Genomic DNA, 57,671 nt, shown 5'->3' with positions numbered 1-57,671 from the left:
TAATCCAAGGTGGAACGTTTCCATGATAACCACGATAGTGTTTCATGGGTTCTATATCATCGTAGATAATCTTTTTAAACTTTGTAATTAGCTGATCAACTTTATATCCTTGTCCGTTTTTGTTTTTCTTTCCACTTTGATAATGACGTCTATTCAAATAGTCTATTTGTTGTTCACCTATATTTTTACTGACAACGTAAGAAATAGCTGCTCTTACATACATCTCAACATCACATGTCGCATCAATTACAGATGAAGTTATTGTTTTGTCCATCATAAATAAAGAAAAAATATGATCAAATGTACTGTTTTCTATAAAACATTCTTCTTGATGGTCAGTTATTTTTTGCTTTTTTTCCAAAAGGAAGTCTTTATAGCCATTGATAATCTCATAATAGCCATAAAAAGATAATTTCTTTTTTGCATTTTCTTTATCCGAGAAAACCAATCCTCGAGCTTCCAAAATAGCTAATTGTTCATCTAATGTTTTAAAAGGCTTCATATACTGTTCTCCTATTAATTAGCACAAGAACGTCTATTAGAAAAACTAATAGACGTTCTTGGTTAGCCGCACAGCAGCTCTTCTTTAAGGTTATCTCTATGCTATCATTTGTTTTGTAGCTAGTCAATAGCCCAACTTTCTAAAGAAAATGCTTTTTATACTAAAAAATACAATACGTTGTATAAAAACAGAAAAAATATTAAGTATATTTCTATACATTGTCCAAAAAATCAAAATGCACACAGCCATAGCGGAGAATTTTTTATCATCGACCTTGGCTACATCTATTTGTTACTTTTCGCTCACTAGGGAATTAAAAAGTGCGTACTGTTTTTTTTAACATGCTTGCGTAATAATAGCGGTAGCTTCAAAAAAAATAACCAAAAAGGAGACTACATACATGAAATTAAGTATCTTAGATCAATTAACGGTTCCTAAAAATCAATCAGCAAGCGACACATTACAAGAAGCCAAAGAGCTCGCTCAATTAGCGGAAAAACTTGGCTACACAAGAATTTGGTATGCCGAACATCACGGCTCAGACGCCTTTGCCAGTGCAACGCCAGAAATTTTAGTTGCACATATTGCTAGTGCCACCGAAAAAATTCGTGTTGGCGCGGGTGGCATCATGACCATGCATTATGCGCCATTTAAAGTCGCAGAAACGTTTAAAACGTTAGCAGCTTTATATCCTGATCGAATCGATTTAGGCATGGGCCGCTCGCCTGGTGGCAGCCCTTTAACTACGTTGGCGTTAAATAATGGTCAGCCACCTCAGCTAGACCAATTTGATAAATTACCTGAAATTTTACTCTTTTTAAGAGAGGAATTTCCTGAAGATCATTTATATTCTAAAATTTCAGCTGTTCCGCGGGAAGTTCTATTACCACAACCCTGGTTACTAGGTGCTAGTAAAGAAAGCGCACGTTCAGCTGGTGAATATGGCATTAATTTTTCCTTTGCGCAATTTATTCATGGACATTTGCCCAAAGAAGTATTGTCCGCATATTACAAGCATTTCCGACCAGTAACTGAACAACAAGAGCCGCAAGTGAGCGCTGCGTATTTCACTTTTGCCGCCGACACGAAAGAAGAAGCAGAATACCATGCGGCTAGTTTTGAGCATTATATCTTTGCCACCGAACATGGGCTTCCAAATAAATTTTTATCGCCAGAAGAAGCACTAGCTTTCCCTTACAGTGAAATGGACAAACTGGTTTTAGAACAAAATAAACAACGCTTTGTCATTGGCAGTAGCCAAGAAGTTGCGGAGTTTTTCCACCAACAAGAAGAACTAGGGTTGACAGAAGCGATGCTAATCACTCCAGGTTATGACAAACAAACGGCTTTCAATCATTTGAACGCCTAGCAAAAGAATTATTATAGAAAGGAAATGAGAAATGTTAGAGGTTTTAAAAAGAATTAATACGCTTGCACAAAAAGAGCGTGAACAAGGCTTAACATCTGAAGAACAAGCTCTTCGTGTCGATTTGCGACAAGAATATTTGCGGACCATTCGTGAACAATTCAATAAAACATTAATGGGCGTCACTATTTATGATCCTACTGGTGAAGATGTGACCCCAGAAAGATTAAAAGAAGAACAGCAGAAATATTTTGATTAAAAGAGACACAGAACAGTCGATTTGACTATTCTGTGTCTCTTTTTAACTACTCTTCTGTCACATATGTCCACTTATAATCATATTGTGCGCCAGCACCATGGGCAACGACGCCTTTCACTTCTTTACTGCGTAGATGGGCAGTCGCCTTTTGATAAAGTGGTGCTAAAGCGGTCTCTTCACCAATCAATAACTTCTCAGCCTTAACCATGTCTTCCCAACGTTTTTCAGGATCTGAAGCATCTCTTGTGGCTGAAGCCTCGATCAACTCATCGTAGGCTTTACTTGAAAAACGCCCGCGATTATAGTTATTGCCAGTGACAAAAAGGTCTAAGAAACTACTTGGATCTGCGTAATCCGCAGCCCAACCACCTAAGATTGTCTCAAAATCGCCGCGACTACCTCGATCAATTCGAACTGAAAACGGCACTGGGCTCACTGTTACATCAATGCCCTCTAAAGTATCCTTTAACGTACCTTGAATATATTCCGCTAACTTTTTCGTAGAATCGACATCATCGGCAACAATATCCATTTTGAGTGTTGTTATACCCAATTCTTTCTTCGCTTTTGCCCAATATTCTTTTGCTTTTTCTGGGCTATATTCAACAATTTTTTTATTTTCATCAGCAAAATCTTTGTCATCTGTCGGCGAATAAGACATCCCTTCTGGAATTAAGCCGGTAGCGACTACTGAGCCGTCGCCTAAAATTTTATCTACTAATGCGTTGCGATCAATCGCTGCTGAAATTGCTTTGCGTAAATTCACATTATTATACGGTGAATTTTTATCTCGCTGATTAAATTCCAAATAGCTGGTTCGTGCTTCTTTTTCGATAACCAATTCTGGATCCTTCGCCATTTGCTGGGCCAATTCGCCGCTTAAAATAACATCGTCTGCCTGGCCATCTTGGAATAAGTTCAAGGCAGTTGGCGCCTCCTTGACAACATCAAAATTGATTTTATCTAATTTGACATTGTCTTTATCCCAATAGTTTTCATTTTTTTCCAAAGTCCAATTGGTATCTGAGCCAGCCCCTTCAAAGTTAGCTAAGACAAACGGACCATTATAGACTGCTTTTTCACTGGAAGCAGCGTAATCTTTGCCATATTTCTCTACGGTTGCTTGATGTTGCGGGAAAAATAGTGGAAAGGCCAGTAAATAATCAAAATATGGTGTTGGTTTTGCCAGTTTAATTTCTAGCTCGTAATCTCCGTTTGCTTTAATGCCTAATTCAGAGACTGGTTTCTTACCAGCTACAATATCTGCGCCGTTTTCAATCATTTCTAGAAAATAAGCATACTCAGCGCCAGTCTGAGGATCTGCTGTACGTTGCCAACTAAAAACATAATCGGCAGCTGTGACAGGATCACCATTGGACCATTTTGCTTCTTCTCTTAGTTTCACTGTGTACGTCAGACCATCATCACTGACTTGCACTTTTTCTTTAGCCCCTGCTGGTTGCGGCTTGCTTTTATCATCTAAACGATAAATTCCTTCATACGCATTATTCAGTGCCGTAAAACTAATTGTATCTGTTCCTAAAGATAAATCTGCAGAAGGCATTTCTTGTTGAACTACTACTTTAAATTCTTGTTTAGCGGCAGTTTTCTCTGATCCGCCCTTTGCTTTTTCGGCGCCAGCTCCCCCATCACCACCACAAGCAGCTAAAACTAACAGCGTTGTTAAACTTAACCCGATAAGTCCTTTTATACGTTTACTTTTCATGCCTTTCTCCCTTCACAGAAAAAACTCTTCATTTTTTAATTTTTAGAATATTCTTATAATACTAAAATTAAAAACAAATGGCAAGCATTAAAATAAAAAAAAGAACCAATCCCGAAGGACGGTTCTTAAAAAATGACTAACTAGCTTTGTTACGTCGTTTATAAATATACCAGCCAGAAGAAGAAAGTCCAACGAACAGTAAACCATATAATGCAAGCGTTTCTGTTTCTGTACCCGTTTTAGGTAAAAAGCCGCCATACTTTTTCTTCTCTGTTACGGATGGATTGCTCTGTCTTGCTCCCGCTTGGTTTTGTTTATTAGTTGCTACTGGTGTTTCTGGTGTTGGTTTTGGATCTGGTTTTGGCGTCTCTCCTCCACCGATTAACTCTTTGTAAGCTTCTTCCGAAATAGAAACAATTCGTTCGCCTGGGAATGGTTCTTTATATTGTGCTAAATCAATCGTCGTTGCTGCACGATACAACCGCAAGCTGGTTGCACTTTTCAAGTATTCAATTAAGACAGCATCTAGTGAAATCCCTTCTTCTCGTTCACCACCTAGCATATCGTAACCATCACCACCAGCAGCTAAGAAATCATTGGTAGCCATCCGGTATTGTTTCTTCTCATCCAATGGTTCAAACTTTTGCGTTTGCCGATTTTTAATTTCTATTCCTAATACGCGACTACCGACAATCGTTTGTCCTGTTTCATTGCCTTCGTCACTAGCCAAGCGAGTACCTGGTTTTGTGGAATCATAGTGGATACGAATGGAGCTTGAAACATGTAGGAAACCACCATTTGCGCCAAGTTTTGGTTGGCCAGCATCATCTAGTAAAATTGTGCCATTCTCATCTTTTTGTGGAATCGAACGAACAGACATTTCAAACATTTCTTTAACTTGAGCGCCGGTTACTTGAATTTGCGCAATGCTATTGCCAAAAGGTAACACAGCAATGACATCCCCAACTTTAATTGGCCCTTGTTTAATATCAGCGCGAATGCCGCCACCATTGGTTACTGCAAAATCAGCAGGTTGGCTAAACGCGTCTTGGCCATATGACATAATCGCATCACCAATCAAATTCCCTAAGTTGGTCTCTCGTGTGCGCACATTTTCTCGTTGTCCATCCAATGTGAATGGAATATAATCGACAATTACTTTTTCATTTTCAGCGTTAAAATTCGTACGTGCTTCATCAACGATGGCTTTAACTGCCGGGTTTTCTGGCAATTCTAGCAGCTCTGCTGCTGAAATCAATTTTGCTGTTTTCTTAGTTGGTTCACTCTCTGGTGCTGTGACGATCCCAACATTATTTAAATAATTACCTGTTTGAGCATAGATCACTTTGCCATAACGTTTGCCGCTTTCGACGGCTGTATGCGAATGTCCATCAATCACAGTGATATCTAACTCAGGATATGTTTGACTAAGGGTTTCTGCTAGCGTATCACCACGCCAGATATGCGGCGTCGTTTCATCTACGCCTAAATGCCCAGTAACCACGAAAGCTTGAATATCCGCGTACTTCTCTTTAATTTCATTAATCACTGCTTCTACTTCTGGAATCGGGTCTTTAAATGTTACCTTCTCCACGTTTTTCGGGTGTGTTTTCGTTGCTGTTTCTGGGGTCGTCACACCTACAATGGCAAACTTTTTCCCGGCTTTTTCTACGATTGTATACGGATCAAAAACCCGTCCACTGCCATCTTTGTAATACGTATTACTAGATAAAATCGGAAAATTCAGTTGGTCTTTATAACCTAGTGCAATCTCTAAACCAAAATCAAACTCGTGATTTCCCACCGCCATGGCATCATAACCAACTTCATTCATTGCTTTGGCCATATCCGCGCCTTTGGAGAAATTGGAGATTGGTAATCCTTGGAAAACATCCCCTGCATCCACCATCAAGGTTGGGTTTTCTTGGTCTTTAAAGGTTTTTAGACGCGCCATACCTAATTCGCCTTTCCCTGCTTCTAGTCGGCCATGAACGTCATTTGTGTGCATAATGGTATATGCATTATCTAAATCAAAGCCCGCATTACGGACATCTTGTTTCGTAATAGCGGCGGCGTTTGGTGTACGTCCATCAGGAGAAGTCGGAATTTGAAGAGTGCCGTCATTCACTAATTCGATTGCTTTGGCACGCCATTTTTCATCAAAATTTGTCCCAATAATTGACCAATTTCGTTCGATTTCTTGTTCTGGATCAAGCGTTCCTTTTTTCTTAATATAATCAACAATCATTCCTCGTAAGGTTTCTGGATCAGAATTTTTAATAGGTTCTCCTACTTGAATCCCTTGGCTAGCTAAACCGCCGTAACGATAATTATTCATAGCAATCGTATATTCTTTGGCAGGATCCAACGGTTGGCCGTCAATTTTCGCATCTACAATTCGTTCACCCACTGGTTTTGAAATGTCAATCTTGTAGTCCACTCCAGAAATCATGTCATAGTTATATACACGAATGTTTGGATTAAAACTAACGGTCAAATCATCTGGCTGTGTTTGGTTATAGTACGCCCCTTGTTTTTCCAAATACTTCAGTAAGTTTTCACCGTTAATGGGAACACTCACTAAGGTATTCGGGTATTTGTAGATATCAAAAATCGTGGCATAGGAAATCTTCCCCGCAGGTAATTTACTGTCGTATTTAAACAGCGCTGCCGCACTTAATTGTGCGCCCGTTACTTCTTTTTGAACGTTATTAATTAAAGAAATCATCGCTGTTGGTTGTAATTGTGCTTCGGGAATTCCTTTAATTTCTTGTTTTGGTAAAAAATCAGCTGTTGCTGTGCCGATCTCCTCCTGAATAAACGCTCGCGTTTTTTCATGGTATTCTTTTGTCGCTGCCTTAACTGCTTCATCTGCTGGAACATTCGTTGTTGGTACAATCGTTGCTGTACCTTCTTGCACTTCCCACTTATCGGCATTTTTAGCAACTGAAAGATCAATTTTGACAACTTCTGTCCCTGTATCTTTAGGTCCCCCTACCGGTACAGTTTTTCCATTCGGCGCTGCTCCTTGCTTGGTAAAAGAAAGGTGGTCATGACCCAGAATATACGCATCAATCCCCGCGACATTTTCAATTACTTGGTCGGCACTGGCAGCCGGATCACTATTTTGTTGTCCCGCATGAATCGAAGCAACAATAATGTCAGCCTGATCGTTAGTTTTCAACTCAGTAACTGCTTTTTCTGCTTCTTCTTTCAAAGGTAAAAAATTAAGCGAAGTAACACGAGGGCCATCCCACAAAGGAATGTGCGGGATTGTTAAGCCGATAATCCCAACTTTTAAATCTGGCTGCCCATCTTGATTAAGATCAAGTTCCTTCGTGGTAGTCCCTTCAACAAAACGACTACCATCCTTATTGTAGGTATTCGCAGACAAGATTGGAAAAGTGGCTTCTTTTTGAATTTTTTGGATTAACGGTAAACCAAAATTAAACTCATGATTCCCCAAAACCATTGCATCATACTTCATCACATTCATGGCGGTAATCATTGGATGGGTCTTTTCATTCACTAAAGGCGCTTTATTATACAAGTCATCTGTTAAAATAGTGCCTTGAATATTGTCGCCATTATCAATTAAAACGGTGCCTGCTGGGTTTTGTGCCCGGACTTGGTTGACGACTGTACTTACTTGGGACAAACCAACTGGTAATTCTTTATCATCTTCATAAGACCAATTCCATAATTGACCATGAACATCTGACGTACCTAAAATTGTTATTTTTTGCGGCGTGCTCGTTTCTTCTTTTTCAGCGGTTGACGTTTCTAAATTCGTCGTCTCTGTTGGTGCTGTGGTTTCTTGTGACTGCTTGACACTGTCACTCGTAGCCTGATTTGGTGCTTCTTGTTTGATGTCTGTTGTTTCCTGTGTAATGACTGGTTCTTGTTTTCTACTTGAATCGGTGGTACTTGTTACTGCTTCTGAACTTTGTTGACTCGTTGTTTCTACTGCATATGCCGTACTAGTAACGCTTGGCGCTATCAACGCAACAGCCATTAAAAAATGCATGCCCCACTTCACTTTTTTAAAGCTCAACTTTTTCACAAATTTCCTCCTTGTGTTTCAACCCATTTGCAACAAACAATTGTCAAAGTAACAAACAACAAAAAGAGCCTTCCCCCATCACGCTGCTCTTCTTTTCCTATCATAATATATCCGTTAAATAAAAAACAGTAAATTCCGTTAAAATAAGATGTTTTTCCTGTAAATTGTTTTTATTTTTGGACAATATAGCGGATTTGTTTGTGAAAAAAATAGTAATTTTGACCAAAACACGAACTTTATAAAAAAGAAAGTCTTTTTATATTGGAAAAGCGGAACAAAAACTATTTTTTTGAAAAAAATAACTAAAAATACCGAATAAACAGCATTGGTCTAGCCCTTGAATGTCTCTAAACAAATACTAGCAGCAATTGGTCTAGTCTTTAAGGAGGAAAAAGAACGCTCTTTTGCTTAAGCAAAAGAGCGTTCTTTTTTATTTGAGGTTAATCCTTCATATAAGGTAACTTTTTAGCATAGCCTTCTTTATTCACTTGACGTGCCCGGGCAATCGCCAAATCTTCTGAAGGGACATCTTCTGTGATGGTTGAACCAGCAGCAGTCACCGCATGATCACCAATCGTGACTGGCGCAACAATGTTCGTTGCAGAGCCAATAAACGCGTGATCACCCACGACTGTTTGGTGTTTATTTTTGCCATCATAATTAACAAAAACAACGCCGCAACCGACATTAATATCTTTGCCTAATGTTGCATCACCAACGTATGTTAAATGGCCCACTTTTGTGCCTTCATCGATTGTTGCATTTTTTACTTCCACGAAGTTACCAATGTGTACGTTTGCCCCCACATCTGCTTTAGGACGTAAATGTGCATACGGACCTACATCGGCCCCCTCGTGAACCACACTTTCTTCAATCACAGACTGTTTAACAACCACTTGATTGCCGATGTGACTATCAACGATTTCTGAATGTGCGCCAATCAAGCAATCTTCGCCAATCACTGTTTTTCCTTTGATAGTGACTCCCGCTTCAATGACTGTGTCTGAACCAATTACCACGCCTTCATCAATATACGTTGTGTCTGGATCAATAAATGTAACACCATTTCGCATATGCATTTCATTTAAACGACGATGCATAATTTTATTAGCAGTGGATAAAGCAACACGATCATTTACACCCATTGCTTCGTCAAAGTCTGCCATTTGGTAAGCAGCGACAGCTTTGCCTTCTTTTTTCAAAATTTCAATGATATCTGTTAAATAGTATTCCCCTTGTGTGTTGTTTGTATCTGTTTTCGCTAACGCTTCAAACAATGATTCATTATCAAAACAGAAGGTTCCTGTATTAATTTCTTGAACACGTGCTTCTTCTTCACTGGCATCTTTTTGTTCCACGATTCGTTCAACAATACCCACATGGTCACGAATAATTCGACCATAGCCTGTTGGGTCTTCCGCATGCGCTGTTAAAATAGTCGCACTTGCATTCTTACCTTGATGGTAATCGAATAAATTTTTCAAGGTTTCTGCAGTTAATAACGGCGTATCCCCTGTAATAACTAATGTTGTTCCTTGTTTACCACCTAATAACTCTTGTGCTTGCATGACTGCATGCCCAGTTCCCAATTGTTCAGCTTGTAAGGCATATTGACTACGTTCGCCTAAATGGCTTTTAATCATTTCCGCCCCATGTCCAACGATTGTCACGATTTCTGTTGGTTCTGTTTGTTCTACTTGATCTAAAATATGTTCGACCATTGGTTTACCAGCAACTGGATGCAATACTTTATAAAGTTTAGATTTCATGCGTGTTCCTTTACCAGCTGCTAAAATAATTGCGTATCTATTTTCCACGTTTGCCACCTCAAATTAACTAAATTGTTTGATTTTCTTCTAAATCATCCTCATTATACCTTTTCTAGTTTATCTTACTCTTTTGTCTTTTTCAACAAAATAAGGCATTTAAAAGGTAGACCAATTTATTTTCTCATCTTTTTTTAAAGGAATAAAACAGAAAAAAAGAACCTGAAAATGGAATGGACCATTTCCACGCTCTTTTTCAAATTATTTCTCTGTGAAATAGTTTCCTGGGACTACGCTAATCGTTTTTGTTTGTGTATCCACATCTTCCACGTACAATAGCGAAGTGTAGTCATCGATTGCACGACGGCCATTGAATTTTGACTCAGCAAAAACGGTAATGCCCACAAGTTCTGCTTCAAATTCTTCAATCATACTCTTCATACCATTGACGGTGCCGCCGCCTTTCATGAAGTCATCCACGACTAAAACTTTTGAGCCGCGTTTTAAGCTGCGTTTTGAAAGTTCCATTTTTTCGATACGTTCTGAAGACCCTGATACATAGTTCACGCTCACCGTTGAACCTTCAGTAATCTTAGAATCGCGACGAACAATCACAAACGGAACATTTAAGTAATAAGACACAGCTTGCGCAATTGGCACTCCTTTGGTCGCAACGGTCATTACCGCATCAATTTGTTTGCCTAAATATTTAGAAGCAATAATCCGGCCCACTTGTCTTAATAAATTCGGTTCCCCAAGTAAATCTGAAAGATAAACATAGCCCCCAGGTAATAAGCGATCTTGTTCTGACAAACGATCACATAAATCCATAATCAACTGCTCCGCTTCCTCATAAGGAATTTCAGGGATAAAGCGGACACCGCCTGCAGCGCCTGGAATCGTTTCTAAAATACCTGTTCCACGTTCTTTAAATGTTTTTTTAACAATTGCTAAATCTTCACTAATGGAAGACTTGGCAGATTGGTATCGGTCAGCAAAATATGTCAAAGAAACCAATGTATGGGGATGATCTAAAAGATATTGGGTCATATCGATTAATCGTTCACTTCTCCGAATTTTCAAATTCGTCACTCCTTTTCATTCTATCGTTCCTTATTATAAGGGGTTTAACCGAAAAATTCGAGGATTTTTTTCAAATAACTGAAAATAGTTCGCCATTTCTTTTAAAAAAAAGAAATAAAGGAGAAAAACTTTCGTTTTTCTCCTTAGTTTCTTTGCATTTTTTGTTTTCGTTGGACCATAACAACCACTCGGCGATAAATATTGACTAATAAGAATAAACCAATAAAAATTAGGGTAATGCTTGCACTCGGTGGTGTTTCCAAATAATACGAGCTAGTCAACCCTGTTAGCATGCCAATCAAGCCCATAAACACACTGATGATGATCACCGTGTTGAAGCCTTTACCAATTCGCATACCTATCGCAGCTGGTAAGACCATAATTGCTGAAATTAACAAGGCTCCCGCGATCGGAATCATCACAGCAATCGCCACACCAGTAATTACATTAAAAAGCATCGACATCCAATGAATAGGTAGCCCATCAACATGAGCAGTATCTTCATCAAATGTTAAAACATACATTGGACGTTTAAATAACATAAACAATAGAACTAAAACTACGAATAAAATTGCCAACATAACCACTTGATTCCACGTAATCGTGACGATGGAACCAAATAAATACGATTGAATACTAGCAGCTGAATTGCCTCCTGTTAAATTCATTAAAACTAACGCCAAAGCCAAACCGCCTGACATTAAAATAGCAATCGAAATTTCTGAATAGGTGCTATAAATCATTCGTAAATATTCTAGAATGATTGCAGCCACAATCACGACAATTAAGGTCATTAAATTAGGATTCCAATTAAAAAAGAAGCCTAGTGCCACACCGGCTAATGACACATGTGAAAGGGTATCTGCCATTAAAGATTGTCGGCGAATAACTAGAAAGATGCCGAGCATTGGAGCAATCACTGAGATAAACAGTGCTGCTAAAAAGGCCTTTTGCATAAATGCATAAGAAAGCATTTCTGCCATACGATTCACTCCTTACCGCTAAAATGAACACTACCATTGTAGCGACGTTTAAGCGAATTAATTTTTTAATTCCTGCTTATTTTTTAAATTTTCCCAACATTTCTTTAAGCCGTTCCTTGGCTTTCGTTATGATCGAGCCAGATAACGTTTTATTGGAAAATTTACGTATACGATTCTTCACTCATATGGAAGCAACGCCATTTCGAATCTTCTTTGCGGACAAGACGAATTTGACGATCTACATAGGTTTTGATATCTTCATGATCATGCGTAATCATCAAAATAGCTTTTCCATGTTCATGCGCACTGTGTTGCAACAATTGATAAAATTCGTTTCGCGATTGTTCATCCATACCTGTTGTTGGCTCATCTAAAATAAACAAATCTGGATCGGTCGCAAACACTCGTGCTAAACTAATTCGTTGCTTTTGCCCGCCAGAAAGCTCGCCAATTCGTTTGTGGCGCATTTCCCACATGTCCACTGATTTCAAAGCTTTTTCCACATGAAGATGATCTTTTTTCGTCAACGGTTTGAACCAACGATTTCTGGGAAAACGACCTGAACGTACTAATTCAATGACGGTGCTAGGAAAGCCCGCATTGAAAGAAGCGACTTGTTGTGGAATGTAGCCAATGCTGATTTTTTCACCAGCACTATTTTTTTTAGCGACCGTAATTTTGCCACTTGTTGGTTTTAATAACCCTAAGGTACTTTTGATCAGCGTTGACTTGGCAGCGCCATTTTCTCCTGTTAAAATAACGAATTCCCCTGGATCAACATAATAAGAAACATCTTCTAAAACAGGTTCATCATCATAATAGAAGGTTAAATTTTCGACTTCAATATAATGCATAAGTTGGCTCCTTTCTGTTGCCAGATTAATGAATGCTTTTTTGTAAAGCAGCGAGGTTTTCTTTCATGACAGACACGTAGTTCTCGCCTGCTTCTTGTTCTTTTTGAGTTAAACTCTCTAAAGGATTCAATACAGCTAATTCGACGCCTGTCTCGTCTGCCAATGTTTTGGCTACTTTTGTAGAAGCCGATGCTTCAAAATAGATCACAGAAACATTGTTTGTTTTAATATATTTTTTTAATTCGGCTAAACGACTTGGCGAAGGTTCTTGGTCTGGAGAAATCCCAGCAATCGGTTCTTGGGTCAAACCATATTGTTTTGCCAAATAGCCAAATGCAGCATGTTGCGTCACAAAGGTCCGATTTTTAGCGCCTGCAAATGCAGCTTGGTATTCCTTATCTAGCGCAGTCAATTTTTCCAAATAAGCAGCGGTATTTTTTTCAAATACGGCTTTTTTCTCAGGATATTTTTTGATAAGCGCATCCCGAATCGCTGTTACTTCTTTTTGCGCTAACACGGGATCTAACCAGACATGCGGATCCAGTTCGTGGGAATGGTTATGGCCTTCATGACCTTCTTCGCCAGATTCTTCCTCTTCTGTTCCTTGCATCAATTGAATGGATTGACTGGCTTCCACGATTGAAACTTTTTTCGTGTCCAAGTTTTCAATAACATTCGGAACCCAAGTTTCTAGCTCTTTACTATTATAAACAAAGACATCCGCATCAGTAATTTTCGCTAAGTCTTTTGCGCTTGGTTCATAATCGTGTGGTTCCGTTCCAGCTGGAATCAACAGCTCAACCTCTCCCTCATCACCAACGACTTGTTTTGCGAAATCGTACATCGGATAAAAAGTAGTCATTACCGTGAGCTCTTTCTTCTCTTTTGGCGATTGTGTGGTTTGCCCACAACTAGCTAAAAGAAAAGCACTGATTGCTAAAGTAACGCCGATTATCAAACGGCGGTAGATTTTCGTCATGTTCTGTCCTCTTTTCGATTTACCTATTATAAACCGTAATATTTACGATTTGCCAGGAATAATGTACCAAATGGATCACGGGACGTCAAGGAATAAATTTAAAAAAACAACAGAGCGTGGGACAAAAATCACTTTGGGTTTTTGCTCCACGCTCTGTTGTTTTTATTTATTTCAATGTCCGAACCAAATAAACTTCTTCGCAAAAGCCTTTGAGTCCATTATAAATCCGTTGTGCTCGTGTTTTCTTTTCACATAAAGCAAAGACTGTCGGTCCACTGCCGCTCATCAACGCTGCATCAGCGCCGTACTTCAGCATGCGATCCTTGATTTGTTGCACGATCGGATGTCTGGCAATCGTGACACTTTCCAACGCATTGCCGACCGTTTGGGTCATCCCAGTATAATCACCATTTTCGATGGCTATTCTTAGTCCAGCAATATCTGGATGGTGCAATTCATCTACCGCTAAATCATTAAAAACGGTACTAGTGGATACACTAATTCTTGGTTTAACTAACACAATCCAACATTGAGGCATGGTCGGTAATGTTTCAATTTTCTCCCCACGTCCGTTTGCAAAGGCTGTTCCGCCCCTTAAACAATAAGGAACATCCATACCAATTTGGCTGCCAATTTCACAGAGTTCGTCCATCGTCAACCCCAGATTCCACAGTTTGTTCAAGCCTCGTAATGCTGCGGCACAGTCACTGCTCCCCCCTGCTAAACCAGCTGCCACGGGGATACGTTTTTCAATATATATTTTAATTCCTTTATGAATATTATAGGTACGCTTTAATAAGTCAACTGCTTGATAGACATGATTCCGTCGATCCACGGGTAAAAAAGAGCTGTCCGTTTCAATACGAATGATGTCTTCTTCTAGATTTTCAAAAGTTAAATGATCGGCTAAATCTACACTTGCAAAAATAGATTCAACTTCATGATAGCCATCCACACGTTTATGCAGAACATCTAACCCAAGATTAATTTTCGCAGGAGCTCGTTCGATTATTTCCATCGGTTCCCTGATTCACCTTCCTTAATCTTTTGTCTACCAACATTTTAATCTTTTAGATTCTATCATATGTCCATGAAGAAGTACACCGAAGATTGCTCTTTCTCTGACGACAGATGGTTGAAATTAAAAAGAGCTTAGGAACGAAGGGCTCTTCCTTCACTCCTAAGCGGACTTTCTAAATTATACGGCTTGACCGATGAATTCGATTTCAACGGTGCGTGTTAAAACATCTGAATAGCTATAAGATACACGTTCAAATGAGTTCTCGTCTGGATCCAAGTCAACAACAAAAACAGATGGATAAGTCTCCGTTAAGATTCCTTTACGTTCTGTTTGGCGCTTTCTTCCAGTCTGAGCAACTAACATAATTTCACTGCCGATACGGCCTTCCAAATCTTTCTTAATTGACGATAACGTTGTTGGCATTGCATTCACCTCGAGAAACATTATATCACTTTTTTTTAAAAATTTCAAGTTTATCATACTAGAAGTCTGTTTGCAACTACTTTTGCTCGACAAACCAGCTGTTTTGTCGAATTTTTATTCATTTTCTAATGTATATTTCATTTTTGCTTTGGCACGATCATAGGCACTTCGGACAGCTGAAAAAGTTCCCCCACGCACTTTAGCGATTTCTTCTAACGTGTAGCCTTTTAAGTATGCGTTTAAAATTTGTTGTTCCAACGAGGAAAGACGTGTCGGAAAAGCTGCCAATTTTTCTTGAATCATTAATTGACCTAATGGGTCGGTAGCCGCTGTCCCTAAATAGTCCACTAACTCTTCACCAGCGCTTTCTAAGCGTTGTTCCAGGGAAATAGACAAGGTATCTGTTCGCCTCTTATAGGCGCATTGATGGCGAATTAAGCTATGTACGTGATTTTCAAAATTTCGTTTAAAAAACTTTCCCAATGATGCTTGTTTTTCTGAATCAAATCGTTCTAACGTCCGAAAGAAGACAATTCGTCCTTCTTGAAGCCAGTCTTCAGTATCATAATCTTTTAAATAGTATTTTTTCATGCACTTATAAATCACTGGCTGATATTGCCCATATAAGGCTTGAAATTGTTCTTGGTCTCCTGCTAATGCTTGTTGAATCTGTTCTAACATAAAAAGCCCTCCTTTTCGATAAACGTATCGAATGATTTAGGAGAGCATAGCATGTTAGAAATTTATGACTTAAGCGAACATTTGTTTAATCTTTTTTTTGAGACAATTCTTCTAGCTTCTCAGAAAGTTTTGATAACTGCTCCACGTTCCATGGAGAATTTCGACGAAATTGCTGGAAATGGATATCCGTTGCATGAATGGCAATCGTCTTTTCTGTTTTCTGGACAGCTTTGTAAAGTTCATTGGCCGAAGTCCGCAATGCACCTTGTGAAAAGACCACCCATTGTTCAGCCAAATCACTCGTTGCGACTGTTACTTGCGTTAAACGATCATTTTTTTCACCAGCTAGACGTTCAATATAACTATCTGCTGTTTCATCTTCTTTGGTGAAAACCACGGTCAAAAGGTACTTTTTGTACGTTTGCTGAATGCCTGGGACTAGTTGGGCATCAAAGACCACAATGATTTCCAACCCTTCATATTTGGCATAATTGGACAGACGACTAAGAAGCAGTTCACGCGCATCCTCTAAACGCTCTTGCTTTTTCAACTGGACCAATTCTGGCCAAGCACCAATCATATTATAGCCATCAACGATTAACAATTGTTTTTTCATACAATCGCCTGCTTCTATAATGGGTTGCGGCCACGATAGACTTCATACATTAGCAAGCCTGCAGCCACACCAGCGTTTAAGCTTTGAACGTGTCCAGTCATTGGAATCGTTAATAATTCATCCACTTCTTTATGAAGACCTTGACTCATGCCACGACCTTCATTTCCGATGATTAAGGCAATTGCGCCTTGTGTATTCCAGCGACGATAATCCGTCCCAGACATATCTGTACCAAAAATCCAAAATTGATTCTCTTTTAGCGTTGCAATACTTTGCGCTAGATTCGTTACACGAGCCACTGGAATATGTTCCACGGCCCCTGTTGACGCTTTGGTTACGGTTGGTGTAATTCCCACTGCACGATGTTTCGGAATGATAATACCGTCCACGCCTGTCGCATCAGCTGTTCGCAAAATTGAGCCAAAGTTATGTGGGTCCTCTAGACTGTCTAAAATTAGGAAAAATGGTGTTTCTGTCTTTTCTTTTGTTTGTTCCAATAATTCTTCTAAAGTTAAATATTGATACGCCGTGATTGCTAAAACCATGCCTTGATGCACGCCGTGATCACTCATCGTATCTAATTTTGCTTTAGGCACCCATTTAACTGGAACAGCCTGTTCTTTCGCTGCTTGTTTTAATTGCTCAATTTTCTCGCCACGAGCATCTTCTTGTAAAAACAATTTATTCCCGCGTCCTTGCTGCAACGCCTCAACAGTGGCATGGAAACCAAAGACAAAGTTATCTGCTAGCTCTTCTGAGGTTCCATCAGCACCTGCTGTCGCTGGTCGTGGGTTCCGTTCTTTTGAACGCTTATCTGAACGTTCTGGACGTTTCTTACCTTTTTTAAAAGGACGAGATTTTTCATTTTTCATTGGTTTCACCTACTTTCTTGATACACCAGTTAATTAATTCTTCTAAACGTTCTTTTTGTTGTGTTAAATGTAAATAACCCATCAAGGATTCGAAACCGGTCGCTACCCGATAGGTCGTCACATCAGCATTTTTGGCAAATGTGTGACTTTTAGCATTCCGACCGCGTTTGTACATCACTTCTTCTTCCTCCGTTAGCATTTCTCCCGCTAACATCGCTTGCATTAAGCTTGCTTGGGCTTTTGCTGACACGTAGTGCGTCGCCATGCGATGCAAAACATTCGGTTTCGTTTGTCCTAAGGAAACTAAATAATCACGAATGTAAATTTCATAAATCGCATCGCCAACATAGGCCAAAGCTAAACCGTTTAATTGTTTGTAATCTCTCATTCACTTCTTCTCCATCTCGTTCCTTGCGGAGTATCTTCTAAAACAATGCCTTGTTCTTTTAATAAATCGCGGATTTCATCACTTCGGGCAAAATCACGGTCTTTCCGTGCTTGGTTCCGTTCTTCAATTAACGCATCGACTTGTGCATCCACTAATTCTTCGTTTTTAAAGAATAAACCAAAAATAGCTAACCAGCCACTGAAAAGCTTATCCATCGCCACTAGAACTGGTTCCGAAACTGTCGCTTGTTCACTGTACTGATTCATCATCTTCGCTAATTCATAAACGACCGTAATCCCGTTAGCTGCATTGAAATCATCGTCCATTTCCGTAATAAAACGTTGTTCTAATTCGTTTAATTGAGCCAAATAGTGTTCATCCTCTGGCAAACTTGCGACCGCATCTGCTTGTCTAAAACGTAAATTTTCAAACGCATTTTTCAATTTTTGATAATTGGCTGCTGCCTCTTTTAGAGTGCTTTCGCTATAACGAATCGGGCGACGGTACTGGGTGGTGGACATAAAGAAACGTAAAATTTGCGGATCCACTTTTTGAATCATTTCATGAACAGTAATGAAGTTACCTAGGGATTTGCTCATTTTTTCATCGTCTTCACCAATTGTGACATAGCCGTTATGCATCCAGTAATTGGCAAAGGTATGGCCTGTTTTGGCTTCGCTCTGTGCAATTTCATTCTCATGATGTGGAAATTCTAAATCTTGTCCACCGCCATGAATATCAATCGTCTCTCCCAAGTGTTTTGTCGCCATGACAGAGCATTCAATATGCCAGCCGGGACGTCCTTTACCCCAAGGAGAATCCCAAGAAATTTCATCTTCTTTGGCACTTTTCCAAAGAGCAAAATCCAATGGGTCTTCTTTTAATTGTTGTTCAACGCCAGTTCGTTGACTTGCCCCCACTTCTAATTCATCAATCGATTGATGGCTTAATTTACCATAATTAGGGAATTTACGGGTGCGATAATACACATCACCTGCGACCTCATAAGCAAAACCTTTTTCAATTAAAACGTCGATGAAAGCTAAGATATCAGGCATGTGGTCCATCACCCGAGGATGTAACGTTGCTGGTTGGACATTCAATGCTTGCGTGTCTTCTTCAAAGGCTTTGATAAAACGCTCCGCCACTTCCGGCGCAGTAATTTTCAATTCTTTAGCTGCCTTGATAATTTTATCATCGACATCTGTAAAGTTCGAGACATAATTCACTTCATACCCACGATATTCAAAATAACGACGAATCGTATCAAAGGCGATCGCACTGCGCGCATTACCGATATGGATATAGTTATACACGGTTGGTCCGCAGACATACATCCGAACTTTATGCGCCTCAATTGGCGTAAATACTTCTTTTTCTCTGGTCAATGTATTATAAATTTTAATCATGCCCTTTTTCCACCTTTCTTCCATTTAGACGAACGACTTTCGCAGGAACACCCACAGCTGTGGCATCTGCTGGGATGTCTGAAATAACAACAGCACCCGCACCAATTTTTGAACGTTCACCAATCACAACTGGCCCTAAAATTTGAGCTCGTGCCGAAATCATCGCTCCTTTTTTCACTGTTGGATGGCGTTTACCCGTATCACGACCGGTCCCACCTAACGTCACTCCGTGAAACAAAACAACATCTTCTTCTATTTCCGCGGTTTCTCCAATCACAATGCCCATGCCGTGATCGATAAAAACTCCCTCTCCAATTGTGGCTCCGGGATGAATTTCTACGCCCGTTATGAAACGCCAAAATTGTGCATGAATCTTCGCCAACAAAAACAACTGATGCCTATATAAGAAATGAGACAAGCGATGCCAAAACAGGGCGTGCAAGCCAGGATACGTTAAAAGAACTTCTAGTGTGGTCCGCGCTGCAGGATCGTTTCTTTTAACAGCTGCGACGCTACGTTTCAACCAACTCATAGGATGAACTCCTTTCTACTATACAAAAATAAAAAACGTCTTTTAAGCAACAAAAAAACGTTGCTTAAAAGACGCCCATGCGTGGTTCCACTTTTCTTCACAAGAACTAGCTCTTGCCTCGATACAGTTAACGCCTGCCGACGTCTTCGGTTACTTTTTTCACCAAAGCCACTCATAGATGCATTTCGACAAAAGATGCTCGCTGTTCTCACCACCCACAGCGTCTCTGAAATCCATCTGATTGTCTACTTCTTCTATTCTTTGTGTTTTTATAACACTTTATTTAAATGATCTAATGCTTTTTCTTTGCCTAATAATTCGATAGTTTCGCCTAATTCAGGACCATGCATTTGTCCAGAAACAGCAATTCGAATTGGCATAAACAAGTTTTTGCCTTTAACGCCGGTTTCTTTTTGGACGGCTTTAATCGCTGCTTTAATACTTGGTACATCGAAAACGTCCAAGGCTTCTAATTGTTCTTTAAACGCATGTAACACAGTTGGCACTGTTTCTCCTTGCAAGAATTCTTTCGCAGCATCATCTAAAACTGGATGTTCATTAAAGAACAAGTTTGATAGTTCCACAATTTCAGCTGCATAACTCATTTGTGGTTGATACAAACTAACTAATTGTTTTAACCATTCGATTTTTTCAGGAGATGGATTTTCTTCAACACGACCGTCAGCGACTAAATAATGAATACACATATCTGTTAGTTCACCTAAGTCCATTTGTTTCATGTATTGATTGTTAATCCATTCTAATTTTTTCGCATCAAAGGCCGCTGGTGACTTGCTTAAGCGTTGTTCATCAAACAATTTAATCAAGTCTTCTTGTGAGAAGATTTCTTCTTCGCCAACAGGAGACCATCCTAGTAAAGCAATAAAGTTGAACATGGCTTCTGGTAAGTAACCTAATTCACGGTATTGTTCAATAAATTGTAAAATTGTTTCATCACGTTTGCTCAATTTTTTGCCAGTTTCTGAATTAATGATTAAGGTCATATGGCCAAAGACAGGTGGTGTCCATTCAAACGCTTCGTAAATCATTAATTGTTTTGGTGTGTTCGCAATGTGATCATCGCCACGTAAAACGTGAGAAATTTTCATTAAGTGATCATCTACTGCAACGGCAAAGTTATACGTTGGCATCCCATCGCGTTTTTGGATGACAAAATCGCCACCAATGTTATCTGACTCAAAAGTAATTTCACCTTTCACGATGTCATCAAACTTGTATTCTGTATTACGTGGCACACGGAAACGAATCACTGGTTCTAGACCAGCCGCTTCTTTGGCTGCTTGTTCAGAAGGTGTTAAATTCGCACAAGTGCCTGCGTAGTGAGGCATTTCCCCACGAGCTTGTTGTGCTTCACGTTCTGCTTCTAATTCTTCTGGCGTACAATAACACTTATACGCACGATTGCTACTTAATAATTGATCAATCAATGGTTGGTAAATTTCTTTACGTTCTGATTGACGATATGGACCATATTCTCCCGGATGAGCAGGTGATTCATCCCATTCCATCCCTAACCATGCTAAGTTTTCCAACTGACTTTTCTCGCCGTCTTCGATGTTCCGTTTTTGGTCGGTATCCTCGATACGAATGATAAATTCTCCGTCATTATGGCGGGCAAATAAGTAGTTAAATAATGCTGTTCTTGCATTCCCAATGTGCAAGTGTCCAGTTGGACTTGGTGCGTAACGCACACGAACTTTCGTCATGTTCATTCCTCTTTCCATTTTTTAAAAACAGACGGTTTAACGTCGTTTTCAGTTATTTTTCCAATAAAGCAACGGCAATTGCGCCGATTCCTTCTTTTTTACCAACAAAGCCCATCGTTTCCATGGTCGTTGCCTTAATGTTCACTTGTGTGACCGCTAAGTGGCAACTCGCGGCTAGATTCTTTTTCATCTCTGCCAAGTATGGGCTCATCTTTGGCTCTTCCGCTAAAATTGTACAATCAATATTGCCAATAGTAAAGCCCGACCGCCCAACTTTTTCATTTACTTTTTTTAATAAGTTTACAGAATTCGCATTTTTGAACTGCGGATCGGTTTCGGGAAACAGTTGCCCAATATCACCCAAACCAGCGGCACCAAGGATTGCATCAATAATTGCATGTGTTAAAACATCGGCATCTGAGTGACCTAACAGACCTTTTTCATAAGGTAGAGTAACCCCACCAATAATTAAAGGTCGTTGCGGAACTAATTGATGAACATCAAAACCTTGACCGATTCGAATCATACTAAGTCCTCACTTTGCTTAATTTTTATCGTTTTTAGGATGGTTATCCTTGCGATCATTAATCCCGCGACCCGCGTGCGCCGGTTTGGCAAAAATCATACGCCCAGCTGCGGTTTGTAAAGCACTTGTGACGACCACTTCGATTTGCTCGTTCATGTAATGCTGGCCATCTTCTACCACAACCATTGTGCCATCATCTAAGTAAGCGACCCCTTGTTGACGCTCTGTTCCGGCTTTTACAACCATCACATTCATCGTTTCACCTGGAATCACCACTGGTTTCACAGCATTAGCTAAAGCATTAATGTTTAAAACAGGCACATTTTGAAATTCAGAGACTTTATTTAAGTTGTAGTCATTGGTCACAACCACGCCATCTAATAATTTTGCTAATTTGATTAATTTACTGTCTACTTCAGAGATATCCTCGAAATCTCCGTCATACATCTCAACAGAGATACCTTCTTCTTTTTGTAAAGCATTTAAAATATCTAAGCCACGACGACCTCTCACCCGTTTTAAACTGTCTCCAGAATCAGCAATGTATTGTAATTCATATAAAACAAAGTTAGGGATGAGCAAAACACCTTCTAAAAAGCCTGTTTTAGCGATATCGTAGATTCTGCCATCAATGATGACACTGGTGTCTAAAATTTTGTATTTATGGAAGTTGTCTTCCACTTTACGTTCCAACATTTGTCCTTCGGTGTCTTCCGTATTTGCTTTCTTTTGGCGAGGTGTGAAAACTTTTTTCCACTCCTCAATCCGTGTTGTTCCCATTCGGAAACCTAAGTAACCCAGAATAATCATAACTAGAATTGGTAGTAAACTATTCACGACAGGAATTTGTAAGTTGTACATTGGAATGGAGATAATGACGCCAATTGTTAAACCAATGATGGCACCAATACTTCCAAATAATAAATAGGTTAAACTCATTTCATTTAAAGCTGCTTCGATTTTTTTGACAGCGGAAACAATATACTTTGCTAACCCTAAAGATAAAATAAAGAAAATAATTGCACCGATTAATCCGTTCGTAAAGTTATTGTTTAACCAACTGTTATTGCCTTGCTTAGCCATTTCCCAAGCCATTGGGAAAAGAGAAATTCCTAAACTTGCACCAGCAATGATCATCAGCAACGTGATGATTCGTTTTTGCATATAGCCATCCTCCTCGTTTATTTAATAAAGACGTCTAGTGTTGTGGGGCGTATAAAAATCATACGCCACCAACAACCTAAACGGATTATTTCTACTTTCATTATTTAAAAACTTTTCTTAACGTTTCACCAATTGTTGAAACGCCAATAATTTCAATCCCTTCAGGCGCTTCCCAGCCACCAAGGTTATTTTTAGGGACATAGACTTTTGTAAAGCCTAGTTTTTGCGCTTCACGCACTCGTTGTTCAATACTATTCACGCGGCGAATTTCACCAGTTAAACCAATCTCACCAATGAAACATTCTGAAGATGAGGTTCCTTTTTCTTTATAGCTAGAAGCAATACTGATTGCTAACGCTAAATCAATAGCTGGTTCATTAATTTTGACTCCACCAGCCGCTTTTAGATACGCATCCTGGTTTTGTAATAAAAGGCCTGCCCGTTTTTCTAAAACCGCCATGATTAAAGAAACGCGATTAAAGTCCAACCCGGTGGTCGTTCGCTTGGCATTGCCAAACATCGTTGGGGTAACTAACGCTTGGATTTCCACCAAAATGGGGCGTGAACCTTCCATTGCTACCACAATTGAAGATCCGGTGGCTCCTTCTAAACGTTCTTCTAAAAAGACCTGAGAAGGATTCATAACTTCAACCAATCCATGTGTCTGCATTTCAAAAATACCAATCTCATTCGTTGAGCCAAACCGATTTTTGACAGCCCGTAAGATTCTAAAGGTGTGATGCTTATCTCCTTCAAAATAAAGAACCGTGTCTACCATATGTTCCAACATCCGTGGCCCTGCGATAGACCCTTCCTTCGTTACGTGTCCGACAATAAAAATGGCAATCCCATTCGTTTTTGCCAGTTTCAATAATTCGGCAGTTGTTTCTCGGACTTGACTGACACTACCAGCAACGCTGGTAACATCTGGCTGCGTCATTGTTTGAATCGAGTCAATAATGACATAGTCTGGTTCTAATTTTTCAATGGCTCGTGATATTTCGTGCATATCTGTTTCTGCGTATAAGTAAAATGTCTCGTTGACGGTGCCTAGACGCTCCGCTCGTAATTTAATTTGCTCAGCACTTTCTTCACCAGAAACATATAAAACCGTGCCACCTGTGGCTGCTAATTGTTGCGATACTTGTAAGAGCAATGTTGACTTACCTATTCCGGGATCGCCACCGATTAAAACTAACGAACCTGGAACAACGCCACCACCTAAAACCCGATTCAGCTCCACTAATTCAGTTTTTACACGAGGCTCTTTTTTAGGTACGACTTCAGATAGCCGTTGTGGTTGTGTCTTTTTACCAGTCAAACTTACTCTAGCACGACGATCAGAAGTATCTTGAATAACCTCTTCCACCATCGAATTCCATTGTCCACAATTAGGACAGCGGCCGAGATATTTTGGAGACACATACCCACAGCTTTGACATTCAAATTGAACTTTTGCTTTTTTTGCCATGTAGAATCTCCTTATCTGTTGTTTATTTTAACATTTATTAAATGGTTTGAATAACGTTGCCTACTGAAAAAATAGGCTTTATTTTTGTCCAGACGAACCAAAACCGCCCGTTCTTTCTGCCTCGACTTGGTCATCATCCGCTAATAAAAACGGTTTAAAAATCCCTTGGCCAATTCGTTCACCTTTTTCAATGACAACATCTTCATATCCAAAGTTTAAAAATTGGAACATGATATGTCCTTCGTTATTCTCGTTATTATAATAATCACTGTCAATGACTCCGACACCATTCGCTAAAAGTAGGAACCGTTTTAGCGGGTTCGAAGAACGACTCACCAATTCTAAATATTCAGAATCAGGCATATACGCCTTAATTCCTGTTTTAACTAAAATTGGTTTGGGATTTTCTCCAGCTTGTTGTAACTTCCAAAGACTTGGTACAACGACCGTTTCGGCTGCTTGAAAATCATACCCCGCGGCACCTTTTGTTGCTCGTTGTGGGACACTCAAGCCCTCTTCTTGATACTTAGAAATAATCTCAAAACCACGTTGTTTCATATTCATTCTCCCCTACTGTCTAAACTACTCCTATTTTACCATAATCTCTGATACTCTGGTTGTTTTTAGTAAGTTTCTCATTTCTAAAAGCCCAGTTAATCTAGACTACGCAAAAAAGAGGAGAATTTTTGTTTATTTTCCTTCTTTTAGTCTATCATCTTCTCTTAAAATAAACAGACCAAATCCCAAAAAGTCCCAAGATTCCCTCAAAAAGTTCACACTTTCATTAAACTTTCTTTACTATTCATTATTTAGCACTTTCTAGTAGCCGCTGATTTTGTTATAATGAGTGTCAAATTTTACTGTAAAAAGAAACGAGGCACTTATGAGAAACAAACTCCAACAGGCCAAACGAATTGTGATCAAAGTCGGAACCAGTTCTCTGATTTATCCCAATGGCAATATTAACTTAAAAGCAATTGATCAATTAGCCTTTACTTTGAGTGATTTAAGCAACCAAGGCAAAGAAATTATTTTAGTTTCTTCTGGCGCAATTGGTGTCGGACTGAATAAATTAAATCTATCTGTACGCCCAACGACAATTCCCGAACAACAGGCAGTCGCTGCAGTCGGCCAAGCAGAATTAATGAACATTTATAATCAGCGGTTTTCAACCTATAGCCAACAAATGGCACAAGTTTTATTAACTCGTGATGTTATTGAATATCCTGAAAGTCGCAATAATGTTACCAATACTTTTGAACAACTGTTAAAAATGAATATTATTCCTATCGTCAATGAAAATGATACTGTCGCAATTGAAGAATTGGATCACTTAACCAAGTTCGGGGATAACGATCAATTGTCTGCCATTGTCTGCCAAATTGTTCAAGCTGACTTGTTAGTTATGTTATCAGATATTGATGGTTTCTTTTCAGATAACCCTACTGTCAACAAAGAAGCCACGTTATTTTCTGAAATCAATGAAATTAATGAAGACTTGTTCCAATTAGCCGGTGGTAAGGGGAGCCGCTTTGGCACTGGTGGGATGTCTAGTAAATTAAAAGCTGCTGAACGTGTGTTAGCTAATCAACAGGCGATGATTTTAGCAAACGGAAAGCAGCCAAAAATCATTTTTGAAATTTTAGAAGGAAAAGATATCGGTACGTTATTTATTAAAGGAGGGCATGAAAGTGACTGATTTAAAGCAACTAGGGCAACAAGCTAAAGAAGCCTCTTATACGCTAGGCTTGATGGATACTCGTCAAAAAAATACTTTGTTAAACAAAATGGCCGCAGCCATTGAAGCCAATGCGCCCCGCATTTTACAAGCAAACGCATTAGATTTAGAGCAAGCCGCTACCCACGGAATTTCTGAAACAATGCAAGACCGCTTACGTTTAACAGAAGAACGGATCACAGCGATGGCCGAGGGCATACGCCAAGTCGCTACTTTACCCGATCCAATTGGGGAAGTAGATAAAATGTGGCGCAATGAAGCGGGGCTGTTAATTGGGCAACAACGCGTGCCTTTAGGTGTTATTGGAATCATTTATGAATCGCGGCCAAACGTGACAACAGATGCCGCTAGCCTTTGTTTCAAATCAGGAAATGCTGTTATTCTTCGAGGCGGAAAAGAAGCGTTTCACTCCAATCAGATATTGGTGACAATTTTACAAGAAGCGCTAATACAAGAAGCCGTTTCTCCCCATCTCATTCAATTTGTTGATGATACTTCTAGAGAAACAGCCCAACAACTTATGCGCTTAAATGACTACTTGGATGTCCTCATTCCGCGTGGCGGCGCCAACTTAATCAAAACTGTTTTGACAACAGCCACTGTTCCTGTTATTGAAACGGGCACAGGCAATTGTCATATTTACGTGGACAAAGACGCCCAGTTAACAATGGCAACTGAAATTATTGTCAATGCTAAATGTCAACGTCCTTCTGTCTGTAACGCCGCCGAAACGTTATTAATTCATCAAGAGGTGGCTGAAGCCTTTTTACCAACAATTGAAAAAGCCTTGAAGGAGTTTCACGTGGAACTTCGGGCAGATGAACGTGCGTTAGCAATTTTTGAAGAAGCCATTCCAGCGACTGAACAAGATTGGGAAACGGAATTTCTCGACTTTATCTTAGCAGTGAAAGTCGTTGATTCTTTGGACGAAGCCATCCAGCATATTAATCGCTACAATACAAAACATTCTGAAAGTATTATTAGTGATAATTACTTTGCCACACAACAATTTTTACAACAAGTGGATGCAGCCGCTGTTTATGCGAATGCTTCAACTCGTTTCACGGACGGTTTTGAATTTGGATTTGGCGCCGAAATCGGCATTAGTACGCAAAAACTACATGCCCGTGGACCTATGGGCTTAGCAGAGCTTACTTCGACAAAATATGTTATTTATGGAAATGGGCAAGCACGTTCTTAGAAAGAAAAACCCTTGATTTAAAGATCAAGGGTTTTTCTTTCTCTTCTCCAATGTGCATTTTTACACATGAGATTGTTCACAGTTCCACAATCTATTCTTGATATTTTTTTTGAATCCTCATTATACTTTCTACATATGCTTGTTTCACTTGGACTGGCTCTAAAATTGTCACTTCTTCACCAAAGCCCATAAAATAGTTGGCTAAAAATTGTGTTTCTGTTGGATGAATCTGTCCAACTAAAAAACACTGCGTGGGCGTTTCTTCCAACTGAATATTGTCAAAGCGATGTTTATAAAAAAATTCTTTGCCTTTTTCTGTAATGATTGCTTTAAATGGAATCGTACGTGCTGTCGTTTGTTGATGGCGATACGATTCTTTCAGTTCTTCAGTCGTAAAATCCAGTGTTTGGTTTAACTGCTGAATAGCCTCCATAAAATCACAGCGGTAAGTACGCCAAGCCTTTTTAGTCACATCATAGCCTGAACAATACCAATACCCTTCTAAAATAGTTAACCGGGTTGGTAAGATTTTTTTCGTTGTTGCTTCATATCTGGTATAGTTAAACTGAATTACTTGTTGCGCCAAAATACAATGAAACAGCTGCTCTAAATTGCCTGGTGCTTCTACTTGTTCAATTCCTTCGTAATAGACGACCTTACTCATTTGACTGATTTTAAATTGGGTTGGTTCATCTAAAGAATGCAATAATTTTTGCTGAATTTGCTGATAGGAATGACCAAACGGTGACTCTGCGACTAATTTCAGTAATTGTAACGAAAAAAAGATCGCTAACACTTCATTTTCGTTAAAATAAATCGGCGGCAACAACGGTTTGTTTAAAACTCGATAGCCACCATAACGACCATTCTCCACATATAGCGGCACGCCTAAATTTTCCAAAGCTTCAATATCCCGCAAAGCTGTGCTTTTAGAAATCCCAAAAGTTTTCATTAACTGATTTAAATTAAACTGAGGATGGGTTCTCAAGAAAAAAAGTTCCTGATTTAAACGTTCTGATTTTTTCATTTTCCCCTCCATCGGTGTCACTTTTTGACACCTTTTATTGTTATGCTTATCTTATCAATCTTAGGAGGTTCAAACAATGAAAAACACACAATTTGCCCTTTTTATGGTCTTAAACGGACGAGCAACGGAAGCCTTGACGTTTTACCAAGAAGCCTTTGCTGGTGATATTCTTTTTAAAATTACTAATCAAGAATTTAAAGAGCGTTTAAATCCTTCTTTGACCATTCCCGCTGGCGAAGAACACTGGCTTTCTCACTCGATTTTACAAATGGACACTTTTCAATTACAACTAGCTGATAATCCTTTGTTTGCAGGAATGAATACCACGCCCACAGAACAATTGACCCTCAGCTTAACCGTCAATAGCCGTCACTCTGCCAAAACAATTTTTGAAAAACTCACGCGCCATCCCGAATCCTGTATTATCCAAGAACCAATTGAAAATGAATTTGCAACATTTTATGCGATTGTGAAAGATCCTTTTGGTTTAGTCACTCAAATTACTCAAGAAAAACAAGCAGATCCTACCAAGAAAGGACGTTAGCCGAAGAATGCGAACCTATGAATCAAAAGAAGCCTTGATTGAGGCCATTCAAATAGCTTCACAAAAATATTTAGCTGAATTTGCAGAAATTCCTGAAACACTTAAAGATCACCGAATTGAAACAGTAGCTAAAACACCTTCAGAGAACTTAGCCTATCAATTAGGCTGGCTCAACTTGCTGCTTTCTTGGGAAGAACAAGAACAACGTGGTCTGACCGTTCAAACGCCAGCTGAAGGTTATAAATGGAATCAACTGGGCGATCTCTATCAATCATTTTATCAAACCTATGGACAAATGAGTTTAGAAAGTCAGCTGATTGCGTTGCAAGACATCTTAGAAAAATTACTTCATTGGATTGACTCGCTTTCCGAAGACGAATTATTTTTACCTCAACAACGGGCTTGGGCGACTACCAAAGCACAATGGCCTCTTTGGAAATGGATTCACATTAATAGCGTTGCCCCTTTTACTAGTTTCCGAACGCAAATTCGCAAATGGAAAAAAGCGTGTCTTTAAAAAGTTATCCACATTTTTTCAAAAAAAGCTTGACAAGCATTTTTTAAATTCTCCACAGAAAACTTTGTGGATGAAATTTCCTATTTTTTCCAAAAAACTTTTCCACAGTGCTTATTTGTTCGACATTAAATCTTTGTAAATTCTAGAAAAAAGAAGATGAAAACGTTGTTTTAATAACGTTTCCATCTTCTTTCAACTTTAGGGATTCCTTTACTTTTAGCAAGCAGGCCTTCTGAACTTGCGTCTATTTTTTTTAGCAACTCGAAAACTTATCCTTGTGGATAAACCGAGATAAAAAGCTTTTTTGTGGTTTTCAACAGAGTTATGCACAAAGTTATCCACAGGGTGTTTTCAGCAATTTTTCGGAGAATATTCGTTGTTTTAATCTGGTGATTTAGCATTTGAATGTTAATCTCTTACTACTAATTCTTCTTCACTCCACCCTTAGGATCCTAATAAAATTTTAAAGTTTTTCTTCTATTGGTACATCAAATAAAGAGTATGATAAACTATAGGTACTTTCGAAAAATCAGGTGAGGTTATTTATGAAAAATAAAAGTAGGCAGTTTTTAAAAAACAACTGGCCTTATATGTTAGCCAGTTTCTTCATTCCATTTTTAATTATGGCAATTATCTATTTGAGTATTGGGATTTATCCAGGAAGTAGTCGCAGTGTTTTAGCCAGCGATGCCTTTTCTCAATTTTCAAATTTTCACGCAAGCTTTAACAATGTTCTTCATGGAAAACAAAGTCTTTTCTATACGTGGAATGCTTCTTTGGGACTAAACTACTTGTCCTTAATTTCCTATTATCTTGGTGGCTTATTTACGCCGCTCGTCTTTTTCTTTAACAATCAAAACATGCCTGATGCGCTCTATTTCCTAACGTTGTTGAAAATTGGGAGTGCTGGCTTGAGTTTTTGGTTCTTGGCAAAACAAACCTTTAAGATTCCTAAATGGTCCCATGTGACTTTAAGTGTATCTTATGCGCTAATGTCCTTCATTGTGGCCCATTCAGAATTAATTATGTGGCTGGATGCCTTTATTTATCTGCCACTCGTAATTTTAGGAATTCATCGTTTAATGGACCAACGAAAACCGACATTATTGTTTGTCAGTTATTTCTTGCTTTTCATTACAAATTATTATTTTGGCTTTATGATTGGGTTGTTTTCCTTCCTGTACTATTTTGCACGAACGTTTACAGACTGGCAACGATATAAATCTCGAATCGTTGCATATTTTACTACTTCTCTTTTAGCTGGTGGAGCATCCATGATTATGGTCTTACCTGCTGTCTTAGATTTACGAACCAATGGTGAAACTCTTTCTGAAATTACAACCTTTAAAACAGAAGCGACTGCCTTTTTAGATATTATTATGAAAAATATGATTGGCGTTTACGATACAACCAAATATGGGTCCATTCCTTTTATTTACATTGGGTTGTTGCCTTTGATTTTTTGTCTCTTCTATTTCGTTACGAAAGAAATTCCATTGAAAAACAAACTACTTTTTGGCAGTTTGTTTGTCCTATTGATTGCTAGCTTTTACATCACGCCCTTAAATTTATTCTGGCACGGTATGCATGCGCCGAACATGTTTCTTTTCCGCTATAGTTTCCTCTTTTCATTCCTAGTTATTTTGCTTGCTGGTTATGGTTGGGAAAAATTTGAAAAGGATGATCTCGGCGTCTTAAGCGGCTTGATTTTGATTCTTTTAGCAATTTTTGCTCTTGCAATGGGCACAAAAGGTGCTACTAGTTATACGTATGTGACTTTAACCTCTTTCGTATTAACGGCAACTTTTTTACTATTATACTTTTTCGGAATTGCTTTTTATCAATTGAAAAAAGCGCCTATGCAATACTTAGTGATTTTGTTATTGCTGCTCGTTTCTGGTGAAGCAATCATTAATACACGGGCGATGGTCACTGGTATTTTAGATGATTGGAACTACGCATCACGCAGCTTGTATTCTGAGCCTTATCCTGACTTAAAAAATCTAGTCGATCAAACAAAAAAAGAAAATGATACCTTTTACCGCTTGGAAAATTTAAATGGTGTTTCGGCCAATGACGGCATTAACTATGGCTACAGTGGCATTAGCATGTTTTCTTCCGTACGGAACCGACATTCTTCAACATACCTAAACGCCTTAGGTTTCCGCTCACGAGGCACGAATTTAAATATTCGTTACCAAAATAATACCTTGTTAATGGATGCTTTGATGGGCATTAAATACAATATTGCTGAAAACAATCCAATGAAATTCGGCTTTGAGCGACAAGCAGCTGCTGGTAAATATCAGCTTTATCGTAACGAAAATGCTTTGCCGTTAGGATTTTTAGCAGACAAAGAGATTTACAATGTCCGGCAACCTCTCAATGATAATTTAGGTAGTCAAACAAATTTACTAAATGCTTTAGCCAATACCAATGAACGGTATTTTACCTTTTATCAACCAACGATGACGCTTCAAAATAACGTGACAATTACGCAAAATACAGCTGGCGTAACTTTTACGGAGAAACAACATAACGTAGCCAAAGAGATTTCTTATACAGTCAATGTGCCCGCCAATACGCAAGCTTATTTGAGTTTATTCCCAACGGATTTTGCTCAATTGGAAAGTTCCACTGCGACGGTCACCGTGAACGGCTCAAGTCAGCAATCACAAATTGGCATTACTGGCCAATATTATAATTTAGGCTACTATCCCAAAGATACAACTGTTAACTTCAAAGTAAGTTTTTATGGAACCAAAGCAGTAAGTTTTGTTCAGCCGCAAGTGGTTGGCTTAAATACCAATGCATTTGAAAAAGCCATTTCCGCCGTGCAAGAAAAAGGCGTTGATTTAACCACTGGCAACCGCTCTGCTTCAGGTACCTTTACCGCCGACAAAGATCAAGTACTCGTCACTACAATTCCTTATGACAAAGGTTGGCGTGTCAAAATTGACGGCAAAAAAGTTACCCCAAAAGCCTTTAAAGATGCCTTTCTAAGCGTTCCTGTCAGCGCTGGAACCCATACTATTCAGTTCTCTTATTTACCAGAAGGATTGATTCCTGGCATCGTGTTATTCGTTCTATGTACTGGTGGTTTCGTTGCATACGTAACCTTGATTCCTGCTAGACGAAACCGTAAAAAAGAAGACAAATAAAAAATCACGCGATGGCTAAGTCATCGCGTGATTTTTTTAAATTTCAGTCATTGCTTCTTCCACAAGCGAAACACTTTGATGTCTTCCTTTCGTAATCAACAAGGAAAGTTGCACAAAAGCAAAGAGGACACTGGTCCGCTTAGGATAAGCAAAATAACGTGGTTGCCAACTAGTGACATATTGTTCTTTGCGCTTGCGTGTATCTTGAAACGCATAAATTTGATAACTATACTTGTAAAAAATATTAACAAAGCGTTCTTTTAAGAAAGAGTACTTGCTCTCCCCTACGTTAGCCAACGGCGCCATCCCAATATCAATTAATTGATAGCCCTGCTGTTGATAGGTTTCAATAAAATGAGTGAACAAATATTCTCTAGTAAAAGCAGGTGCTTCTGAACGAATACGTAACAAATCATACGAAATACTTTTGCCTTTTTCCATTTCTTTTCCCGTAATGAAACCGATGACCGTTTGTTTCTGTCTCACCAAGCCCACGCTACTGCATTTCAAGTACTCGGGATCCAACCGTCCACCAATAAAGTAGCGCTCTTTTTGATTCCGTGACCAGTCCGCAGAAACTCGTTCTAACTCTTGATATAAGGCATCACTAATCGTTTCGGGATAAAATTCAAACTGAAAATCCGCTGCTTCTGCTGCTATTTTTTCAGTCACTGTTTCCGTCCAGGCTGTTTGATTCACTGTTGACGGCTCATCAAATTGAATCAAGCCTTCTTCCCCAACTTTCATAAATTCAAAGCCGCAATCGTGAAGATTCATAACATATTCTTCCGAAATACGATAAAAAACTAATTGATAGCCTAACAAATCAGCTTGATCCATAAACGCCAGTGTCGCCGCTGTCCATTTCTCTCGTTGCCCAATTGGATCCGCCAAGACAAAGCATTTATTAAACTTCATTTGAAACCCAAAAAGTACTTGATCTTCGCCTTCTTCTTGGTAATAAAAATGACCATAATCCTTTAAATACAAAAATTGACTGCCTTCGTTGCCACCAAATTTTTCCAAAAAGCGTGTCAACCGCGCTTCCTCAAATCCCTCACCTAAAGTAACAGTTGTTTCGGCTAAATATTGATACAAAAAGAACAAACCAATCAAGGAAATACTTAATCCAATCAATCCGTTAAACCAAACATCATCTGACGGGAACAACAAAAAGTGATTGATAACTTGATTGCCACCAGCTGGTCGTGCGGCGTAATAGCCAGCAACCGCATAACCGATAAACAAGCAGCCAAACAAAATACTATCTACCGTTAAAGCGCCCCATGAATAAACAAACTTTTCACGATAAAATTCTTTACGAGCCAAAATAACCGCCAATAAAATAACAGCATAAACAGTAATCAACTGCCACGAAGTCGTTCGTGCCACCGTATTTACAATACAAAATCCTAGTAAAATAATTGTAGGCCAATAAGCTTTTTTCACTTTCATAGAAATGCCTCGAGCTAAACCTAATAACAAGAATCCTACAAATAAATTCAATGTCTGATCTAAAAAATTAAAAGAAAAGGGAAGTAACACTTGGAATAAACGACTGACATTTGACAAATTCGTCACAGTCGACAATAGAACCATCATAATTCCTGCAAAATATAACGCCGCCACCAAAATAAAATGCGCCACTTTTTGTGAAAATAACCGAGGTAAATTATCAAAAAATTGATTAACTTTCATGCCTGCTTGTTGCAAGAACAAAATAACTCCTGTCATAAAAGGCGTCACATAATAAAACAAACGATAATACAACAACCAGACGACCGCTTGTGATCGATCAATCCCTAATTGTGATAAGCCCAAAATCATTAAGACATCAAACGTTCCCATACCACCAGGAACCATGGTTAACATCCCGATTAACGTAGCGATAACAAACATTGGATAAACAGAAACCATCGAAACTGGTACCTGCATCAAACGACCTATCATTAAGAAAGCAAACATCCCACCTAGCCATTGACCTAATGAAGCGCCGAATAATAGGAGCACCGCTTTTGGAAAAAATGTTTTAAACAATGTTCGCCGTTTTAAATACGTGAAAAACCAGAGCGCTGGCGCAATCAGGCTGCCCAATAATAACCAAACCCAATATTCACGAAAAACATTTTGGGTTCGAATAAAAAATAAATCAACAAACGCCACAAAAGATAAAATAGATAACCCTGAAATCAAGAACAGAGCAACTTTTGAGACCGTTGCTACAACCTTGCCCCGTGGTACATCTTTTCCGTAAAAATTAATCCGTAGCGTTGCACCAACCACGCCGCCAAAACCCGCTAAGTTATTAATGGTATTGGTGACCCAAGCCGAAGTTAACCAATCCATTCGTTTCATTGGTGGCTTACCTTCTTTTTCCAATAATTTAACGACTACATAGTCATAAAGGAGCATCGGAATAACCCCTAATAGTCCTGCCAAGACCATACCAATTAAACGCCCCGTACTTTGTTGTTCCATCGTGGAAAAAATATCCGCCCAGGTCATGCCTTGAGCGATATGTGTCACTTGGTTAGCCACGAAAACTAATACAGAACCAAGAAAAATTAGTTTCAATAATAAACTGTGTTCTTTCAACCACTGCGTTAGTTGGCTAATATTTTTTTTCATCTTATAGCCTCTTTCATATCTCTTTTCTATTCATTTAACTTTCGTTTTATCGATTTTCTTCCATGGTAGCCTATTTGCTGAAAATTTTCCAGCACGGCTAGACATTTTGGCTGAATCGTATTGTTTTATTGAAAAAAAAGAGTGAGAAAAAAATCTAAGACGATTTTTTTCTCACTCTTTTAACTGTATTTTTTACGCCACTACTTCTGCGATAATCTCAATCTCCACCAACACATCCATCGGTAATTTAGAGATTTCAATCGTTGTGCGTGCAGGATATTCCGCACTAAAATACTCAGCATAGACTTCATTGAATGCCGTGAAATCCGCCATATTTTGTAAATAGCATGTCGTTTTGACTACATGAGCAAAATCACTACCAGCTTCTGTTAAAATCCCTTGAATATTTTTCAGTACTTGATTGGTTTGTTCTTTAATCGTTGTACCAACCACCTTGCCTGTTTCAGGATCCAGTGGAATCTGACCAGAAGTAATCAATAAACCATTCACAATTTTTGCTTGTGAATATGGTCCAATTGCTTGTGGTGCTTGCTTTGTTTTAATTGTTTTCATTTCTTTTCCCCCAGTAAATGACAAGTTGTTACTTTTTGTTATTTTATTTGTTTCTATTTTTCCATTGTACTGCAACCATTTTCGGAATGCTATCTTTTCTCAATTATTCCCAAGCGCTGATGCTGTGCCATCCTTTTGTAAAACAGCTTCAAAACCTTGGCGCATCCTTTCAAGTCCCTCGTGTAGTTTTGCTTGCGAACAGCCAATATTTAACCGTAAAAATCGTTGCCCATTACCACCATATATCGAGCCGTCCATAATAGCGACTTTCCCCACAGAAACTAAAGCCTCTTGTAAGCGGGCCACATCTGGAACTGCCGCTGATACATCCAACCACATTAAGTAAGTTGCCTCCAGCTCCGTCACTTTAATTTTTGGCAAATATGTCTGTAAAAAATCTTTCACGTAACGTTGGTTCTCCGCTAAATAATCATTCAACTCGTCAACCCAAGTACCACATTTTTGATAGGCCGTCATGGTTGCTAGCATTCCCAAAATACTTGTTGATGATAGACCATCGGCGTTTTTTAATTTGAGCTGAAAAGCGTCACGTAATTCGTTATCTGGAATTAGGGCGTAAGCAAAAATCAGCCCTGGAAAATTAAAGGTTTTCGTGCCACTGGTAATAATGGCAGATTTTTTATAACCAAATTGCGTAATTGGTCGATGAACTTGGCCTTTATTAACGATATCCATATGAATTTCATCAGAAAGTAAAAACACATCATACTGTTGGCACAATGAAACCATTCGCTCTAATTCCCATTGCTCCCAAACACGTCCTGTTGGATTATGCGGGGAACATAAAAGCAAACAGCGATTTTCTGGTTGCGCTAGTTTTTTTTCTAAATCAATAAAATCAATGCTGTAGCGCTTCTCTTGATAAAGCAGTTCATTTGCCACTACTTGCCGCTTATTTTCCTGAATAACTTTAAAAAATGCATCATACGCAGGTGTTTGTAAAATAATGCCCTCCCCTTCATTAGTTAATAATTGGATCAACGCAGAAATCCCATAGATAACGGTCGGGGTATACATAATCCAGTGTTCTTCAATCTTCGTCTGGAATCTTGTCTGGTACCACGTTTGAATTGCTTCTTTTAATTGTGGATGGTTCCACCTCGTATAGCCAAATACGGGATGTTTCAAACGCTCCTGTAATGTTGCCAGAACTGCCTCTGGCACAGCAAAATCCGTATCGGAAATAGTGAAGGGAAGCAAGTCCGCTTCCCCAAATCGATCTTCTACAAAATCCCACTGTGTACAATACGTTCCTCGTCGATCAATTGCTTTATCAAACGACACACTCTTCACCTTCTGTCTTTTTTCTAACCTAAAATCATCTCTAATTGATTACGGACCGTTGTCACTTTGGTTCCGATAATCACTTGTACATTCTGCGCATCTAAATGTACAACGCCTAAAGCCCCTAATTGCTTTAATTTGTCATCATCTACTTTATTAGCATCTGCTAACACTAAACGTAAACGCGTAATGCAATTATCAATAGCTTGAATATTCTCTTGCCCACCCAAAGCCGCTAAAATCCCAGGCGCATCATAGCCACCCGTTTTCTTATATTGAACTTCTTGATCGGTATATTCAGTCTCATCTAAGACCTTGTCTCGTCCAGGTGTTTTTAAATCAAAGGTTACAATGACTGTTTTAAAGACGAAATAATAAACAACAAACCAGATAGCGCCAACAATGAGAACCCACCACCATTTTGTATAAGTTCCTTGTAACAAGCCAAAAATAACAAAGTCCAGTAGCCCGCCATCAGTGTTCCCAATCACAACACCTAATAAAGCCATTACCATGAAACCTAGACCAGTCATAATGACATGAAACAGCCATAATAATGGACTAATAAATAAGAATAAAAATTCAATTGGTTCTGTAATGCCAGTGATAGCCGTAGCAATCACACCTGAAAGGAGTAAGCCTTTAATCTTATGTCGATTCGCCGGAGCTGCAGTATGATACATCGCAAGTGCCGCCGCTGGTAAGCCAAAAATAAAGGTCGGCATTTTCCCTTGTGACAAGAAAGCTGTTGCGCTTGGTGAAATCGGTAAATTATTTTGCAATTCTGCATAGAAAATATTTAACGCACCAAACACTTCTTTGCCAGCCACCACCGCTGAACCCCCTGCTTCAGTAAAACGAATCATGGAAACCAAAATATGATGCAACCCAAACGGCAACAGTAGACGTTCCCCTGAACCAAACAGAAAAGGCCCAAAAATACCAGAACGTTGGATAAGTTGGCCAATCGCCATAATCATTAGCGCGAAAAGTGGCCAAACTAACGGAATGACTAAGCCCACGAAGGCCATCACTAATGAAGTAATAATTGGTACAAACCGTGCGCCAGAAAAAAAGGCAAAACTATCTGGTAGTTGCACCGTATAAAATCGATTATGCAACTTATAGACAATAAGCCCAGCGATAATTCCACCAAGAACGCCCATTTCAATCGTTTGAATCCCAAAAACCATTCCTTGGCCGGCTTCCCGCAACTGCTCAGGATCCACGAGGCGATTCGTCTGCACTAAATAGAAATTAATCGCTAAATTCATCACCGTATAGCCTACGAAACCTGAAAACGCAGCAATTCCTTTTTCTTTCCGAACTAACCCCAACGGAATGGCCATTGCAAACATGACAGGTAAATAGGCAAACGCAAAACCACCAATTGTCGACATAAATTGGAAAATAATTTTTACTGCGGGCTTTCCTAAAAACGGGATCGTTTCAATCATGGATTCACTGGAAAAAGAACTTCCTAATCCCAACAAAATCCCCATAAAAGCTAATAAAGCCACTGGCAACATAAACGTTTTGCCTAATCCTTGGAAAAACTCCCAGAAAGTCGCTTTCTTTTTCTTTACTGCCATTTCTTAACTCCTCCATTCATTCTTTACAAAACTAAAAATGATTGCGTTTACATTCATTGCCCTCATTATAACTAGCCCAAAACAAAGAAAAAAGAGGCTACCCTTTTTCTGTATCCCCTTACATCATTTAGTATGGTGTTGCATAAAATTACCGCGGCTGCTTTGCCTCTGCATACATTAATAAAACCGTATCGAACAAACAAATGACAGCAATTCTTGAACTTAAATCCACGAGCTGATGATAACGTGTCGTCCCTTTGGCAAATAACGTCGTCGTCGACAATTTTTCCAAGGTGCTTCCTTTAGTCGAAATCAAACTAATCATCGGCACTTGCTGTTCCTGCGCTACACGTGCATACGCTAAAATCCCCTTAGTTTCTCCTGTATAACTGACAAAAATGGCTAAATCCTGTCCATCCAGATTCTTAACTGCTGCCGCTTGTTCATCCCAATCAGATCGTGCATAGGCTTTTTTTCCTAAAAATGTTAGCTTTCGTGCAAAATCAGTACAAATAGGAAAACTGCCACCAACACCGAACACTTCAATCGTATTCGCACGCTCAATCATTTTAAGCATTTCCGCGACTTTGGCTTCATCCATTTGTTGAAAACTGTCTTGCACATTGGCGATCAACTGTTGTGTAATGGCTTGAAAACTACGACTATCGCTTTCTGTGCTCTCGCTCTGCACCGATTGGACGATTGCGTATTTTAATTCTTGGAAGCCTCGATAACCTAAGTGTTTTGCTGTCCGAGAAATAGTGGCTGTTGAGACAAACAACGCCTGCGCCACCTCATAAATGGTTTGTGAACTAATTTCCGTCATATGCGTCAAAATATAATCCAGTACTTGATTTTCAATTTTACTTAAATCATTTCGTTTCTTTTCTAACAAAGCGATTAATCCCTCAGTCGACATCCAATCCCTCACTTTAAATCCTTTTTTATAATTATACACCAGAATATTCTGATTATTTCAATAAGAAAGTCCAAAATAACCAACAGCGGCTCCATCATTCGCCAGAGAAAAAAATCAGCCTTCCGATGGAGGTGCTTGTTGCGCTTTCTTGCTATACTCTGTATATAGAAAACAGGAAAAATTTGGAGGTAGTACGTATGAATAATCAACGACCAATGTTTATAAATATTCTTTTAGTGGTCCTTTTATTTTTAGTTGTCGGTTCACTCTTTAGTGCCGTTGTCGGTATCGTGGGAAGCTTATTGTGGCTAGCAGTAAAAATTTTAGTTCCCGTAGCGATTATCGTGTGGCTTGTTCGAACAATTTCGGGAAATAATGGCAACTGCCGCCGTCGTTATTAAAAAAAACCAGGTTTTCCTTTTCGGAAAACCTGGTTTTTTTACTTCTTTTATCTAAAAGCATATACAATATTACTAATACCAAACATCATAAAGTAGAAGCCAACTAAGAAGCTTAAAGTTAATGCTGAAGACAATGGATTAAATAATAACATTACACCTAAGATAATCCCTAAAACGTCAACAATTAATGTGAACCAGAAGTAACCTGTGCTTACTCGTTTAGCAAAATCTAAAGTAAATAAGCCGAAAATTGAGTCGAATAAAAACCAAATTGCAAAAACAAATGGTAACACAGCGACACCAATATTTAAGTTAAACAATAAGTAAACACCAATTAGGATATCAATAATCCCTAAGATGATTGGTGCATAAGCTTTGTAGCCTAGCAATTCTTTCATACGATTACGTACAAAAATTTCGAAAATCCCTTTAATAATAGCAAAAATCGCAAAAACCATCACAATGGCAATTAAATTACCGGCAGGATTTTGGAAAGAAATTAATGCAGTCAGAACAAATAGAATTCCTAATACTAATGAACCCCAGTCCATTCCATGATGTTGTCGTTGTTCCATGACACTCACTCCTCTATAAAATAATTTATTACACTTATTATGTTACTACTATTTTACAAGGTGTCAAATATTTTCATCGTGCTTTCTGAAAACCATTTCAATGATAACTCCATTAAAAACAACGTATCACTTGATTGTCTCTTTTTTGGTGCAAAATTGTGCCTTTTTTGTATAAATAAGTCCCTCGTGTTCCCACAAAAAAACCGCTACTTTTTCATCTAGTTTATAAAAAAGTAACAGTTATAAATTATTTTTTCTTTTTCCCAATCGAGAGAATCCCTCTTTTTATGACATCAAAGAAACTCAAAGATTGGACCATATGATCTGGGTCAACATATTCACGAATAGCTCGTAACACTCGCTTCGGCTCTTTTGAAGCAAACGTATACGTCCCATTTTTCTTGGTTTGAATCGCATAACGAGGAATCCATTTTCCTTTGAACATTACTGAAGCCAACACGTAATCGACTTCTTCCCACGGAATTTGGATAAACTTACGTGGATCTTTGGCATGGTAAAATTCAAACCCGCGGTCACCTATCATAATTTGTCCATAATCTGTTAATCCTGTAAATGCCGTCGCATCTATAACTAAATCAACTTTTGTGTTTAATGATTGTACCATGTTATCTGCTCCATTTCATTCGACTAATTCCTCTTTATTATACGTTTCTTTCCTGATCGAAACAAACAAAATTACATCTTTGTTTAAAAAAGCGGAAGAAAAGTTTCTCGACTTCTCTTCCGCTTTTTTTGATTAGAAGTAATAAACTTACTTCGTCATTCTTATAATAAGCCGATTAAGTGGCCGACTACGCCGACTACGAATAAACCAAGAATGATAACGATTGGGCTAACTTTTTTCTTCAATAACCACATACATAAGAATGTAAGTAGTAATGGTGCTAGACCTGGAATCAATTGATCTAAGTTATCTTGTAAAGTAGTAACTTTCGTTGGTGAAAGCGCCAAGCCTTGGTTCACTTGTTCAAAGGCTTTATGCATTCCTTCACCGCCAGCAGGAAGTTTATCCCACTCGATATAAGCACCTTTGTCTAACTTAACTTGTGAGACAATTGGTAAGAACTTAATCGATACCCAACGTTGAACTAATGCGGCCAGTACGAACATCCCTAAAATAGAAGCACCTTTTGTAATATCTTGTAGTAAACCACCTGAAAGGTCATCAGTAATTTTAGAACCTGCTTTGTAACCAAACTCTTGTGTATACCACATGAATGACCAACGAATTAAGTTCCAAGCAACGAAGAATAAGATTGGGCCTAAGATGTTACCACCCATTGCTAAGGAAGCACCTAAAGCGCCTAACATTGGACGAACAGTAAACCAGAAAACTGGGTCACCGACACCGGCTAAAGGACCCATCATCCCAACTTTAACCCCTTGAATCGCTACGTCATCAACTGGTGCGCCATTGGCACGTTCTTCTTCCAAAGCTAATGTTACACCAAGGATTGGTGAGGCAATGTATGGGTGTGTATTAAAGAATTCTAAGTGACGTTTTAACGCCGCTGAACGTTCTTCTTTCGTTTTATATAATTTTTTGATTGCTGGAATCATTGAGAATGCCCAGCCGCCGTTTTGCATACGTTCATAGTTCCAAGAACCTTGGATAAATGTTGAACGCCAAGCTACAGCTAAACGATCTTTTTTAGTTAATTGAATTTTTTCTGCCATTTTCTTTGCTCCTCCTTCAGAATTAGTAGTCGTTTAAAATATCGCCTAATGGGTCGCCAGAGTTGCCTCCGCCATTTGAGTTAGAAGAACCGCCCATTTTAGATAAGTTCAAGTAAATAAGAGCTAAAGCGACACCTAAAGCACCTAATGCGATTAATGTTAATTGAGAAATCGCTGCGACTACGAAACCGATAATGAAGAATGGCCATACTTCTTTTGTTGCCATCATGTTGATTACTAATGCATAACCTACGGCAACGACCATACCACCACCGATAGCCATACCATCAGTTAACCAAGCTGGCATTGATTCTAAGAAATTACGAACAGTGTCAGCAGGAATGAATAGTAAAGCACCTGCTGGAATCGCAATACGAATACCTTGTAAACATACAGCGAAAATGTGTAACATTTCAACTTGTTTAATGTTGCCTTTTTCAGCAGCCGCATCCATCATGTGAACGATTGGAACCGCAACTGTCCGAACGATCATTGTTAAGAACAAACCTGCAACCGCTAAAGGAACTGCGATGGCAATCGCTGAAGGAACACCTTTAACACCTTGGCCACCTAAAACTAAAATAATTGCTGAGGCAACAGATGCTAAAGCGGCATCCGGTGCAACGGCAGCCCCGATGTTCGCCCAACCTAACGCGATCATTTGTAAAGTACCACCTAAAACAATTCCGGCTTCTAAATTACCAGTAACTAATCCGATTAATGTACATGCTACTAACGGTTGGTGGAATTGGAACTCATCCAAAATCCCTTCCATACCAGCTAGAAAGGCAACGAGTAAAACTAAAATAATTGATATAACAGACATGATAAGCCTCCTATTTTGATTTGTATTTGGCGAGTTACGCGTTTGCTAACTCATTTTTTGCTTTTTTCAAAATTTCGTCCATATTCGCTTTTGAATCATTTGGCACTTTACGCACATCAAATTTGATGCCTTTGGCTTTTAATTCATCAAACGTATCAACGTCTTCTTGACCCATTGATAATACTTTGCTTACAACGACTTTTCCAACAGAGTGAGCCATTGAACCAACGTTTACTTCTGGGATTTCTACGCCGCCTTCAACCACTTTTAAGACGTCTTCAGGATTTTCAAATAATAATAATGCTTTTGTATTGCCAAAACGTGGATCTTTCGCTACTTCAATCATTTTACTGATTGGAATAACATTGGCTTTTACTCCTGGAGGAGCTGCTTGTTCGATTAATTTCTTACGTAAGTCATCTTTTGCAACGGCATCAGAAACAACAATAATTCTGTTTGGTTGTGTTGCTTTTGTCCAAGCTGTTGCTACTTGACCATGTAATAAACGTGAATCAATACGTGCTAGCACAAATTTAATTTTGCCATCGCCAACAACTGTACCTGGTGGTAACGAACCTTTTGGCTGTGCATCTTCTGTCGCAGCAGCTTTTGGTGCTTCTGCTGGTTGTAACTCTTCTGGTTTAACTTTGACACCATCTTTTGCTGTTTCAAGAATGTGTGTCGCAATTTCTTGTGCTGATTCCATAGAGAAACGAGAAGCATATGCTTCAATAACCATTGGTAAGTTCATACCTGCAACGATTGCCCATTTGTCTTTATGATCTTCTAACAATGAGTTCGCTTGGTTAAATGGTGTTCCTCCCCATAGGTCAACTAAAAATAGTACTTCGTCTTGATTGTCAAACGATGCAATGGCTTCTTGCATTTTTGCTTTTACATCATCGGGACCTTCGCTAGGCATTAACGTAACTGCTTTTACATTTTCTTGTTCGCCAAAGATCATTGCACCAGATTGCAAGATCCCTTCAGCAAATTCACCGTGACTTGCTAGGATAATTCCTACCATTTTTATACCTCCTGTATAATTGATGTTTTTTTTCATGGTTGTACTGCTAAACGCTTTCACTTTTTGAAAAAAATCAGATAAATCAGATTCTGACAAAAATAAATGAAAAAATTTCAATAGTTCTTGATTTTTTTCAACATCAGCACTTGCCTTTATCAATACAGTTCATGAAGCAATGATGTTGGTCCTAGGCCACCACATCCTTTCAATGTCTTTCGTCTGTAAAAATGAACGTCAGCTGGCGTTATTTTCTTTGCTACGCTCTTTTTTCAGTAAATCCATCAAATTCACTTGGCTGTCTGCTGCGACTTTTCGAATTTCCAATTCAATACCTTGTTCATTTAAAAACAGAAATGCTTTTAAATCGTTGGCATCCACTGCGACTGCATTCGTAATCATTCGCTTGCCTGTGCTGAAACTCATTCCGCCAATATTCACAGAAGTTAGTTGTACACCGCCTTCGACCACTCGTTTCACGTCCAAAGGATTAGTGAATAACAACATGGCTCGAAACGAATCAAAACGAGGATCAGGGTAAACATCAATCATTTTTTGAACAGTGATGACATTTACTTTGACACCAGGTGGAGCAGCTTGAACCAACAAGGCTTTTCTCAAATTGTCATGAGCAACGGAATCACTAACCACTAAAATGCGATTAATGTTCGTCAATTTTGCCCAAACAGTTGCTACTTGGCCATGAATTAATCGATCATCAATTCGAGCTAAACGAATATCCATTACCATCGGGAATGCTCCTTTAAATTCATTTTTAAAGGTTAGGACCTTTGTCTTTTTACTTAAAAATTTAGGTAAAAAGGGACACCTTATTATAAGCAAGTTTCGTGCCAACTTTAGTGTATCGATTTGAAACCTAGAAAATTATAGGTTTTTTTAAGAAAATTAAAAAAACGATACACTAATAAATAGTGTATCGTTTTTTCTGTATTAATCTAGTGTATCAATTTCGGTGATTTTATCTTCGATACACTGAGCATTTTTGACTAACTGTGCGATAAAATAAACTTCTTCTGCTGGAATATCCATATTAAGAGCTTCTTCCATAGTCTCAATTGAGGCCACAATCACTGGATAAATTGGTTCTTGAACCAATCGACCAAGTTCCTTTTCTGAAACCGTCAGTGTATCATTCCGTAAAATACGCTCCAACATGCCCGATGTGTGCATAATCAAATTGATATAAAATGTGTACTCTTCTGGCATCGCTAATTGGGTTTGGATATTTTTAGCGAATGACCACAACAGATCAATGATTTTTTTTCCATTAATGAAAGTGAAACTTTGCTCCATATATTTGAGACAAATTTCTTTTGCTGCCGCTTCGTCCAACGGCTTATTCATTACTTCTTCTTTCCGCTCTGCTAGTAATTGCTGAATAATTTTTTCTGCTTCACCGGAAAAGAAATTTTCCATGGAAATATAAGGAACTCCAATTTTGGGATTGGTAATCCCAGTTGTCGCAATAATTTCATAGTCTTCTTGAATTTTAGCCAAGACTTCTTTCATATTTACAATGGACAAAGGAATCACTTCTAAATGCCAGTCTATTTGTGGCAAGACAGCTTCCTCAATAAGCTCTTTCATTCGGCGCGCAGTTCCTTCTCCAGAAGCGCAGATAGCAATAATTGCTCTTGTTTTCCAATTTTCAATGATTTGTTTCGTTTCACTTTGGCGAATATCGGCATAGCCATGAAAGTTTTTTAAAGACTCGTGAAGTGTTTCCAATTGCGTATCAATTAATGCGGTTTTGCGGGCCGCTTCAAGCACAATTGGCGTGGTCACCATGTCTACTGTCCGCACATCAATGCCTGTCTGGCGTACAATTTCTTCTGAAAACGTACTTAATGAACCCATGTCCACCAATAATAGTACGCCATTTTCTTCATTCACTTCACCAACTGCTTCAACGATTTTACGCAAAGCTTCTTTCGGTGGCATATCTAACGGCATATCCACAGCCTTCAAATTATCAACATTTAACAATTGAGAAACCACTTGTACCATACTGCTAGCGGTACTATTTCCGTGCGCAGCCACGACAATGCCAATCCGGCCAGCCTCAGGATTTTCTCTTAAAGAAATGAGCAAAACAGCTAAATAGTAACTTTCAGATTCAGGAATCTCCATCTGATAACTACTTTCAATAATATTTTTAATTTCTTTCGCTGTTTCAAACTCTGTTGGATAATCTAAAACCATATTTCGAATACTTTCATTTAAAGGATGCTTAGGATCTTTGCCTAATTGGATGCGTTTCAAGAAAGAACTAATGTGTAAACTCATTGCATAAATAAAATTGGGTTGAAACGAATACGATAACCGCTTCGCAGCAAAATTATAAATTTTCTTAGTGACATCAATAATTCGTTGGTCAACAATTTCAGCCAATTTATTTTCTGTATCAAAGGTGAACCCATAATCTTTGTAGAAAGATTTTAAATGAACATTGATATCCGTTGTAATAAAATTATTAATTAGTTCTTGGTCCAAGCCGTCTGCTTTTAAGAGAGCCGCTTTATCTCCAATAATCTCATATAGATTGTAAGGCAATTCATAGGCATCTGACTGAATAGCTACTAAAGATTCATTTGGTGATACCACTAATTGCGGTTCCAGATATTTCGATAACTCCGACAATACTTCTCGATTACTGGCAAGTTGCATAATGCCTTCTTTAATATTGTCCGTTAATTCGTCCATCGTAATCATTAATTCCTCTTGTTCCATCTGATTAAGGAACCCTCGCGCAGTCACAAGTTGCACATTCGATTTTAGCTGACCGACATTTCCATAAGAAACACTTCCGATTAACGCTTTGACCACATCTTCTGACAAAGAGATTCGCCGTTGAATCCGCGCTGCTTCCATTGAAACCATCACTTTTAGGAGGTCAATTTTTTCTTTCGCAGGACGGTCACTAAAGTTCGGTAATTGAATGATAATCGGAATGCGTCGCACAAAAGTATTCAATAAAGAAGAAGTAGGATTCTCCGTCGTAGCACAAATAATCCGAACATCCGCATGATGTGATTTCACTGTTTCACCTAAACGCGCGTACACGCCGTGATCCATAAAATAAAAAATCATTTCTTGTCCTTCGGGTGGTAACCGATGTACTTCATCTAAAAACAGAATGCTGCCATCTGCTTCATCAATAATCCCTTCTTTTGCTTTCGTAGCGCCTGTGAAGGCCCCTTCTACATACCCAAATAAATGCGACATCAAAAGTTCTGGATTATGCGCATAGTCTGCACAGTTAAATACCACAAACTCTTTTTCTTTGGCCACAATTTGGTTCAGCTTCGCAAATTGAAACATGGCATGAGCAAAATAAGTTTTCCCAGAACCTGTTGGTCCAGTAATTAAACAATTCAAGCCTTTTGGCGGATATAAAATCGCTGCTTTGGCTTGTTCCACCGGCGTTTTCATGCTTCCAGCTGAACCGATAATTTTTTTGAAAATATCTTCAACTTCTGGGGTTTTGCTGGTCGTGACTACTGGTTCAACCAATGGTTCGATAAAAGTTTTTGTGGAGTGATCCATTGATTTTTCCCGATAACTTTTAACTGGCTTAGTTAATGGTCGATGCTGAAACGCCACCTGCGCGACATATTTTACTGGACGACCAGATAATTTTTTCAAGCGCCCTTCACGAACGAGTTGATTCAAATCTTTACTAGCATTGGTCCGCTGAATGTTTAAACGTTCTGAAATTTCTTGTGTCGTGACTCCCGCATCACTTGTTAAGGTCATTGGCGTTAAATTCTTCGTTTGCTCTTTAACATATTGATAGATTTTTTCAATCCGCTTCATTTTTGCTGGCTCCTTTAATCGATACACTAATTAATTTACATGATACAGTGTATCATTAAAAAAATACACTAAAAACCCTTTCATGAAAAAAATTTCTGTTTCACATGAAACATTTTGAAAAAACGCCTTTTTTTCTATAAAAAACCCACCTTTTTATTCGTTTCTGTAAAAAGATTGAAACTCCTTGAAAAAAGGTTCTGTAGCCGATATAATGCAGAGAGGTTCAAGAATATATTAAAAGCGAGGAAAACAATTGATTACTGTTAATGATGTAAGTTTACAATTTCCAGATCGTAAACTTTTTGAAGAAGTGAATATTAAATTTACTCCTGGCAACTGTTACGGCTTAATCGGCGCAAACGGTGCAGGAAAATCAACGTTTCTTAAAATTTTATCAGGTGAGATTCAACCGACAACTGGCGTGGTTTCAATGGGTCCTAATGAGCGACTAGCGACGCTGAAACAAAATCACTTTGACTACGAAGACTACACTGTTTTAGAAACTGTAATTATGGGACATAAACGTCTTTACGAAGTAATGAAAGAAAAAGATGCTATCTATATGAAAGAAGATTTTTCAGATGAAGATGGGATTCGTGCCGCAGAACTAGAAGGCGAATTTGCTGAACTTGACGGTTGGGAAGCAGAACCTGAAGCAGCTGTTTTACTCCAAGGGCTAAACATTCCAGAAGAATTACATGATCAAAAAATGAGCGAATTAACAGCTGGTCAAAAAGTCAAAGTATTATTAGCTCAATCTCTTTTTGGTAAACCAGATGTCTTACTATTAGACGAGCCGACAAATGGTTTAGATACCCGCTCAATCAATTGGTTAGAAGAATTTTTAATCAACTTTGAAAATACCGTTATCGTGGTTTCCCATGACCGTCATTTCCTAAACAAAGTCTGCACTCACATGGCAGATTTAGACTTTAGTAAAATCAAACTTTACGTTGGTAACTATGATTTCTGGTTGGAATCAAGCCAACTAGCGACAAAACTGCAAGCACAATCTAATGCCAAAAAAGAAGAACAAATCAAAGAATTACAAGACTTTATCGCTCGTTTTAGCGCCAATGCCTCAAAATCAAAACAAGCAACGTCTCGTAAAAAAATGTTAGATAAAATTACCTTAGATGACATTCAACCTTCCTCTCGTCGTTATCCATTCGTTGGTTTTACACCAGAACGTGAAATCGGCAATGACTTATTACAAGTTGAAAATGTCTCTGTAACGATTGATGGCAAAAAAATCTTAGATAATATCTCGTTCAACTTAACAAAAGATGATAAAGTGGCATTCATCGCTGACTCAGATATTACAACGACTACGTTATTCAAAGTGATTATGGGCGAAATTACTCCCGATACAGGTTCTGTTCGTTGGGGCGTTACAACTAGCCAAGCTTATTTACCAAAAGACAACAGCAAAGACTTTGAAGAGCCATTAACCATTTTAGATTGGTTACGTCAATTTGCTGGTAAAGAAGAAGATGACAATACGTTCTTACGTAGTTTCTTAGGTCGGATGTTATTCTCTGGTGAAGAGGTACTAAAACCAGTCAATGTTCTTTCCGGAGGCGAAAAAGTGCGTGTCATGCTTTCAAAATTAATGCTTTCCAAAGCCAATGTCTTAGTTTTAGATGATCCAACGAACCACTTAGACTTAGAATCAATTACTGCGTTAAATGATGGGTTGATGGCTTTCACTGGTTCAATTCTTTTTGCTTCACATGACCACCAATTTATCCAAACATTAGCGAACCGAATTATTGCTGTTTCTGATAAAGGGGTTATTGATCGGGCAGAAACAACCTATGATGAATTCTTGGAAAACCCAGAAATTCAAAAACAAATGGACGTTTTATTCAGTTCAGATTATTAAAAAAATAGAGAAGTCATTAAAAAATGACTTCTCTATTTTTTATTTTCTTTTTTCACCAAAAGAAAACACAGCAATACAACCTATTCCGGTATGACTAGTAATGGTGGGTCCTAGAGGATAAATCAGTATCTCATTAACTTCTATTTCTTTTTCAATTAATTCTTTGACTTTTTCCGCGTCATCTTTCGTTCCTGCATATGCAATCAATAGTGTTTGTTTCATTGGCTCTACAATGCCTTGAATCGTTTCTTGCGCAATCTTTTGCAAGGACTTGTTTCGTCCACGAGTTTTACCAACGGATGCTAGTTTGCCTGCCGCATCCACGCGAATAATTGGTTTAATGTTCATTAAGCCACCAAGTGCAGCCGCTGTTTTAGAAATCCGTCCGCCACGTTCTAAATGTTTTAAATCATCTACCGTTACCCACGAGTGAAGTTTCATTTTTTGCTCTTCAAGATAGGCAACAACTTCTCCTAATGAATGACCATCTGTTTGTAATCGAATGGCTTCTCGGACTAACATCCCTTGACCTAAGCTAGCTGCTTTTGTGTCAATAATATGAATTTCTACATTATCATATTCTTCTTTTAACATCTCTACTGATTGCAACGCACTTTGATAAGAGCCACTTAACCCAGATGAAAAAGCTAAATAAATCACCGGTAACCCTTGCTCCACAAAAGGACGGAAAAATTCATTGTAGCGTCCTACATTAACTTGAGAGGTAGTGGGCATACTTCCATTTTTAATAGCCGTTAAGAAGTTCTGATAATCAAACGTTTCACCTAAATCATCGCGATATTCTTTCCCGTCAATTTGAATATTCATGCTAATAAAAGGTACTTGGTTTTCTTTTAAGTATGTATACGGCAAGTCACAACAAGAATCTGTCACTAATTGATAATTCACGGACAATTGCCCCCTTCATGTTTTCTTTTATTTTACCATAGTTTTTCATTTTTATATAAAATTAAAAAAGAACGTAAAGGCTGAACTGGCATAAGCCATCCTTTACGTTCCCTTAAAAATCTGCTTAAATTTGTGCCCAAACGCTTTCTAAAACGTTCGTTTGGTTACGGTCTGGACCTACAGAGAATGTTGAAATGCGCACACCAACTAATTCTGAAATCCGATGCACGTAGTTACGAGCATTAGCTGGTAAATCGGCTAAAGTTTTGCAACCAGTGATATCTTCAGACCAACCTGGTAATTCTTCATAAACTGGTTTACAGCGGCTTAATTCTTTCAAGCTTGCTGGATAATGATAAATTAATTCACCATCAAGTTCATAAGCTGTACAAATTTTCACCGTTTCTAAACCACTTAACACGTCAATCGAGTTTAATGACAAGTTTGTAATCCCTGATACACGTTTTGAATGACGCATAACTACTGAATCAAACCAACCGACACGACGCGGACGTCCTGTTGTTGTTCCGTATTCTTTACCGACACGACGAATGGTTTCTCCTGTTTCATCAAATAATTCTGTTGGGAATGGGCCGTCACCGACACGTGAAGTGTACGCTTTGCAGACACCAACCACTTTATTAATTTTTGATGGACCAACGCCACTACCGATAGTTACGCCACCAGCTACTGGATTAGAGGAAGTAACAAATGGATAGGTTCCTTGATCGATATCCAACATGACACCTTGTGCCCCTTCAAATAAAACCCGTTTTCCAGCATCTAATGCATCATTTAAAATAACCGAAGTATCTGTAACATATTGTTTAATTTGTTGTCCGTATTCATAGTATTCTTCAAAAATATCATCAAATTCAATGGCTTCGCTATCAAACATTTTAACGAATTGACGATTTTTTTCTTCTAAGTTGATTTGCAAACGTTCCGCAAAAATTTCTTTATCCAATAAATCAGCGATACGGATTCCCACCCGTGCTGCTTTATCCATGTAGGCTGGGCCAATTCCTTTAATCGTTGTCCCAATCTTGTTTTCACCTTTCGCATCTTCTTGCAATTGATCCAATTTAATATGATACGGCAAGATGACATGGGCACGATCTGAAATACGTAAATTATCAGTGGCAACATTATTTTCTTTTAAATAAGCTAATTCTTTTACTAAAGATTTTGGATTCACAACTACGCCGTTACCAATTACACTAATTTTTTCTTTATAGAAAATCCCTGAAGGAATTAAATGTAATTTATACGTTACGCCGTCGAATTTAATGGTATGTCCGGCGTTATCTCCGCCTTGGTAACGAGCGATCACTTCTGCGTTTTCACTTAGAAAGTCTGTAATTTTTCCTTTACCTTCGTCGCCCCATTGCGTTCCAACAACTACTACTGATGACATTCGAACACCTCGTTCATAATTTTTTTGTCCTGAATCATTGTACCAGTAAAACCAGTCCCTTTCAAGGGTAAAAATCGAATATTCTTTCACAATCAAAAGCGTTTCTGTCAAAAATACGAACATTTTTAGTTATGTTTTTGTAAAATAATAAAATATACGAATATTGTTCGTGTTTTACTCTCTGATTTTAATCCCTTAATAAGCAAAAAAACGAACTCAAAAAATGAGTTCGTTTTTTAAAATTCTGTCCTCGGCGAAAGCGAAGAAAATTTATTATATTCTTTAATGAAAAGTAATTCGACCGTTCCACGCGCACCACTACGGTTTTTCTCAATGATGACTTCTACAACATTGTCAACTTCTGGTGGCTCATGATCGCCGTCTTCTCCTTCACCACGATCGTAGTAATCATCACGATAAAGAAAGGCAACGATATCGGCATCTTGCTCAATGGAACCTGATTCACGAATATCACTTAACACAGGACGTTTATCTTGACGTTGTTCCACGCCACGAGAAAGCTGTGACAAAGCGATAACCGGGACTTTTAATTCTTTCGCTAATTTTTTTAATTGACGTGAAATATCAGAAACCTCCTGTTGGCGGTTCTCTTTTCCAGTTCCTTCAATCAATTGTAGGTAGTCGATCAAAATTAGACCTAAGTTGCCTTTTTCTTGTGCTAATTTACGACATTTCGCACGAATTTCGGTAATTTTAATCCCTGGTGTGTCATCAATATAGATATTCGCACGGGACAAACTACCCATCGCAATAATTAAGTTTTGCCATTCTTCTTCAGATAATTGCCCTGTTCTTAAATGGCTGGCCTCAATGGATCCTTCTGCACAAAGCATCCGGTTCACTAATGACTCTGCCCCCATTTCTAAACTAAAAATAGCGACAGCTTTATCTGTTTTGGTGCCGACATTTTGGGCAATATTTAATGCAAAAGCGGTTTTCCCTACCGCTGGACGGGCCGCTAGAATGATTAGCTCTTCCGCTTGCAAGCCAGCAGTCATTTTATCCAATGCTTGATAGCCTGTAGGTAAACCAGTAATCTCTTCATCATTTTGGTATAATTGGTCAATATTCGCAATAGTTGTATTTAGAACATCTGAAATTGATAAAAAGCCACTGCGATTCCGCTTTTCAGAGACTTCTAAAATGCTTCGTTCTGCATCATCCAAAATAGATTCAACATCTTCACCTTGCTCAAAGCCTTTAGTTACAATCTCTGTAGCGGTTTGGATTAAGTTGCGCAGCAACGATTTTTGTTCAACAATTTTTGCATAATAAATGACATTGGCAGCTGTCGGTACAGCTAAAGCTAAATCTGACAGATAACTTAGTCCACCAACATCTTCTAACAAATTCTCTTGTTCTAGGCGATCTTTGATTGTTACCACATCAATCGCTTCATTTCGGTCGCTTAAGGTCATCATCGTTTGGAAAATCAACTGATGACTACGACGATAGAAATCTTTAGGTTCCACATATTCCATCGCTTCTATTAGCACATCTGCATCTAAGAAAATAGAACCTAAAACGGCTTGTTCCGCTTCAATATTTTGTGGCGGTACCCTATCTTGCAATAATTCATTCATTTTGTTCTCTCCCACGATGTCTTACTTTCTGGTTCATTTAGTCTATCCATTTTAACACAATTTCATTAAAAAAAGTACATTTTTTCTCTGCTGATTTCTCTATTTTTAGTTCACTTTCCAATTTTAAAAAATATACAATTAATAAAAATATAATACTTTCGTTAATTTAAATTGTTGTGTATTTGATTTTTAAATATTATAAAAAATAATTTGAGTAATTTATTTTGCGTAAAAAAGAAGCCGGAGAAATCGGCTTCTTTTTTATCGATTGTATTATTCCGCTACGACATGAACCTTAATTTTCGCTGTAACTTCATGATGTAGTTTGACTGGTACGTTAGTGTAGCCTAGAGAACGAATTGGGTTGGCTAATTCGATTTTTCGTTTATCCAATTTTACATTGTATTGTTTGTTTAAGGCTTCTGCAATTTGTTTTGAAGGAATTGAGCCAAATAAACGGCTGTCTTCTCCAGCTTTTGCCTTGATCTCTACAACAGTCTTTTCATCTTCTAAAAAGGCTTGCATTTCTTTTGCTTGTGCTAAAACTTCTGCTTCATGTTTTTCTTGGGCTTTCTTTTGACCCGCTAACGCACTCATGCTCCCTTTATTGGCTTCTTTCGCATAACCATTTTTAATTAAAAAGTTTTGGGCGTAACCAGTTGGCACTTCTTTTACGTCCCCTTTTTTTCCTTTTCCTTTAACGTCTTGTAAAAAAATGACTTTCATTTCCTTCACTCCTGTTCATACATTTCATTAATATTTTGACGAATTACATCAAGTAGTTGCTCTTTTACTTCTGCTACTGTTACGTTTGATAATTGTACTGCCGCATTAGTAAAGTGACCGCCACCACCTAAATTTTCCATAATAATTTGGACATTAATTGAACCATTACTCCGAGCACTAATGCCAATCTGTTGATCCGTCCGCTTGGTAATGACAAATGCTGCATTAATCCCTGCCATAGAAAGTAATGTGTCCGCTGTTTTGGCAGCTGTGACACTATCATATTCTTTGTCTTCACTCCCGGCAACAACGACGGTATCTTTTGTGACATATTCGCTTTTAGAGATTAAGTTGTTCATTTCCAGATAGCTTGTAAGATCAGAACTTAATAGATATTGTACTAAAGATGAGTCTGCTCCACAAGTTCGTAAATAACTAGCCACATCAAATGTTCGCGCTGTCGTTCGTGTATTGAAACTTTTCGTATCAACCACAATTCCCGCCAACATCATGGTTGCTTCAAAGGCCTGCAGTTTATTTGCGCTATTACTTTGGTATTCGATCAATTCTGTGACTAATTCTGAAGCAGAAGAGGCAGAAGATTCAATATAAGAAAGCAAGGGTTTTGCTGGAAATTCGTCTCCTCGTCGATGGTGATCAATGATTACCACTTTATCAAAACGCTCATAGAGCTCTTGTGAGATCGATAGAGACGGTTTATGGTAATCTACCATAACTAATAAGCTACTTTCTTTCTTGCGCTTCATGGCCTCTTTAGGACTAATAATGCGCTCTTCTAATTCTGGGTACTCTTTAATCGCCTCTAACACTCTTTTGACATCGGGAATGATTTCATTTTCATCTAAAACAATCCACGCTTTTCGATTATTAAACGAAGCTAAACGAGCAACACCAAATGCTGAACCTAACGCATCCATATCTGGATAACGATGGCCCATAATATAGATGTCAGCAGATTCCGCAATAATTCCCTTAATTGCCATGCTCATTGCACGAGAACGTACTTGGGAACGTTTCGTCGTTACTGCCGTTTTTCCACCAAAAAATAACGGCTTCGCTTCATCTTTGGCTTCTTTTACAACCACTTGATCGCCGCCACGTACTAAAGCTGTATCTAGGTTTGTTTGAGCCGTGGTCCCGGTTTGATCTAATGTTGGCCCCCCATAAGCAATCCCCATACTTAACGTAATGGCTACTTCATGGTTAGCTGATTCCTTACGGATCGTATCCAAAATAGAAAATTTTTCGTCCATCATTTTTTGAATATCTTCCCATTGGGCAATGAAAAAATAACGTTCTGCATTGATTCGCTTATAAAAAACTTTGTATTGGTCCATCCAATCAGAAACCATCGTCGTAATGAAACTATTCAAATAAGAAATTTCTTTCTCATCCATTGTATCGGTGACATCATCATAATTATCGACAGACACAATGCCAATAGCCGTTTGCATTTCGACTTTTTCTTGATACAAATTACTTTCTTTAGTGATATCTTCAAAAGTAATTGTATGTTGTTCTTTATTGACGCTAAAGCGATAGGTATTTTCGTCAATCGTAAAAATATCTTGGTTTCGTTCTGCTAATTCTAAATAAGACGTAACTTGGCTAGCGGTTAACGTTAGCTGATTGTCTTTATTAAAAATAGAAGCAGCATAAGGATTAAGCCATTCTACCGCGCGTGTTTCCCCGTTATACGTAATAATTCCCACAGGTACTTCATTTACAACATAATCCAACGATTGTTCAGCAATGGAACTTGCTTCTTGAATCTTTTCTACGTTTGTAATTTCTACATCTCTAATCAACAGCCGAATAACCACTAAGAGAAAGATATCTAATGCGATAATTACCGCCAATAGCAGCCATTTATTTGTTAGTAAGAAATAGAGGAGAAATTCTACTAAGAGAAGACCCACAACAATTAAGAAACCGTTTTTTTGAATTCTCTTCTTTTGCATTTTTTTTTGCCTCCAATCTTTCTGCAGACCTTTGAGGCGACTTGTTCCAACGAGCATATTGCTCTGGTGATTCACTAGTTATTTCATCCTTTATTTTATCACAAAACACTTCATTCTGCGAACCTTGTTATGTTTCACGTGAAACACTAGTCAAGATAAAAAAGAACCAAAGAGCAAGCTCTTTGGTTCTGGAAATTGTCATAAAATTATTGTTCGTCACTAACGAATGGTAATAATCCCATGATACGTGCGCGTTTAATAGCAATCGTTAATTTACGTTGGTTTTTAGCGCCAGTACCTGTAACACGACGTGGTAAAATTTTGCCACGTTCTGAAATGAATCGTTTTAACAATTCAGTATCTTTATAATCGATGTATTCGATGTGGTTTGCTGCGATGTAGTCGACTTTACGACGTTTACGTCCGCCTCTTCTTTGTTGTGCCATTCTTGTTCCCTCCTATCAAATTCGTTTAGAATGGTAAATCATCATCTGAAATGTCGATAGATGAACCTGAGCCACCAAATGGATCAGAATCTTTATCGAAATCAGGCATACCGTTATTGTTTTGCGACTGAGAAGATGATGGATTGAAACTATTGTTGTTGTTATTAAATCCAGAACCGGCATTGTTATTACCAAAGCTACGATTTTGTGATTGATAACCATTTTCGTTGTTATTAAAGCTACCGCCGCCAGTTCCTCTTTGTTCTGAAGCAGAACGAGATTCTAACAATTGGAAGTTTTCACAAACCACTTCAGTTACGTAGACACGTTGACCTTGTTGGTTCTCGTAGTTACGAGTTTGAATTCTTCCGACAACACCTAATAATGTACCTTTACGGGCATAATTAGCCATTGTTTCTGCGGGTTTACGCCAAATCACACAGTTGATAAAGTCTGCTTCACGGTCACCATTTTGATTCGTAAAGTTACGGTTTACAGCAAGTGTAAAGGTCGCAACAGCTGAACCACTAGCGGTGTAACGTAAGTCAGGATCTTTTGTCAATCTTCCGACTAATACAACGTTATTAATCATTCAAAACATCTCCTTTCGTCAATAAATGTTTCATGTGAAACAAATTATGCTTCTACCTTAACGATCATATGACGGATAATATCGTCATTGATTTTTGCTAAACGATCAAACTCGTTGATTGCGCCAGCTGTTG

The 57,671-nt window shown here is 38.5% G+C and carries 50 protein-coding genes, 1 pseudogene and 1 other annotated feature (2 of these 52 only partly in view); of the genes and pseudogenes, 9 read left to right on the top strand and 42 right to left on the bottom strand.

Translation table 11 applies throughout. From position 1 onward, the window contains the following. Positions 1 to 502: the 5' portion of an Abi family protein gene (locus IGJ04_RS08990; protein WP_002407578.1), read on the bottom strand. It extends 473 nt beyond the left edge of the window; the window shows 502 of its 975 coding nt (coding positions 1-502); its start codon is at positions 500 to 502; its stop codon lies off the left edge, out of view. 400 nt (positions 503 to 902) lie between these two features. Between IGJ04_RS08990 and IGJ04_RS08985 the strand changes: the two are divergent. Both IGJ04_RS08985 and IGJ04_RS08980 read left to right on the top strand, forming a co-directional pair. Continuing rightward, positions 903 to 1,888: pseudogene (locus IGJ04_RS08985) on the top strand (LLM class flavin-dependent oxidoreductase). Between the two features lie 14 nt (positions 1,889 to 1,902). Beyond that, positions 1,903 to 2,127, top strand: coding sequence for a DUF896 domain-containing protein (locus IGJ04_RS08980; RefSeq protein ID WP_002373729.1), 225 nt, complete (start codon positions 1,903 to 1,905; stop codon positions 2,125 to 2,127). A 46-nt stretch (positions 2,128 to 2,173) separates the two neighbouring features. Here IGJ04_RS08980 and IGJ04_RS08975 read toward each other — a convergent pair whose 3' ends face one another. The 20 genes from IGJ04_RS08975 to IGJ04_RS08880 form a co-directional block, all read right to left on the bottom strand. Continuing rightward, complete coding sequence (locus tag IGJ04_RS08975; protein ID WP_002361487.1) at positions 2,174 to 3,853, bottom strand: peptide ABC transporter substrate-binding protein; 1,680 nt, start codon at positions 3,851 to 3,853, stop codon at positions 2,174 to 2,176. A gap of 136 nt (positions 3,854 to 3,989) precedes the next feature. Beyond that, positions 3,990 to 7,916: a 5'-nucleotidase C-terminal domain-containing protein gene (locus tag IGJ04_RS08970; protein WP_071646504.1), complete on the bottom strand. Its 3,927-nt coding sequence runs from the start codon at positions 7,914 to 7,916 to the stop codon at positions 3,990 to 3,992. A gap of 440 nt (positions 7,917 to 8,356) precedes the next feature. Further along, positions 8,357 to 9,742, bottom strand: a complete 1,386-nt coding sequence (gene glmU, locus IGJ04_RS08965) for a bifunctional UDP-N-acetylglucosamine diphosphorylase/glucosamine-1-phosphate N-acetyltransferase GlmU (RefSeq protein ID WP_016618502.1) — start codon at positions 9,740 to 9,742, stop codon at positions 8,357 to 8,359. Positions 9,743 to 9,943: 201 nt separating this feature from the next. After that, the gene (purR, locus tag IGJ04_RS08960; protein ID WP_002381336.1) at positions 9,944 to 10,765 is read right to left on the bottom strand and encodes a pur operon repressor; all 822 of its coding nucleotides are present in this window, start codon (positions 10,763 to 10,765) and stop codon (positions 9,944 to 9,946) included. 143 nt (positions 10,766 to 10,908) lie between these two features. Continuing rightward, on the bottom strand, positions 10,909 to 11,748 hold the full coding sequence (locus tag IGJ04_RS08955; RefSeq protein WP_438840130.1) for a metal ABC transporter permease: 840 nt from the start codon (positions 11,746 to 11,748) through the stop codon (positions 10,909 to 10,911). A gap of 161 nt (positions 11,749 to 11,909) precedes the next feature. Beyond that, the gene (locus tag IGJ04_RS08950) at positions 11,910 to 12,602 is read right to left on the bottom strand and encodes a metal ABC transporter ATP-binding protein (RefSeq protein ID WP_002356064.1); all 693 of its coding nucleotides are present in this window, start codon (positions 12,600 to 12,602) and stop codon (positions 11,910 to 11,912) included. A 25-nt stretch (positions 12,603 to 12,627) separates the two neighbouring features. Then, complete coding sequence (locus tag IGJ04_RS08945; RefSeq protein ID WP_002367576.1) at positions 12,628 to 13,581, bottom strand: metal ABC transporter substrate-binding protein; 954 nt, start codon at positions 13,579 to 13,581, stop codon at positions 12,628 to 12,630. 166 nt (positions 13,582 to 13,747) lie between these two features. Continuing rightward, a complete protein-coding gene (gene ispE, locus IGJ04_RS08940) occupies positions 13,748 to 14,599 on the bottom strand; it encodes a 4-(cytidine 5'-diphospho)-2-C-methyl-D-erythritol kinase (RefSeq protein WP_002379846.1) in 852 nt (283 codons plus the stop codon). A 180-nt stretch (positions 14,600 to 14,779) separates the two neighbouring features. Continuing rightward, positions 14,780 to 15,082, bottom strand: coding sequence for a Veg family protein (locus IGJ04_RS08935; RefSeq protein WP_002419437.1), 303 nt, complete (start codon positions 15,080 to 15,082; stop codon positions 14,780 to 14,782). A 57-nt stretch (positions 15,083 to 15,139) separates the two neighbouring features. Then, positions 15,140 to 15,706, bottom strand: coding sequence for a sigma-70 family RNA polymerase sigma factor (locus IGJ04_RS08930; protein WP_002356059.1), 567 nt, complete (start codon positions 15,704 to 15,706; stop codon positions 15,140 to 15,142). A gap of 85 nt (positions 15,707 to 15,791) precedes the next feature. Beyond that, positions 15,792 to 16,322 (bottom strand): NYN domain-containing protein, encoded by a 531-nt coding sequence (locus IGJ04_RS08925; RefSeq protein WP_002356058.1) that lies wholly within the window; start codon positions 16,320 to 16,322, stop codon positions 15,792 to 15,794. A gap of 14 nt (positions 16,323 to 16,336) precedes the next feature. Next, on the bottom strand, positions 16,337 to 17,194 hold the full coding sequence (gene rlmB / locus IGJ04_RS08920; protein WP_002356057.1) for a 23S rRNA (guanosine(2251)-2'-O)-methyltransferase RlmB: 858 nt from the start codon (positions 17,192 to 17,194) through the stop codon (positions 16,337 to 16,339). Next, complete coding sequence (locus IGJ04_RS08915; protein ID WP_002356056.1) at positions 17,184 to 17,582, bottom strand: Mini-ribonuclease 3; 399 nt, start codon at positions 17,580 to 17,582, stop codon at positions 17,184 to 17,186. The genes rlmB and IGJ04_RS08915 overlap by 11 nt, the downstream gene beginning before the upstream one ends. After that, complete coding sequence (gene cysS / locus IGJ04_RS08910) at positions 17,579 to 18,991, bottom strand: cysteine--tRNA ligase (RefSeq protein WP_002370606.1); 1,413 nt, start codon at positions 18,989 to 18,991, stop codon at positions 17,579 to 17,581. The genes IGJ04_RS08915 and cysS overlap by 4 nt, the downstream gene beginning before the upstream one ends. Beyond that, entirely contained in the window at positions 18,984 to 19,523 is a 540-nt protein-coding gene (gene epsC / locus IGJ04_RS08905) for a serine O-acetyltransferase EpsC (RefSeq protein WP_002389718.1), read from the bottom strand. Before epsC ends, cysS begins: the two co-directional genes overlap by 8 nt. 64 nt (positions 19,524 to 19,587) lie before the next feature. Beyond that, positions 19,588 to 19,794: a binding site (T-box leader), on the bottom strand. Further along, on the bottom strand, positions 19,793 to 21,250 hold the full coding sequence (gene gltX, locus IGJ04_RS08900) for a glutamate--tRNA ligase (protein ID WP_438840129.1): 1,458 nt from the start codon (positions 21,248 to 21,250) through the stop codon (positions 19,793 to 19,795). It overlaps the preceding feature by 2 nt. A gap of 52 nt (positions 21,251 to 21,302) precedes the next feature. Next, the gene (ispF, locus tag IGJ04_RS08895; protein ID WP_002367570.1) at positions 21,303 to 21,776 is read right to left on the bottom strand and encodes a 2-C-methyl-D-erythritol 2,4-cyclodiphosphate synthase; all 474 of its coding nucleotides are present in this window, start codon (positions 21,774 to 21,776) and stop codon (positions 21,303 to 21,305) included. Between the two features lie 18 nt (positions 21,777 to 21,794). Next, entirely contained in the window at positions 21,795 to 22,940 is a 1,146-nt protein-coding gene (locus IGJ04_RS08890) for a PIN/TRAM domain-containing protein (protein ID WP_002368622.1), read from the bottom strand. Positions 22,941 to 23,040: 100 nt separating this feature from the next. Then, positions 23,041 to 24,411, bottom strand: coding sequence for a DNA repair protein RadA (gene radA / locus IGJ04_RS08885; protein WP_002356050.1), 1,371 nt, complete (start codon positions 24,409 to 24,411; stop codon positions 23,041 to 23,043). Between the two features lie 78 nt (positions 24,412 to 24,489). Further along, the gene (locus tag IGJ04_RS08880) at positions 24,490 to 24,975 is read right to left on the bottom strand and encodes a dUTP diphosphatase (RefSeq protein WP_002361472.1); all 486 of its coding nucleotides are present in this window, start codon (positions 24,973 to 24,975) and stop codon (positions 24,490 to 24,492) included. A gap of 319 nt (positions 24,976 to 25,294) precedes the next feature. On the opposite strand from IGJ04_RS08880, the gene proB reads away from it, so the two are divergent. Beyond that, complete coding sequence (proB, locus tag IGJ04_RS08875; protein WP_002389550.1) at positions 25,295 to 26,110, top strand: glutamate 5-kinase; 816 nt, start codon at positions 25,295 to 25,297, stop codon at positions 26,108 to 26,110. Further along, positions 26,097 to 27,350: a glutamate-5-semialdehyde dehydrogenase gene (locus IGJ04_RS08870; protein ID WP_002385467.1), complete on the top strand. Its 1,254-nt coding sequence runs from the start codon at positions 26,097 to 26,099 to the stop codon at positions 27,348 to 27,350. The genes proB and IGJ04_RS08870 overlap by 14 nt, the downstream gene beginning before the upstream one ends. Before the next feature lie 91 nt (positions 27,351 to 27,441). On the opposite strand, the gene IGJ04_RS08865 is transcribed toward IGJ04_RS08870, so the two are convergent. Continuing rightward, positions 27,442 to 28,389 carry a helix-turn-helix transcriptional regulator gene (locus tag IGJ04_RS08865; RefSeq protein WP_002385468.1) on the bottom strand — a complete coding sequence of 316 codons (948 nt, stop codon included), beginning with the start codon at positions 28,387 to 28,389 and terminating at the stop codon, positions 27,442 to 27,444. 64 nt (positions 28,390 to 28,453) lie between these two features. On the opposite strand from IGJ04_RS08865, the gene IGJ04_RS08860 reads away from it, so the two are divergent. The 3 genes from IGJ04_RS08860 (at position 28,454) to IGJ04_RS08850 (ending at position 32,599) form a co-directional block, all read left to right on the top strand. Beyond that, entirely contained in the window at positions 28,454 to 28,921 is a 468-nt protein-coding gene (locus IGJ04_RS08860; protein WP_002364587.1) for a VOC family protein, read from the top strand. Between the two features lie 7 nt (positions 28,922 to 28,928). Further along, complete coding sequence (locus tag IGJ04_RS08855; protein WP_033626085.1) at positions 28,929 to 29,438, top strand: ClbS/DfsB family four-helix bundle protein; 510 nt, start codon at positions 28,929 to 28,931, stop codon at positions 29,436 to 29,438. 545 nt (positions 29,439 to 29,983) lie between these two features. Further along, the gene (locus tag IGJ04_RS08850) at positions 29,984 to 32,599 is read left to right on the top strand and encodes a YfhO family protein (protein WP_438840128.1); all 2,616 of its coding nucleotides are present in this window, start codon (positions 29,984 to 29,986) and stop codon (positions 32,597 to 32,599) included. Positions 32,600 to 32,635: 36 nt separating this feature from the next. Here the strand turns inward: IGJ04_RS08850 and mprF are convergent, their stop codons facing one another. From mprF to IGJ04_RS08825, 5 genes are all read right to left on the bottom strand, one after another. Then, a complete protein-coding gene (gene mprF / locus IGJ04_RS08845) occupies positions 32,636 to 35,227 on the bottom strand; it encodes a bifunctional lysylphosphatidylglycerol flippase/synthetase MprF (RefSeq protein WP_002407592.1) in 2,592 nt (863 codons plus the stop codon). A 192-nt stretch (positions 35,228 to 35,419) separates the two neighbouring features. Beyond that, positions 35,420 to 35,800 carry a RidA family protein gene (locus tag IGJ04_RS08840; protein WP_002356039.1) on the bottom strand — a complete coding sequence of 127 codons (381 nt, stop codon included), beginning with the start codon at positions 35,798 to 35,800 and terminating at the stop codon, positions 35,420 to 35,422. 99 nt (positions 35,801 to 35,899) lie between these two features. Then, positions 35,900 to 37,114, bottom strand: coding sequence for a MalY/PatB family protein (locus tag IGJ04_RS08835; RefSeq protein ID WP_016618494.1), 1,215 nt, complete (start codon positions 37,112 to 37,114; stop codon positions 35,900 to 35,902). 14 nt (positions 37,115 to 37,128) lie between these two features. Continuing rightward, positions 37,129 to 38,697, bottom strand: coding sequence for a maltose/glucose-specific PTS transporter subunit IIBC (gene malX / locus IGJ04_RS08830; protein ID WP_002378674.1), 1,569 nt, complete (start codon positions 38,695 to 38,697; stop codon positions 37,129 to 37,131). A gap of 148 nt (positions 38,698 to 38,845) precedes the next feature. After that, on the bottom strand, positions 38,846 to 39,616 hold the full coding sequence (locus tag IGJ04_RS08825; protein WP_438840127.1) for a MurR/RpiR family transcriptional regulator: 771 nt from the start codon (positions 39,614 to 39,616) through the stop codon (positions 38,846 to 38,848). A 197-nt stretch (positions 39,617 to 39,813) separates the two neighbouring features. Here IGJ04_RS08825 and IGJ04_RS08820 point away from each other — a divergent pair, with 197 nt between their 5' ends. After that, the gene (locus IGJ04_RS08820) at positions 39,814 to 40,017 is read left to right on the top strand and encodes a hypothetical protein (RefSeq protein WP_002381332.1); all 204 of its coding nucleotides are present in this window, start codon (positions 39,814 to 39,816) and stop codon (positions 40,015 to 40,017) included. Positions 40,018 to 40,064: 47 nt separating this feature from the next. On the opposite strand, the gene IGJ04_RS08815 is transcribed toward IGJ04_RS08820, so the two are convergent. From IGJ04_RS08815 to IGJ04_RS08785, 7 genes are all read right to left on the bottom strand, one after another. After that, positions 40,065 to 40,592, bottom strand: coding sequence for an HdeD family acid-resistance protein (locus IGJ04_RS08815; RefSeq protein WP_002356034.1), 528 nt, complete (start codon positions 40,590 to 40,592; stop codon positions 40,065 to 40,067). A gap of 247 nt (positions 40,593 to 40,839) precedes the next feature. Continuing rightward, positions 40,840 to 41,217, bottom strand: a complete 378-nt coding sequence (locus IGJ04_RS08810; RefSeq protein WP_002356033.1) for a DUF956 family protein — start codon at positions 41,215 to 41,217, stop codon at positions 40,840 to 40,842. Between the two features lie 161 nt (positions 41,218 to 41,378). Next, on the bottom strand, positions 41,379 to 42,290 hold the full coding sequence (locus IGJ04_RS08805; RefSeq protein WP_002356032.1) for a PTS system mannose/fructose/sorbose family transporter subunit IID: 912 nt from the start codon (positions 42,288 to 42,290) through the stop codon (positions 41,379 to 41,381). A 22-nt stretch (positions 42,291 to 42,312) separates the two neighbouring features. Further along, on the bottom strand, positions 42,313 to 43,116 hold the full coding sequence (locus IGJ04_RS08800) for a PTS mannose/fructose/sorbose transporter subunit IIC (protein WP_002356031.1): 804 nt from the start codon (positions 43,114 to 43,116) through the stop codon (positions 42,313 to 42,315). Between the two features lie 34 nt (positions 43,117 to 43,150). Continuing rightward, positions 43,151 to 44,143 (bottom strand): mannose/fructose/sorbose PTS transporter subunit IIA, encoded by a 993-nt coding sequence (locus IGJ04_RS08795; RefSeq protein ID WP_002356030.1) that lies wholly within the window; start codon positions 44,141 to 44,143, stop codon positions 43,151 to 43,153. 234 nt (positions 44,144 to 44,377) lie between these two features. After that, positions 44,378 to 44,890, bottom strand: a complete 513-nt coding sequence (locus IGJ04_RS08790; protein WP_002385473.1) for a mannose/fructose/sorbose PTS transporter subunit IIB — start codon at positions 44,888 to 44,890, stop codon at positions 44,378 to 44,380. A gap of 201 nt (positions 44,891 to 45,091) precedes the next feature. Then, positions 45,092 to 47,977 (bottom strand): sigma 54-interacting transcriptional regulator, encoded by a 2,886-nt coding sequence (locus IGJ04_RS08785; RefSeq protein ID WP_438840126.1) that lies wholly within the window; start codon positions 47,975 to 47,977, stop codon positions 45,092 to 45,094. 253 nt (positions 47,978 to 48,230) lie between these two features. On the opposite strand from IGJ04_RS08785, the gene IGJ04_RS08780 reads away from it, so the two are divergent. Continuing rightward, positions 48,231 to 49,862: an ABC-F family ATP-binding cassette domain-containing protein gene (locus IGJ04_RS08780; RefSeq protein ID WP_002359215.1), complete on the top strand. Its 1,632-nt coding sequence runs from the start codon at positions 48,231 to 48,233 to the stop codon at positions 49,860 to 49,862. Positions 49,863 to 49,901: 39 nt separating this feature from the next. On the opposite strand, the gene IGJ04_RS08775 is transcribed toward IGJ04_RS08780, so the two are convergent. The 8 genes from IGJ04_RS08775 to rpsF form a co-directional block, all read right to left on the bottom strand. Next, positions 49,902 to 50,771, bottom strand: a complete 870-nt coding sequence (locus IGJ04_RS08775) for a DegV family protein (RefSeq protein ID WP_002359214.1) — start codon at positions 50,769 to 50,771, stop codon at positions 49,902 to 49,904. A 124-nt stretch (positions 50,772 to 50,895) separates the two neighbouring features. Continuing rightward, a complete protein-coding gene (locus IGJ04_RS08770; protein ID WP_002359213.1) occupies positions 50,896 to 52,188 on the bottom strand; it encodes an adenylosuccinate synthase in 1,293 nt (430 codons plus the stop codon). A 236-nt stretch (positions 52,189 to 52,424) separates the two neighbouring features. Further along, positions 52,425 to 53,792: a replicative DNA helicase gene (gene dnaB, locus IGJ04_RS08765; RefSeq protein ID WP_002381331.1), complete on the bottom strand. Its 1,368-nt coding sequence runs from the start codon at positions 53,790 to 53,792 to the stop codon at positions 52,425 to 52,427. A 273-nt stretch (positions 53,793 to 54,065) separates the two neighbouring features. Further along, the gene (gene rplI / locus IGJ04_RS08760; protein ID WP_002356023.1) at positions 54,066 to 54,518 is read right to left on the bottom strand and encodes a 50S ribosomal protein L9; all 453 of its coding nucleotides are present in this window, start codon (positions 54,516 to 54,518) and stop codon (positions 54,066 to 54,068) included. 5 nt (positions 54,519 to 54,523) lie between these two features. Further along, positions 54,524 to 56,500: a DHH family phosphoesterase gene (locus tag IGJ04_RS08755; RefSeq protein ID WP_002356022.1), complete on the bottom strand. Its 1,977-nt coding sequence runs from the start codon at positions 56,498 to 56,500 to the stop codon at positions 54,524 to 54,526. A gap of 206 nt (positions 56,501 to 56,706) precedes the next feature. After that, positions 56,707 to 56,946, bottom strand: coding sequence for a 30S ribosomal protein S18 (gene rpsR / locus IGJ04_RS08750; RefSeq protein ID WP_002356021.1), 240 nt, complete (start codon positions 56,944 to 56,946; stop codon positions 56,707 to 56,709). A gap of 25 nt (positions 56,947 to 56,971) precedes the next feature. Then, the gene (gene ssb / locus IGJ04_RS08745; RefSeq protein WP_002364599.1) at positions 56,972 to 57,538 is read right to left on the bottom strand and encodes a single-stranded DNA-binding protein; all 567 of its coding nucleotides are present in this window, start codon (positions 57,536 to 57,538) and stop codon (positions 56,972 to 56,974) included. Positions 57,539 to 57,582: 44 nt separating this feature from the next. Next, positions 57,583 to 57,671: the end of a 30S ribosomal protein S6 gene (gene rpsF / locus IGJ04_RS08740; RefSeq protein ID WP_002356019.1), read on the bottom strand. 214 nt of this gene lie beyond the right edge of the window; only the last 89 of its 303 coding nucleotides appear in the window; its start codon lies off the right edge, out of view — the gene reads right to left on this strand; it ends in the stop codon at positions 57,583 to 57,585.

Source organism: Enterococcus sp. AZ050 (assembly GCF_051715085.1).
GTDB classification, from domain to species: domain Bacteria; phylum Bacillota; class Bacilli; order Lactobacillales; family Enterococcaceae; genus Enterococcus; species Enterococcus faecalis.
This window is presented reverse-complemented; position numbering and strand designations above follow the sequence as displayed.

Bases quoted from the DNA above. Each gene is read 5' to 3' on its own strand.
- IGJ04_RS08795 (WP_002356030.1), bottom strand. From the start codon at position 44,143: ATGGTAGGAATTATCCTAGCAAGTCACGGTGAATTTGCTGAAGGGATC.
- gltX (WP_438840129.1), bottom strand. From the start codon at position 21,250: ATGACGAAAGTTCGTGTGCGTTACGCACCAAGTCCAACTGGACACTTG.
- rplI (WP_002356023.1), bottom strand. From the start codon at position 54,518: ATGAAAGTCATTTTTTTACAAGACGTTAAAGGAAAAGGAAAAAAAGGG.
- IGJ04_RS08915 (WP_002356056.1), bottom strand. From the start codon at position 17,582: ATGAGAGATTACAAACAATTAAACGGTTTAGCTTTGGCCTATGTTGGC.
- IGJ04_RS08860 (WP_002364587.1), top strand. From the start codon at position 28,454: ATGAAAAACACACAATTTGCCCTTTTTATGGTCTTAAACGGACGAGCA.
- ssb (WP_002364599.1), bottom strand. From the start codon at position 57,538: ATGATTAATAACGTTGTATTAGTCGGAAGATTGACAAAAGATCCTGAC.
- dnaB (WP_002381331.1), bottom strand. From the start codon at position 53,792: ATGAATGAATTATTGCAAGATAGGGTACCGCCACAAAATATTGAAGCG.
- IGJ04_RS08945 (WP_002367576.1), bottom strand. From the start codon at position 13,581: ATGACGAAAATCTACCGCCGTTTGATAATCGGCGTTACTTTAGCAATC.
- cysS (WP_002370606.1), bottom strand. From the start codon at position 18,991: ATGATTAAAATTTATAATACATTGACCAGAGAAAAAGAAGTATTTACG.
- IGJ04_RS08930 (WP_002356059.1), bottom strand. From the start codon at position 15,706: ATGTTAGAACAGATTCAACAAGCATTAGCAGGAGACCAAGAACAATTT.
- IGJ04_RS08790 (WP_002385473.1), bottom strand. From the start codon at position 44,890: ATGGTAATGGATATTCGTTTAGCTCGAATTGATGATCGATTAATTCAT.
- IGJ04_RS08855 (WP_033626085.1), top strand. From the start codon at position 28,929: ATGCGAACCTATGAATCAAAAGAAGCCTTGATTGAGGCCATTCAAATA.
- IGJ04_RS08850 (WP_438840128.1), top strand. From the start codon at position 29,984: ATGAAAAATAAAAGTAGGCAGTTTTTAAAAAACAACTGGCCTTATATG.
- IGJ04_RS08785 (WP_438840126.1), bottom strand. From the start codon at position 47,977: ATGAAGCGGATTGAAAAAATCTATCAATATGTTAAAGAGCAAACGAAG.
- IGJ04_RS08840 (WP_002356039.1), bottom strand. From the start codon at position 35,800: ATGAAAACAATTAAAACAAAGCAAGCACCACAAGCAATTGGACCATAT.
- IGJ04_RS08810 (WP_002356033.1), bottom strand. From the start codon at position 41,217: ATGGTACAATCATTAAACACAAAAGTTGATTTAGTTATAGATGCGACG.
- IGJ04_RS08820 (WP_002381332.1), top strand. From the start codon at position 39,814: ATGAATAATCAACGACCAATGTTTATAAATATTCTTTTAGTGGTCCTT.
- radA (WP_002356050.1), bottom strand. From the start codon at position 24,411: ATGGCAAAAAAAGCAAAAGTTCAATTTGAATGTCAAAGCTGTGGGTAT.
- IGJ04_RS08865 (WP_002385468.1), bottom strand. From the start codon at position 28,389: ATGGAGGGGAAAATGAAAAAATCAGAACGTTTAAATCAGGAACTTTTT.
- IGJ04_RS08935 (WP_002419437.1), bottom strand. From the start codon at position 15,082: ATGATAAACTTGAAATTTTTAAAAAAAAGTGATATAATGTTTCTCGAG.
- IGJ04_RS08955 (WP_438840130.1), bottom strand. From the start codon at position 11,748: ATGGCAGAAATGCTTTCTTATGCATTTATGCAAAAGGCCTTTTTAGCA.
- rlmB (WP_002356057.1), bottom strand. From the start codon at position 17,194: ATGAAAAATGAAAAATCTCGTCCTTTTAAAAAAGGTAAGAAACGTCCA.
- rpsR (WP_002356021.1), bottom strand. From the start codon at position 56,946: ATGGCACAACAAAGAAGAGGCGGACGTAAACGTCGTAAAGTCGACTAC.
- IGJ04_RS08805 (WP_002356032.1), bottom strand. From the start codon at position 42,290: ATGGCAGAAAAAATTCAATTAACTAAAAAAGATCGTTTAGCTGTAGCT.
- malX (WP_002378674.1), bottom strand. From the start codon at position 38,697: ATGGCAGTAAAGAAAAAGAAAGCGACTTTCTGGGAGTTTTTCCAAGGA.
- IGJ04_RS08950 (WP_002356064.1), bottom strand. From the start codon at position 12,602: ATGCATTATATTGAAGTCGAAAATTTAACCTTCTATTATGATGATGAA.
- ispE (WP_002379846.1), bottom strand. From the start codon at position 14,599: ATGGAAATAATCGAACGAGCTCCTGCGAAAATTAATCTTGGGTTAGAT.
- IGJ04_RS08770 (WP_002359213.1), bottom strand. From the start codon at position 52,188: ATGTCATCAGTAGTAGTTGTTGGAACGCAATGGGGCGACGAAGGTAAA.
- ispF (WP_002367570.1), bottom strand. From the start codon at position 21,776: ATGATTCGAATCGGTCAAGGTTTTGATGTTCATCAATTAGTTCCGCAA.
- IGJ04_RS08890 (WP_002368622.1), bottom strand. From the start codon at position 22,940: ATGCAAAAACGAATCATCACGTTGCTGATGATCATTGCTGGTGCAAGT.
- IGJ04_RS08925 (WP_002356058.1), bottom strand. From the start codon at position 16,322: ATGAAAAAACAATTGTTAATCGTTGATGGCTATAATATGATTGGTGCT.
- IGJ04_RS08880 (WP_002361472.1), bottom strand. From the start codon at position 24,975: ATGAATATGAAACAACGTGGTTTTGAGATTATTTCTAAGTATCAAGAA.
- epsC (WP_002389718.1), bottom strand. From the start codon at position 19,523: ATGAGTTGGTTGAAACGTAGCGTCGCAGCTGTTAAAAGAAACGATCCT.
- IGJ04_RS08755 (WP_002356022.1), bottom strand. From the start codon at position 56,500: ATGCAAAAGAAGAGAATTCAAAAAAACGGTTTCTTAATTGTTGTGGGT.
- IGJ04_RS08870 (WP_002385467.1), top strand. From the start codon at position 26,097: ATGAAAGTGACTGATTTAAAGCAACTAGGGCAACAAGCTAAAGAAGCC.
- proB (WP_002389550.1), top strand. From the start codon at position 25,295: ATGAGAAACAAACTCCAACAGGCCAAACGAATTGTGATCAAAGTCGGA.
- IGJ04_RS08975 (WP_002361487.1), bottom strand. From the start codon at position 3,853: ATGAAAAGTAAACGTATAAAAGGACTTATCGGGTTAAGTTTAACAACG.
- IGJ04_RS08825 (WP_438840127.1), bottom strand. From the start codon at position 39,616: ATGTCGACTGAGGGATTAATCGCTTTGTTAGAAAAGAAACGAAATGAT.
- IGJ04_RS08980 (WP_002373729.1), top strand. From the start codon at position 1,903: ATGTTAGAGGTTTTAAAAAGAATTAATACGCTTGCACAAAAAGAGCGT.
- IGJ04_RS08815 (WP_002356034.1), bottom strand. From the start codon at position 40,592: ATGGAACAACGACAACATCATGGAATGGACTGGGGTTCATTAGTATTA.
- IGJ04_RS08800 (WP_002356031.1), bottom strand. From the start codon at position 43,116: ATGTCTGTTATATCAATTATTTTAGTTTTACTCGTTGCCTTTCTAGCT.
- mprF (WP_002407592.1), bottom strand. From the start codon at position 35,227: ATGAAAAAAAATATTAGCCAACTAACGCAGTGGTTGAAAGAACACAGT.